Origin of the sequence: Tepidiforma sp., assembly GCF_026419595.1 — a bacterium.
Lineage (GTDB): Bacteria > Chloroflexota > Dehalococcoidia > Tepidiformales > Tepidiformaceae > Tepidiforma.
Genome location: NZ_JANZZD010000014.1, coordinates 1 through 57,470 on the forward strand (window position 1 = coordinate 1; position 57,470 = coordinate 57,470).

50 protein-coding genes, 2 tRNA genes and 2 pseudogenes (1 of these 54 running past the window's edge) are annotated in these 57,470 nt (G+C 70.4%); 21 read left to right on the forward strand and 33 right to left on the reverse strand.

Features of this window, described 5'->3' with window-relative positions:
- Positions 1–118: 118 nt before the first annotated feature.
- Both N2041_RS08745 and N2041_RS08750 read left to right on the forward strand, forming a co-directional pair.
- A complete protein-coding gene (locus N2041_RS08745; RefSeq protein WP_297677863.1) occupies positions 119–1,375 on the forward strand; it encodes a CoA transferase in 1,257 nt (418 codons plus the stop codon).
- Between the two features lie 633 nt (positions 1,376–2,008).
- The gene (locus N2041_RS08750; RefSeq protein ID WP_297677865.1) at positions 2,009–2,611 is read left to right on the forward strand and encodes a hypothetical protein; all 603 of its coding nucleotides are present in this window, start codon (positions 2,009–2,011) and stop codon (positions 2,609–2,611) included.
- Between the two features lie 81 nt (positions 2,612–2,692).
- Here the strand turns inward: N2041_RS08750 and queA are convergent, their stop codons facing one another.
- Positions 2,693–3,709: a tRNA preQ1(34) S-adenosylmethionine ribosyltransferase-isomerase QueA gene (gene queA / locus N2041_RS08755; protein ID WP_297677867.1), complete on the reverse strand. Its 1,017-nt coding sequence runs from the start codon at positions 3,707–3,709 to the stop codon at positions 2,693–2,695.
- Positions 3,710–3,754: 45 nt separating this feature from the next.
- On the opposite strand from queA, the gene N2041_RS08760 reads away from it, so the two are divergent.
- A complete protein-coding gene (locus tag N2041_RS08760) occupies positions 3,755–4,114 on the forward strand; it encodes a hypothetical protein (protein ID WP_297677869.1) in 360 nt (119 codons plus the stop codon).
- Positions 4,115–4,154: 40 nt separating this feature from the next.
- Here N2041_RS08760 and rlmN read toward each other — a convergent pair.
- From rlmN to N2041_RS08855, 20 genes and pseudogenes are all read right to left on the reverse strand, one after another.
- Positions 4,155–5,210, reverse strand: a pseudogene (gene rlmN, locus N2041_RS08765) (23S rRNA (adenine(2503)-C(2))-methyltransferase RlmN); the annotation flags it as partial.
- Positions 5,207–6,142, reverse strand: coding sequence for a methionyl-tRNA formyltransferase (gene fmt, locus N2041_RS08770; RefSeq protein WP_297677873.1), 936 nt, complete (start codon positions 6,140–6,142; stop codon positions 5,207–5,209). The gene fmt and the pseudogene rlmN, both read right to left, overlap by 4 nt.
- Positions 6,139–7,779: a peptide ABC transporter substrate-binding protein gene (locus N2041_RS08775; RefSeq protein ID WP_297677875.1), complete on the reverse strand. Its 1,641-nt coding sequence runs from the start codon at positions 7,777–7,779 to the stop codon at positions 6,139–6,141. Before N2041_RS08775 ends, fmt begins: the two co-directional genes overlap by 4 nt.
- A 7-nt stretch (positions 7,780–7,786) precedes the next feature.
- Complete coding sequence (secG, locus tag N2041_RS08780) at positions 7,787–8,005, reverse strand: preprotein translocase subunit SecG (RefSeq protein WP_270055977.1); 219 nt, start codon at positions 8,003–8,005, stop codon at positions 7,787–7,789.
- Positions 8,006–8,011: 6 nt separating this feature from the next.
- Positions 8,012–9,364 (reverse strand): gluconeogenesis factor YvcK family protein, encoded by a 1,353-nt coding sequence (gene yvcK / locus N2041_RS08785; protein WP_297677878.1) that lies wholly within the window; start codon positions 9,362–9,364, stop codon positions 8,012–8,014.
- Positions 9,365–9,410: 46 nt separating this feature from the next.
- Positions 9,411–10,883, reverse strand: coding sequence for an Asp-tRNA(Asn)/Glu-tRNA(Gln) amidotransferase subunit GatB (gatB, locus tag N2041_RS08790; protein WP_297677880.1), 1,473 nt, complete (start codon positions 10,881–10,883; stop codon positions 9,411–9,413).
- Positions 10,884–10,974: 91 nt separating this feature from the next.
- On the reverse strand, positions 10,975–11,781 hold the full coding sequence (locus N2041_RS08795; protein WP_297677882.1) for a sulfite exporter TauE/SafE family protein: 807 nt from the start codon (positions 11,779–11,781) through the stop codon (positions 10,975–10,977).
- 89 nt (positions 11,782–11,870) lie between these two features.
- Complete coding sequence (locus N2041_RS08800; protein WP_297677884.1) at positions 11,871–13,667, reverse strand: carboxyl transferase domain-containing protein; 1,797 nt, start codon at positions 13,665–13,667, stop codon at positions 11,871–11,873.
- 15 nt (positions 13,668–13,682) lie between these two features.
- Positions 13,683–16,151, reverse strand: a complete 2,469-nt coding sequence (locus tag N2041_RS08805; RefSeq protein WP_297677886.1) for a DNA translocase FtsK — start codon at positions 16,149–16,151, stop codon at positions 13,683–13,685.
- 74 nt (positions 16,152–16,225) lie between these two features.
- Positions 16,226–17,884: a ribonuclease J gene (locus tag N2041_RS08810; protein ID WP_297677888.1), complete on the reverse strand. Its 1,659-nt coding sequence runs from the start codon at positions 17,882–17,884 to the stop codon at positions 16,226–16,228.
- Between the two features lie 184 nt (positions 17,885–18,068).
- A pseudogene (locus N2041_RS08815) lies at positions 18,069–18,587 on the reverse strand (uracil-DNA glycosylase family protein); the annotation flags it as partial.
- A gap of 32 nt (positions 18,588–18,619) precedes the next feature.
- A complete protein-coding gene (locus tag N2041_RS08820) occupies positions 18,620–19,429 on the reverse strand; it encodes a sulfite exporter TauE/SafE family protein (RefSeq protein ID WP_297677890.1) in 810 nt (269 codons plus the stop codon).
- Positions 19,426–20,232: a twin-arginine translocase subunit TatC gene (gene tatC, locus N2041_RS08825; protein WP_297677892.1), complete on the reverse strand. Its 807-nt coding sequence runs from the start codon at positions 20,230–20,232 to the stop codon at positions 19,426–19,428. Before tatC ends, N2041_RS08820 begins: the two co-directional genes overlap by 4 nt.
- 5 nt (positions 20,233–20,237) lie before the next feature.
- Positions 20,238–20,675: a Sec-independent protein translocase protein TatB gene (gene tatB, locus N2041_RS08830; RefSeq protein WP_297677894.1), complete on the reverse strand. Its 438-nt coding sequence runs from the start codon at positions 20,673–20,675 to the stop codon at positions 20,238–20,240.
- 48 nt (positions 20,676–20,723) lie between these two features.
- Positions 20,724–20,984: an acyl carrier protein gene (acpP, locus tag N2041_RS08835; RefSeq protein WP_270055988.1), complete on the reverse strand. Its 261-nt coding sequence runs from the start codon at positions 20,982–20,984 to the stop codon at positions 20,724–20,726.
- Between the two features lie 22 nt (positions 20,985–21,006).
- Entirely contained in the window at positions 21,007–21,522 is a 516-nt protein-coding gene (nusB, locus tag N2041_RS08840) for a transcription antitermination factor NusB (protein WP_297677896.1), read from the reverse strand.
- Entirely contained in the window at positions 21,519–22,268 is a 750-nt protein-coding gene (gene fabG / locus N2041_RS08845) for a 3-oxoacyl-[acyl-carrier-protein] reductase (RefSeq protein WP_297677898.1), read from the reverse strand. Before fabG ends, nusB begins: the two co-directional genes overlap by 4 nt.
- Positions 22,261–23,172 carry an ACP S-malonyltransferase gene (gene fabD / locus N2041_RS08850; protein ID WP_297677899.1) on the reverse strand — a complete coding sequence of 304 codons (912 nt, stop codon included), beginning with the start codon at positions 23,170–23,172 and terminating at the stop codon, positions 22,261–22,263. The genes fabG and fabD overlap by 8 nt, the downstream gene beginning before the upstream one ends.
- Before the next feature lie 68 nt (positions 23,173–23,240).
- Complete coding sequence (rpmF, locus tag N2041_RS14915; protein WP_367187712.1) at positions 23,241–23,435, reverse strand: 50S ribosomal protein L32; 195 nt, start codon at positions 23,433–23,435, stop codon at positions 23,241–23,243.
- 20 nt (positions 23,436–23,455) lie between these two features.
- Positions 23,456–23,962, reverse strand: coding sequence for a DUF177 domain-containing protein (locus N2041_RS08855; protein WP_297677900.1), 507 nt, complete (start codon positions 23,960–23,962; stop codon positions 23,456–23,458).
- Between the two features lie 218 nt (positions 23,963–24,180).
- On the opposite strand from N2041_RS08855, the gene N2041_RS08860 reads away from it, so the two are divergent.
- From N2041_RS08860 to N2041_RS08870, 3 genes are read left to right on the forward strand one after another with little or no spacing between them, the layout of a single operon-like run.
- Entirely contained in the window at positions 24,181–24,879 is a 699-nt protein-coding gene (locus tag N2041_RS08860; protein ID WP_297677903.1) for a hypothetical protein, read from the forward strand.
- A gap of 6 nt (positions 24,880–24,885) precedes the next feature.
- On the forward strand, positions 24,886–26,295 hold the full coding sequence (locus N2041_RS08865; RefSeq protein WP_297677905.1) for a recombinase family protein: 1,410 nt from the start codon (positions 24,886–24,888) through the stop codon (positions 26,293–26,295).
- Positions 26,296–26,337: 42 nt separating this feature from the next.
- A complete protein-coding gene (locus tag N2041_RS08870) occupies positions 26,338–27,210 on the forward strand; it encodes a hypothetical protein (RefSeq protein WP_297677907.1) in 873 nt (290 codons plus the stop codon).
- Between the two features lie 15 nt (positions 27,211–27,225).
- Here the strand turns inward: N2041_RS08870 and N2041_RS08875 are convergent, their stop codons facing one another.
- Both N2041_RS08875 and N2041_RS08880 read right to left on the reverse strand, forming a co-directional pair.
- Positions 27,226–28,458, reverse strand: coding sequence for an acyl-CoA dehydrogenase family protein (locus tag N2041_RS08875; RefSeq protein WP_297677909.1), 1,233 nt, complete (start codon positions 28,456–28,458; stop codon positions 27,226–27,228).
- A gap of 137 nt (positions 28,459–28,595) precedes the next feature.
- Positions 28,596–29,360, reverse strand: coding sequence for an SDR family NAD(P)-dependent oxidoreductase (locus N2041_RS08880; protein WP_297677911.1), 765 nt, complete (start codon positions 29,358–29,360; stop codon positions 28,596–28,598).
- A 154-nt stretch (positions 29,361–29,514) separates the two neighbouring features.
- Between N2041_RS08880 and N2041_RS08885 the strand changes: the two genes are divergently transcribed.
- The 3 genes from N2041_RS08885 to N2041_RS08895 all read left to right on the forward strand — a co-directional run bounded on the left by N2041_RS08885 (position 29,515) and on the right by N2041_RS08895 (position 31,692).
- Complete coding sequence (locus N2041_RS08885) at positions 29,515–31,008, forward strand: pyruvate carboxylase subunit B (protein WP_297677912.1); 1,494 nt, start codon at positions 29,515–29,517, stop codon at positions 31,006–31,008.
- A gap of 11 nt (positions 31,009–31,019) precedes the next feature.
- Entirely contained in the window at positions 31,020–31,538 is a 519-nt protein-coding gene (locus tag N2041_RS08890) for a biotin/lipoyl-binding protein (RefSeq protein WP_297677914.1), read from the forward strand.
- Between the two features lie 82 nt (positions 31,539–31,620).
- A tRNA-Lys gene (locus tag N2041_RS08895) sits at positions 31,621–31,692 on the forward strand.
- 18 nt (positions 31,693–31,710) lie between these two features.
- Here the strand turns inward: N2041_RS08895 and N2041_RS08900 are convergent.
- On the reverse strand, positions 31,711–33,381 hold the full coding sequence (locus N2041_RS08900; protein ID WP_297677916.1) for a DEAD/DEAH box helicase: 1,671 nt from the start codon (positions 33,379–33,381) through the stop codon (positions 31,711–31,713).
- A gap of 144 nt (positions 33,382–33,525) precedes the next feature.
- Between N2041_RS08900 and N2041_RS08905 the strand changes: the two genes are divergently transcribed.
- From N2041_RS08905 to N2041_RS08920, 4 genes are all read left to right on the forward strand, one after another.
- Positions 33,526–33,600: transfer RNA gene (locus N2041_RS08905), tRNA-Arg, on the forward strand.
- 112 nt (positions 33,601–33,712) lie between these two features.
- Positions 33,713–34,432: an enoyl-CoA hydratase-related protein gene (locus N2041_RS08910; RefSeq protein ID WP_367187713.1), complete on the forward strand. Its 720-nt coding sequence runs from the start codon at positions 33,713–33,715 to the stop codon at positions 34,430–34,432.
- 68 nt (positions 34,433–34,500) lie between these two features.
- The gene (locus tag N2041_RS08915; RefSeq protein WP_297677990.1) at positions 34,501–34,722 is read left to right on the forward strand and encodes a DUF2249 domain-containing protein; all 222 of its coding nucleotides are present in this window, start codon (positions 34,501–34,503) and stop codon (positions 34,720–34,722) included.
- Positions 34,719–36,044 carry a hypothetical protein gene (locus N2041_RS08920; protein ID WP_297677920.1) on the forward strand — a complete coding sequence of 442 codons (1,326 nt, stop codon included), beginning with the start codon at positions 34,719–34,721 and terminating at the stop codon, positions 36,042–36,044. Before N2041_RS08915 ends, N2041_RS08920 begins: the two co-directional genes overlap by 4 nt.
- Before the next feature lie 6 nt (positions 36,045–36,050).
- Here the strand turns inward: N2041_RS08920 and N2041_RS08925 are convergent, their stop codons facing one another.
- Positions 36,051–36,731, reverse strand: coding sequence for a Crp/Fnr family transcriptional regulator (locus tag N2041_RS08925; RefSeq protein ID WP_297677922.1), 681 nt, complete (start codon positions 36,729–36,731; stop codon positions 36,051–36,053).
- A 207-nt stretch (positions 36,732–36,938) separates the two neighbouring features.
- Here N2041_RS08925 and N2041_RS08930 point away from each other — a divergent pair, with 207 nt between their 5' ends.
- The 7 genes from N2041_RS08930 to N2041_RS08960 are packed head-to-tail and all read left to right on the forward strand — an operon-like array spanning position 36,939 to position 45,249.
- On the forward strand, positions 36,939–40,385 hold the full coding sequence (locus N2041_RS08930; RefSeq protein WP_297677924.1) for a molybdopterin-dependent oxidoreductase: 3,447 nt from the start codon (positions 36,939–36,941) through the stop codon (positions 40,383–40,385).
- A 3-nt stretch (positions 40,386–40,388) separates the two neighbouring features.
- Entirely contained in the window at positions 40,389–40,655 is a 267-nt protein-coding gene (locus tag N2041_RS08935) for a hypothetical protein (protein ID WP_297677926.1), read from the forward strand.
- A gap of 2 nt (positions 40,656–40,657) precedes the next feature.
- The gene (locus N2041_RS08940; RefSeq protein ID WP_297677928.1) at positions 40,658–41,893 is read left to right on the forward strand and encodes a 4Fe-4S dicluster domain-containing protein; all 1,236 of its coding nucleotides are present in this window, start codon (positions 40,658–40,660) and stop codon (positions 41,891–41,893) included.
- A gap of 12 nt (positions 41,894–41,905) precedes the next feature.
- Positions 41,906–42,658 (forward strand): molecular chaperone, encoded by a 753-nt coding sequence (locus N2041_RS08945; protein WP_297677930.1) that lies wholly within the window; start codon positions 41,906–41,908, stop codon positions 42,656–42,658.
- Positions 42,655–43,620, forward strand: a complete 966-nt coding sequence (locus N2041_RS08950; RefSeq protein ID WP_297677932.1) for an ethylbenzene dehydrogenase-related protein — start codon at positions 42,655–42,657, stop codon at positions 43,618–43,620. Before N2041_RS08945 ends, N2041_RS08950 begins: the two co-directional genes overlap by 4 nt.
- Entirely contained in the window at positions 43,617–44,591 is a 975-nt protein-coding gene (locus N2041_RS08955) for a hypothetical protein (protein ID WP_297677934.1), read from the forward strand. The genes N2041_RS08950 and N2041_RS08955 overlap by 4 nt, the downstream gene beginning before the upstream one ends.
- A 10-nt stretch (positions 44,592–44,601) precedes the next feature.
- The gene (locus tag N2041_RS08960; RefSeq protein ID WP_297677936.1) at positions 44,602–45,249 is read left to right on the forward strand and encodes a hypothetical protein; all 648 of its coding nucleotides are present in this window, start codon (positions 44,602–44,604) and stop codon (positions 45,247–45,249) included.
- Here N2041_RS08960 and tyrS read toward each other — a convergent pair.
- Positions 45,246–46,454, reverse strand: coding sequence for a tyrosine--tRNA ligase (tyrS, locus tag N2041_RS08965; RefSeq protein ID WP_297677938.1), 1,209 nt, complete (start codon positions 46,452–46,454; stop codon positions 45,246–45,248). The two genes, N2041_RS08960 and tyrS, sit on opposite strands and share 4 nt — an antisense overlap.
- A 33-nt stretch (positions 46,455–46,487) precedes the next feature.
- Positions 46,488–47,426 carry a riboflavin biosynthesis protein RibF gene (gene ribF, locus N2041_RS08970; RefSeq protein WP_297677940.1) on the reverse strand — a complete coding sequence of 313 codons (939 nt, stop codon included), beginning with the start codon at positions 47,424–47,426 and terminating at the stop codon, positions 46,488–46,490.
- Between the two features lie 138 nt (positions 47,427–47,564).
- On the opposite strand from ribF, the gene N2041_RS08975 reads away from it, so the two are divergent.
- Positions 47,565–47,975: a PaaI family thioesterase gene (locus N2041_RS08975; protein WP_297677942.1), complete on the forward strand. Its 411-nt coding sequence runs from the start codon at positions 47,565–47,567 to the stop codon at positions 47,973–47,975.
- Between the two features lie 24 nt (positions 47,976–47,999).
- On the opposite strand, the gene N2041_RS08980 is transcribed toward N2041_RS08975, so the two are convergent.
- From N2041_RS08980 to N2041_RS09005, 6 genes are all read right to left on the reverse strand, one after another.
- Positions 48,000–51,314: a DNA polymerase III subunit alpha gene (locus N2041_RS08980; RefSeq protein WP_297677944.1), complete on the reverse strand. Its 3,315-nt coding sequence runs from the start codon at positions 51,312–51,314 to the stop codon at positions 48,000–48,002.
- Positions 51,315–51,368: 54 nt separating this feature from the next.
- Complete coding sequence (locus N2041_RS08985; protein WP_297677946.1) at positions 51,369–51,842, reverse strand: hypothetical protein; 474 nt, start codon at positions 51,840–51,842, stop codon at positions 51,369–51,371.
- A 195-nt stretch (positions 51,843–52,037) separates the two neighbouring features.
- On the reverse strand, positions 52,038–53,534 hold the full coding sequence (locus tag N2041_RS08990) for a LamG domain-containing protein (protein ID WP_297677947.1): 1,497 nt from the start codon (positions 53,532–53,534) through the stop codon (positions 52,038–52,040).
- A 135-nt stretch (positions 53,535–53,669) separates the two neighbouring features.
- Positions 53,670–54,572 (reverse strand): ABC transporter ATP-binding protein, encoded by a 903-nt coding sequence (locus N2041_RS08995; protein WP_297677949.1) that lies wholly within the window; start codon positions 54,570–54,572, stop codon positions 53,670–53,672.
- Positions 54,569–55,507 carry an ATP-binding cassette domain-containing protein gene (locus tag N2041_RS09000; protein ID WP_297677951.1) on the reverse strand — a complete coding sequence of 313 codons (939 nt, stop codon included), beginning with the start codon at positions 55,505–55,507 and terminating at the stop codon, positions 54,569–54,571. Before N2041_RS09000 ends, N2041_RS08995 begins: the two co-directional genes overlap by 4 nt.
- Positions 55,508–57,470, reverse strand: the 3' portion of a protein-coding gene (locus tag N2041_RS09005; RefSeq protein ID WP_297677953.1) for an ABC transporter permease. 1,412 nt of this gene lie beyond the right edge of the window; only the last 1,963 of its 3,375 coding nucleotides appear in the window; the start codon falls outside the window, past its right edge — the gene reads right to left on this strand; the stop codon is at positions 55,508–55,510. It abuts the gene before it with no gap.

Below are 57,470 nucleotides of genomic sequence, written 5' to 3' on the forward strand. Positions count from 1 at the left end.
CAACTCCCAACTCCCAACTCCCAACTCCCAACTCCCAACTCCCAACTCCCAACTCCCAACTCCCAACTCCCAACTCCTTTATCATCCGCACACTTTATCCCTCCCATGGAGCACCTCTATGCCCGGAGCCCTCGAAGGTGTGCGCGTCCTCGATTGCACCCAGATCATCGCCGGCCCCCTCGCCGCCTCGCTCCTTTCCGAAATGGGCGCCGACGTCATCAAGGTCGAACCCCTCGAAGGCGAACCCTGGCGCCTCCAGGCGGAGATCATCCCGAAAGAGAGCAAGAACTTCCTCGTCCAGAACCGCGGCAAGCGCGGCCTCGCGCTCAACTTCAAAGACCCGCGCGTCGCCCCCATCCGCGACCGCCTCATCGCCCGCGCCGATGTCCTCATCACCAACTACCGCCCCGGCGTCCCGGAAGCTCTCGGCATCGACTACGAATCCGCCCGCCGCGTGAACCCGGCCATCATCTACGCCGAGAACACCGCCTTCGGAAAGGAAGGCCCCGACGCGATGCGCCGCGGCTACGACATCGTCGCCCAGGCGATGAGCGGCCTCAGCACCTCCAATCCCAACCTCCAGAACGGCCTGCCGATGCCCGTCGCCTTCGCTCCCGCCGATGTCGTGACCGGGTTCGCGCTCGCCTGGGCGATCACCGCCGCGCTCTACCACCGCCAGCGCACGGGCGAAGGCCAGGCCATCAACTCGAGCCTCCTCCTCTCCGCCCTCGCGCTGCAGGCCGGCTCCCGCGAAATCGTCGCCATCGATGAGCCCGTGCGCTACGAGAAGCTCGCCCACCTCGCCGAGGCCCGCGCCCGCGGCGCGACCATGGAGGAGATCATCCGCGAACGCCGCCGCTTCGCCCCGGAGCTCGCCGGCAACATCTACTACCGCCCCTACAAGACGAAGGATTCCTACCTCGTCGTCGGCTGCCTCGGCCCCGGGCCGCGCGCCCGCTTCCGCGAGGCGCTCGGCATCACCGACCCCCGCTACGAGCCCGGTTTCGACCCCGCCCGCCTCGCCGAGGTCGGCGCCGAGCTGGTCCGCCTCTGCGAAGCGAAATTCCTCGAACGCACCAACGACGAGTGGCTGGCGCACCTCGAACAGTACGACATCGCCTGCGGCCCCGTCCGCTTCGTCGAAGAGCTCTTCGATGACCCGCAGGTCCTCGCCAACGGCTACATCCTCGACTACGAGCACGCGCTCCTTGGGCCCATGCGCGGCCCGGCGCCCGTCGTGCAGATGTCAGCGACCCCGACGCGCATCCAGCGCGCCTCCCCCGCGCTCGGCGAACACACCGCGGACGTCCTGCGCGAAGCCGGATTCTCCGACGCCGACATCGAACGGTTTCGCGCCGACGGGCTCGTCGCCTGAAGGCCAACGCCCCTTGCAGCAGCCGCGAAAAATTTGAGCAGTTGCAAGGTTAAGAAACGATTGAACTGCTCGATGCGCGGACCTATCCTCCTTCATGGAGGTGCGGCCATGAAGCGCATGATTGTCGCGGTCCTCATCGGGGGGGGCAGGGCTCTCAGCCTTGACCCTCGCGTTCGCCGACTGGATACAGGACTTCTCGGTCTGGCCAGGGCAGCAAACAAAAACTGCCTACTTCTACTCGACTGAGTACTGTTATCCTCAGCAGTCACAGGTGTACTACCGGTTCTGGGAAACTGTACCGGTAACGGGCTGGACCGGAGGCGTGACGATACAGTCCTTTACAGCCAACGGCGGCTTGCAGACCGGAACACTGACGCTGTACTACGTTTCAGCTACGACGTGGGCCCCGGGTCAAGGTTGGTGGGGAGGCACAGTCTTCCCGTTCGTTCCCCTCAGTGGAGGTACGCTCAGCCGGACCCCCAATCAGTCGTACACTATCACGCCGTCACAGCCAGCCTATATTGAGGTCGTAGTGCCTATATTGAGGTCGTAGTGGCTGACGCAAACGTTTCCGTTGGCTGCAGGTGGTCCAACTACGTGCGATTGTTCCCGTACTGAACAAGGAGGAAAGCTATGTCCCAGCTCACGACCCTCAACCAGCGCAGCGGCCTCCCCCTGCCCGGCCCCCGCGGCCTCGCCGTGACTGCCGCGGCGGTGGCCGCCATCGTCGCCGGCGTCGTGTTCGCCATCGTCCGCACCGGCGGCGCCGATGAGTCCCGCCCCGTGCCCGATCATGCGCTCGCGGGCTCGGCAGATATCGGTAAGGCCTTCGCCGAGCTCGCCGGCCGCGCCGGGCTGAACGTCGCGATGCCCGCGTCCCCCGACGGGCTCGTTCCCGCGGCCGTCGCCCTCGAGCCTGGCCCGCCCGGCAGCGCCGCGGGAACGCTCGTCCTCGACTACTACGCCGGCCCGGCGCCGAAGGACGCTGCGGCCCTCGCCGCTTACGCCGGCCCGCGCGTCCAGGTCATCTACCGGCCGGGCGCCGGGGCCCCGCCCGCCGGCGGCGCGGTTCTCTCGCTCGACGGCCGCGACATCGCCGTCCAGCGGGCCGAGGGCGCGGCCGTCTACTACGTCCCCTTCGCGGGCGGCCTCGCCGAGGTTCGCAGCTGGTCGACCGGCAGCGAGCCGGCCCCGTCGGACGAAGCCCTCGCGCCGCTCCTCGCGTCCATCAAGTAGCCCGTTCCGCTTCGAACAATCGCGCGCAGCCGCGGGGCCCGGCACTGCCGGGCCCCGCTTCGTTCGCACCGCCGCGCCCCGTCACAGGATCAGCATCGCGTCGCCGAAGCTGTAGAACCGGTAGCGTTCGCGCACCGCCTCCCGGTACGCCGCCATCACGAAGTCGTACCCGGCGAACGCGCACACCAGCATCAGCAGCGTCGATTTCGGCAGGTGGAAGTTCGTCATCAGCACGTCCACCGCCCGGAACTCGTCCCCCGGCAGGATCTTCAGCGACGTCCAGCCCGCGTACGGGACGACCTCCCCGCACTCCCGCGCCACGTGCTCCAGCGTCCGCACCACGGTCGTCCCGACGGCGACCACCCGCCGCCCCTCGGCCCGCGCCCGCTGGACGCGAACCGCCGCCTCCTCGGGCACGGTGATGTGCTCCGCGTGGAGGTCGAACTCCCGCGGGTCGTCGACGTTCACTGGCTTGAAGGTCCCCGGCCCGACCTCCAGCGTCACCGCCGTCCGCTCGATGCCGGCGGCTTCCAGCCGCGCCAGCAGCTCCGGCGTGAAGTGCAGCCCGGCCGTCGGCGCCGCCGCGCTGCGCGCCTCGCGGCTGTAGACCGTCTGGTAGCGCTCCGGGTCGCCCCGGAACTGCGTGATGTACGGCGGCAGCGGCACCTCGCCCACTCGCGCGGGGTCGAACGGCCGCGCGAACTCCAGCACCACCGTCTCGCCGTTCCGGCCGGCGCACACGGCCTCGAGCTCGCTCTCGTGCGTATCGAACACGAACCGGCGCCCTTCGGCCGCCCGGCGGGCCGGTTTCATCAGCACCTCCCAGCGCGTATCCGTGAACGGCCGCACGAGCAGGATTTCGACCGTCCCGCCCGTGTCGGCCCGCCGCCCGAACAGCCGCGCCGCCATCACCCGCGTGTCGTTCACCACCAGCAGGTCGCCCGGCCGGAGCAGCCCCGGAAGGTCGCGCACGATGCGGTGGTCGATGCGCTGCGCCGCGCGGTCGAGCACCATCAGCCGGGCGGCGTCCCGCGGCTCGGCCGGCTCCTGCGCGATCAGCTCCGGCGGCAGGTCGTAGGCGAAATCGTCCGTCCGCATGGCTCCAGCATTGCGCCTTCACGGCCAGCGATCTACGGTGCCCCCATGGCCATCGACCCCATCCGGCCCGGGGCCGACGACGCCGGGGGCGGCGAAACCACCCTCGCCATCGAGCGGAGCGCCATCCGCCGCGTTACCGCCGAGCAGGTCGAGATCCAGCGCAGCGCCGTCGGCGTCGCCGCCTTCGACCGCGGCACCATCCGACAGTCCGATGCCGGGGTCGTCGTCGGCCGGTCCGTCGCCGTCGATCAGGTCCGCGTCGGCATCCTCGCCTCCCCCGTCGTCCGGGGCGACGTCCACACGCTGCTCGACCTCCGTTCGGCCGTCGCTATCGGCTTCGGGATGGTGCTGGGGAAGGTCGCCGTCGAAGCGGTCCGCGCGCTGGCCCGGAAACTCCTTCCCTGACCTCGATCTCCCCCGGAGCGATGACCGCGCGCTCCGCTTCGTCGGTCCGCAGCTGCCCGCACGCCGCCGAGATCTCGGTTCCCTTTTCGACGCGCACCGTGCAGTTCACACCGGCCTCCCGCAGGATGCGCTCGAAGGCGAGCACCCGCTGCCGGGCCGGCCGCCGGTAGCCGCCCGCCGTCGGGTTCACCGGGATGAGATTGACGTGCGCCCCGGTGCCGCGGACCAGCCGCGCCAGCTCGCGCGCTGTCTCGTCGCTGTCGTTCTCCCCCGCGATGAGCGCGTACTCGAACGTCACCCGCCGGCCCGTCCGGTCGAAGTACCGCTTCGCCGCCGCCATGATCTCCCGCACCGACTGCGGCCCCGCCGTGGGGACCAGCCGCCGCCGGAGCGCGTCGTTCGGGGCATGGAGCGAAACCGCCAGCCCCACCTGCAGTCCTTCCTCCGCCAGCCGGTCGATCCCGCGGATGACGCCCACCGTCGAAATCGTGATGTGCCGCTGCCCGAGGCCGAAACACCGCGGGTCCGTCAGGATCCGCACGGCCTCGATGGTCGCCGCGTAGTTCGCCAGCGGCTCCCCCATCCCCATGAAGACGATGTTGGTGACGTGTTCGCCCCGGTCCCGCAGCAGCCGGCCGATGTGCACCGCCTGCGCGACGATTTCGCCTGCCGTCAGGTTCCGCTCGAACCCCATCTGCCCGGTCGCGCAGAAGACGCAGCCCATCGCGCAGCCCGCCTGCGTCGACACGCACACCGTCGAGCGCCGCCGGCCGCCCGGCTTCGAAGGCGGGTACTGCATCAGCACCGTCTCGATGAGCGTCCCGCCGGCCATCTCGAGCAGCAGTTTCGTCGTCAGGCCGTCGTCGCTCGCGACCCGCCGCACCTCGCGCGCCGGCGAAAGGTCGAGCCGCTCAGCGAGCGCCGCGCGCAGGCTCGCCGGCAGCTGCCGCATCGCCTCGAACGACTCGGCGAACTCGCGGTAAGCCGCGTGGAGCACCTGGTCGGCCCGGTAGCGGGGCGCCGCGAGGTCGGCGAGCAGGGCTTCCAGCTCGCCAGGCAGCAGCCCGTACAGCGATGCGCGCCCCTCCGCGGTCATGCCAGCCCCACAACCGGTTCGAGCTGGCCCCGCTCCCCCGCGGCGAACGCCCGCCCCGGCACCCGCCGGCCGCCGGGCCGCTGCACCTCGACGAGCACCAGCCACCCGTCGGCGAACCGGATGGCCGGCTCGCCGTCCAGCAGCCGCATCGCTCCAGCGGGCGCTGCCGGACCCTCCGCGACCCGCCCCCGCCAGATGCGCAGCGGCTCGCCGCGGTACAGGACGAACGCGCCCGGCCACGGGTCGTAGGCGCGGACCGCGCGCTCCGCTTCGGCGGCCGTCATCGCCGCCCGGAGGCGGCCGTCCTCCTTGCGCACCAGCCCGCAGTACGTCGCCAGCGCCTCGTCCTGCGGCTCCGCCGTCAGCGTGCCGTCCAGCCAGCCGGGAAGCACCCGGACGAGCTCGCGCGCGCCGAGGTCCGCCAGCCGCGCCTCGAGCGTCCCCGCCGTGTCGTCCGGCCGAATCGGCTCCTCGGCCCGGGAAATCACCGGGCCGGCGTCCATCTTCAGCACCAGCTGCATGATGCTCACGCCGGTGATCGTATCACCGGCGAGGATGGCCGCCGTGATGGGCGATGCCCCCCGCCAGCGCGGCAGCAGCGACGCGTGGACGTTCACGAACCCCCGCCGCGGGATATCCAGCAGCCGCTGCGGCAGGATCTTCCCGTACGCCGCCACGACAGCTGCATCGAGCGCCAGCCCTTCGATCTGCGCCGCGAACTCCGCCGTCCGCACGGATTCCGGCTGCGCGACCGGGAGCCCCAGCTCCAGCGCCGCCGTCTTCACCGCCGGCGGCGTCAGCCGGCCGCCCCGCCCCGCCGGCCGGTCGGGCTGCGTCACCACCAGCGGGATCGCGTACCCTGCCGCCGCCAGCGCGCGCAGCGACGGCACGGCGAACTCCGGCGAGCCGAAGAACGCAACCCGGCCCGTCACCGCCGCCACCGGTGCACGTCCGTGAAGCGGCTCGCGCTCGTGAACAGCACGCCCGGCTCCGCGTCACGCAGCCAGGAGGGGTGGACCACCACCGCGCCCGCAGCCGCCAGCACGAGGCTCGGCTGGATGCCCTGCCACACGTCCTGCAGCTGCCTGTAGGCGTCCTGCCGCACCTCCGGGTCCGTCGAGGTCCGCCCCCGCGCGATGAGGTCGTCGACCACCGCATCTTCGAAGTTCGCGAGGTTCAGGCCGGCCGCGCCCAGCTGCGAGCTGTGCCAGCCGAAGTAGAGGTCCGGGTCCGGCCCCTGGTCCCACATCACGACTGCCGCTTCGTACTTCCGCTCCTGCAGGAAGTCGCGCCGCAGCACCGAGAACGTCGTGCTCGCGACCGTCGCACGGATGCCGAGCGCCTCCAGCTGCTTCGCGACCGCGTTCGCGAGCGCCACCCGCTCCGGCGCGTTGTCCGTCCGGATGGTGAAGCGGAACTCCTGCCCTTCGCGCACGAGGATCCCGGTCGTCGGGTGGGGCTGCCAGCCGGCCTCCTGCAGCAGCTGCCGCGCCCGGCTCAGGTCCTGCGCCTTCGCGTCGAACTCTTCCGCGTACGCCCACGTCCCGGGCACGACCGGCGAGGCCGTCGCGCGCCCGACGCCGTGGAAGACCTCCTCCACCAGTCGGTCCCGGTCCAGCGCCAGCGAAAGCGCCTGCCGCACCCGTTCGTCCCGGAACAGCGAGTTCGAGTTGTTCAGGTAGAGCAGCGCCAGCATCGGCCGGGCCGCTGCTGTGAACGTCTTCCCGCCGACCCCCCGCACCTCGTCGAGTTGCGCTGGCGTCCGCGGCCCGCGGAGGTAGATGCCGTCCGTCTCGCCCGCGGTGAACGCCCGGATCGCCTGCGGCTCATCCGGGTAGAACTTCAGCACGATGCGGTCGATGCCCGGCCGCCCGAGGTAGTACGACGTGTTCGCCACGAGGGTCGCGCTGCCCGCCTCCAGCGATTCCAGCCGGTAGGGCCCGCTTCCGACCGGGCGCGCGTTGAAGGTGTCGCTCTCCAGCGCCTGCGCGCCCTTCCCGCCGAGCAGGTGCTCCGGCAGGATGCCGACCGTCGCACTCCGCGCGAGGAACGGCGCCGAAGGCTGCCGCAGCCGGATGACCACCGTGCTCAGGTCCGGCGTCTCCACCGTCACGCCGTTCCAGCCTTCGGCCATCGCCGCGTCGTCGAAATCCGGGTCCTGCAACAGCCGTACGGTGTACGCCACGTCCCGGCTGGTCACCGGCTCGCCGTCGTGCCAGCGGGCGTTCGCCCGGATGCGGAAGGTGTAGGTCGCGCCCCCGTCGGACACCTCTGGCATCTCCGCCGCGAGGTCCGGGATGACCTTGCCGTCCTTCGAAACGCGCACCAGCCCCGAGAACACCAGCGCCGAGAGGTCGGCATCCACCTCGTTCGCATTCACGAAGAGCGGGTTCACCCGCTGCCACGTCCCGGCGACGGCCTCCGTGTAGGTCGCGCCGCCCGGGAGGACGACCGCATCGTTGCCGGTGACGCGAAGGCCCAACGCTACGGCCGCCGCCAGCATGGCGGCCGCGATGCTCCCGATGGCCACGAACGCGAGGCGCGACGGCGCCCGACCGTTCGGTTCCATCAGCCCCCTACTGCCACTGCACGCTCAGGAACGATACGAAGATGAAGACGATGACGAGGAGGATCGTCGCCTGGAAGAGCGTCCGCTCGAGCCCCCGCTTCGTCCGGTACACCGAGCCGCCCGACATCCCGCCGAGGGCTGCGCCGAAGCCGCTGCCCTTCACCTGCAGCAGCACGACGAGGATGAGCAGCGCCGAAACGAAAATCTGGAAGAGGTTCATCAGCATGGGAGCCTACCGGGTGAGCGCGACCGGCTCCTCCCTCGGGAGCGCCCGCCGCGATGGGATGTTCAACGTATCGCGCTGATCGTACAGCCGCATGATCGTAGCCGCGAGCTTGTGCGGGTCGTGCCGGTAACGGTTCTCTTCCGCGACGACGTCCGCTTCCACCAGCCGGATGCCCGGGTGCGCCCGCAGCGCCTCGTTCGAGACCTTCACCGCCTCGGCATGCCATGCCTCCGGCAGCGCCGGGGCGATGTTGTTGTTCGCCACTACCACCTGCACGATGCCCTGTCCCGCGTGCCGCTCGAGCGCCTCCACGTGCTCCGCCACGCCGAACCCGTCCGTCTCCCCGTGCTGGGTCGCCACGTTGCAGACGAACACCCGCAGCGCCGCCGTCTGCTGGAGCGCCTTCCGGATGCCTTCCACCAGCAGGTTCGGCAGCACGCTCGTGTACAGGCTGCCGGGGCCGATGACCACCATGTCCGCATCGAGAATCGCCCGCACCGCGTCGGGGTGAGCCTCCGCGTCGGGCGGGTTCAGGTACACCTCCCGGATCGCCGCCCCCCGCTCGGTGATGTTGTGCTCGCCGTGGACCACCTCGTTCTCGTGCGTCCGCGCGCTCAGCGTCACGTCCTCCAGCGTCGAGGGCAGGATCGTCCCGCGCACGTTGAGGACGCGGCTCGCTTCGTGGATCGCTGCCTCGAAGTTCCCCGTCACTTCCGACATCGCCACGATGAACAGGTTGCCGAACGAGTGGCCCTCCAGCCCGGCGCCGTTCGTGAACCGGTACTGGAAGAGCTTCGTCATGAGCGGTTCCGCCTCGGCCAGCGCCGCGATGCACTGCCGCAGGTCGCCCGGGGCCACCACGCCGAACTCCTGCCGAAGCCGGCCGGTGCTGCCGCCGTCGTCCGCCACCGTCACGATGGCGGTGAGGTTGCTCGTGTAGTTCTTCAGCCCCCGCAGCAGCGTCGAAAGGCCGGTGCCGCCGCCGATCGCCACGATCTTCGGCCCCCGGCTCAAGAACCGCTTTGCATAAATCGCCTCGGCGAGGTTCTGGTCCCGCCAGTCCGGCCGGATGAAGGCGTACAGCAGCGACTGGTTCAGCTTGTACACCGCGAGGCTCACCGTCCCCAGCGAGGCCGTGATGAACAGCAGGCCGCGCATCCACCGCGGGATGAACTGCAGTGTCAGGTAGTAGAAGATGCCCGGCAGCGGCGCCTGCAGGTACGCCTCCCGCAGCATGTAGGCGAGGCCGAGCCCCATCAGCACCACGCCGAACAGCAGCAGCACCAGCCACCGCTTGATGTGCATGCCCGGGTAGAGCCACTTCAGCGCCGAGTGGTCCCGGACCTTGCGCCACGTCATAGCCGGCAAGTATACCACCGGAGGTCGATATCGTTCGGGCAGTTGATCATTTCTTCAGCTCCCGTTCCAGCAGCTCCTGCACCACCTGCGCGTTCGCCCGCCCCCTCGTCTCCCGCATCACCTGGCCGATGAGGAACTTGACGGCCGTCTCCTTCCCCGCGTGGTAGTCTGCCACCGCCTTCGGGTTCGCCGCGATCGCCTTCCGGACGAGCCCCGTCAGCTCATCCTGCCCGCTGATCTGGGCCAGCCCCTGCCGTTCGATGATCGCCTGCGCGCTCTCGCCGGAGGCGACCATCTGGTCGAACACCTCCTTGCCGACGAGTGCCGTCACGGCACCGCTGGCGACCTGTTCGATGAGCCCGGCCAGCGCCGCCGGCTCGAGCGGGAACCGGTCGATCTCCGCCTGGTTCGCGTTCAGCCAGCGCGCCACTTCGCCCAGCATCCAGTTCGCCGCCAGCTTCGCCCGGCGCGCTTCATCGCCGCTCAGCGCGGCCATCAGCTGCTCGAAGTACTCGGCCCGCGGCCGCTCCTCCGCCAGCGTCGCCGCTTCGTAGGCGCTCAGCCCGAGCGCCCGGTAGCGCTCGACCTTCGCCGCCGGCAGCTCCGGCAGCCGCGCGCGCACCCGCTCCACGAACGCCGCGCTCAGCCGCAGCGGCGGCAGGTCGGGCTCAGGAAAGTAGCGGTAATCGTGCGCGTGCTCTTTGCTCCGCTGGCTCAGCGTCGCCTGCCGCTCGTCCGACCAGCCGCGGGTCTCCTGCTCGATCCGCCCGCCCGCCTCCAGCACCCCGATCTGGCGCTTCGCCTCGAAGACCAGCGCGTCGTGCACGGCGCGGAAGCTGTTCATGTTCTTGATTTCGACCTTGGTGCCGAAGGCGGTGTCGCCGCGTCGGCGCACCGAGATGTTCGCGTCGCAGCGGAAGTCGCCTTCTTCCATGTTGGCGTTGCTCACGCCGATGTAGCGCAGCACCTGCCGCAGCCGGACGAGGTACTCGCGCGCCTCGGCCGCGCTCCGGATGTCCGGCTCGCTCACGATCTCCATCAGCGGCGTCCCGGAGCGGTTCACGTCGATCAGGCTGTACGGCTCGCCGGTCACCGGGTCCACCCGGTGGAGCAGCCGCGCCGTGTCCTCTTCCATGTGCACGCGCGTGATGCCGACCCGCCGCCGCTCGCCGTCGACCTCCACCTCGAGCCACCCCTCGCGGCAGATCGGCAGGTCGTACTGCGAAATCTGGTAGCCCTTCATCAGGTCCGGGTAGTGGTAGTTCTTCCGGTCGAACTTGCTGAACGGCGCGATCGAGCAGTTCAGCGCCAGCCCCGTGAGCACGATGTCCTCGATCGCCTTCTCGTTGATGACCGGCAGGACGCCCGGCATCCCGAGGCAGACCGGGCAGACGTGCGTGTTCGGCTCCGCCCCCGAGTAGTCGGCGCTGCACCCGCAGAACATCTTGCTGGCGGTCTTCAGCTGGCAGTGCACTTCGAGGCCGATGACGACCTCGTAATCAGTCGCGATGGCGGTCACGCACTTCCCTCCGCCGTGTGGCCACCTCCCGAGTATAGGCGCGGGCCCGGCAACGGGTAACCGGGGAGATGCCGGGTCTCGGACCCGCCCATCACACCCCGGCCGCCTTCAGGCCGAGCCGCATCGCGACGAGGATGAGCGCGCCCGCCAGCGCGCGGAGGATGATGCCGCCGTGGAGCCGGTGCGCCAGCCGCGCCCCCACCTGCGCCCCGGGAATCGCCCCGGCCGCGAGCAGCAGCGCCTCCGCCAGCGCCCGGTCCCAGCCCAGCACGCCCTGCGCGAAGTGCACCGCCGTCCCCTCGGCCGCCATGAACATCAGCACGAAGTGCGACGTCGCCGCTGCGATGTGCACCGGGAAGTGCAGCATCGTCGCCATGATCGGCACGTGGATGATGCCGCCGCCGATGCCCAGCAGGCTGCTGATGAAGCCGACCGCGGTGCTGATCAGCACGCCCTTCCAGAGATGGTACGCATAGGTGAACGTGTTGCCGTGGATGTCCCGGATGGTCCGCCGCACCACGCCCCGCCCCTGCACCGGCGCCACGATCGCCGGGTTGTGCCGCCGGATGAGCAGGTAGAGCCCCACCCCCGCGAGCAGCAGCGCGAAAATCGCATCGAACAGCCGCCGCGGCACGTAGCCGACCGCGATCGCGCCGGCCACCGCCCCCGGGAACGTGCCGATGATGAACCACCACGCCGAGCGGAAGTCGATTCGCTTCTGCAGCCCGTACGCCAGCGACCCCGATGCCGCATTCGCACACACGACGAGCAGCGAAATCGCCGTGATCTGCTCCGGGTCCTTGTCCGGGTACACGAGCAGGAGGACGGGCACGAGGACGAACCCGCCGCCAGCCCCGACCAGCGTGCCGAACGCACCTACAGCGAACCCGAGCAGCACGAGAAGGGGGTCGGTCGGCTCCAGGGCGGTCCCTCGCGAATCCGTTGGACCGAGTTTCGCCCTTCCGCGCGGACCGGTCTACCGGCCGATCAGACCGGGATGCCGCCCTCGTCGGCGTAGTCGCCCCGCCGCCCGAACGCCCGGCCCCGCAGCCGGTCGAACATCCCGCCGAGCCGGTCCTGCAGGTGCGCCCATCGGCGCTCGATGCGGCCCCGGAGCCAGCCCCGCGTCGAGCCCGTCTCCCGATACCGCGCGTACCGCGCCTCGAGCCGCCGCTTCGGCCGCATCCGCCGCAGGCGCGCCAGCTCGCGGACCAGCGCCCGCCGGAGCAGCGCGGCCGCCTCTGCGTGGTCGGTGTGCGCGCCTTCGCCCGGCTCCGGCACGGTGTGGTCGACGATGCCCAGCCGCAGGCAGTCGTGCGACGTCAGCCGCAGCCGCTCCGCGACCTCTGCCGGCCCGCCTTCGAGCACCGCCGCCGCGTCCTCCGGCCGGACCACTTCGTAGACGGCGTTGTCGAGCATCAGCACCCGGTCGGCCGCGGCCATCGCCATCGCCGCTTCGGAGTTCCCTTCGCCCGTGATGACGGCCACCGTCGGCGAGGCTGCGCTCAGCATCGCCGCCATGCACCCGGCGATCGCGGCGCCCTGCCCCGCCTCTTCCGCCGCCAGCGACGGGTCCGCGCCCGCCGTATCGACCAGCGTCACCACCGGCAGCCCGAGCCGCGACCCGAGCCGAATCGCCCGCTCCGCCTTCCGGAAGCCGGCGGGCCCGATGAGCCCGCTCTGCTCGCCGCCGTGCGGCCGCACCTGGCCGACGAACACCGCTGCCTCGCCGTCCAGCGCGCCGATGCCCGCCACGATGGCGGGGTCATCCGTCCCGCTCCGGTCGCCATGCAGCTCGAAGAACGCGGTGGTCATCCGCGCGATGAACTCCCGCGCGGTCGGCCGCTTCTCGTGGCGCGAAAGCTGCACCTGCTGCCAGGCCGGCCGCGGCGTGTGGTGGACGTGGCCCGGCCGCGCCCCCTGCCCGGCGTTCGCGCCGTTCTGCCGGTCCAGGAGGTCGAGCAGACCCGCCAGCGTATCCCGCAGCTGCGGCCGCGCCACCACCGCATCGATCAGGCCGTGCTGCAGGTGCGCCTCCGAGGTGTGGGCGCCCTCCGGCAGCCCGTTCTTCGCAGATTCCTCCAGCGCCCGCAGGGCCGCATATCCGACGAGCGCGTTCGGCTCGGCGATCAGTACGTCGGCGAGGTTGATGAAGCCCGAATACGCCGACCCTGTCGTCGGGTCCGTCAGCACGCAGAGATACGGCAGCCCCTCCCGCCGGTGGCGTTCGATCGCGACGGCGATCCGCGGACCCTGCATCAGGGCGAGCAGCCCCTCCTGCATCCGCGTCCCGGACGTCGAGCAGACGAGGACCACCGGCAGCCGCCGCGAGGCCGCGCGTTCGAACGCCCGCGCCAGCCGTTCGCCCGCCGCCACGCCGATCGACCCGCCGAGGAACGCGAAATCGACCACGCCCACGACGACATCGTGGCCGCCGATGGCGCCCCGGCCCGTCACCGCCGCCTCGGTCAGCCGCGTCCGCCGCTGCTCCTGGATGACCCGCGACCGGTACGAATACCGCCTGCTCCCGGGGAACGAGAGCGGGTCGATGGCCGAGACGGCGCGGTCGTCTTCGTGGAAGGTGCCGAGGTCGAGCAGCGTGGCGAGCCGCTCCTGCGCCGTCAGGTGGAAGTGGAAGCCGCAGGCGTGGCACACCCGGAACCGTTCGTACAGCCGCGAGCCTTCGAGGTTCGCCCCGCATGAGAGGCACCGCTCCGGCTGCCGTTCGGGTTCGCTCCGCGGGGCCTCCTCGCCCCGCCGCAGGATGCTTCGAATCCCTTTCACGCTGGCTCCAGTCTATCAGGCCTCGTCATCCGCGCCCTCGCGCGCCAGCACCCGCCGCGAATCGCCCTCCTCCCGCGGCCCGACGATGCCCTCCGCCTCCAGCAGTTCGAGGATCTTCGCCGCCTTCAGGTAGCCCACCCGCAGCCGCCGCTGCAGCAGCGCCGGCGAAATCCGCTGATGCTTCGCGGCCAGCGCCCGCGCCTGGATGACCGCCGGGTCGTCCTCCTCCACCTCGATGTCCGCATCGCCGCCGTTCTGCGCTGCCAGCGCCTCCTCGAGCAGCGCATCCGCCGTCTCCGGCGCGAGCGACCGGAACCGGTCGTCCTTCCAGAACGTCACCAGCCGCTCTACCTCCGCGTCCGACAGGTAGACGCCCTGGATGCGGATCGGCTTCCCGGCATCGCGCGGCAGGTAGAGCATGTCGCCCCGGCCCAGCAGCTTCTCCGCGCCGCCCATGTCGAGGATCGTCCGCGAGTCCGTCTGCGACGTCACCGCGAACGCGATCCGCGTCGGGAAGTTCGCCTTGATGAGGCCGGTCACGACGTCGACCGAAGGCCGCTGCGTCGCCACGATGAGGTGGATGCCCGTCGCGCGCGCCAGCTGCGCCAGCCGGCAGATGAGCTTCTCGACCTCGAACGGCGCCGCCATCATCAGGTCCGCCAGCTCGTCGATGATGACGACCCAGTACGGCAGCTTCTTCAGCGTCCGCGGGTGCTTGTTGTACCCCTCGATGTTCCGCACGCCCAGCTCGGCGAACTTCTTGTAGCGCGCCTCCATCTCCCCGACGACCGCCTGCAGCACCCCCACCACCTTGTCCATGTCGACGATGACTTCGCTGAACGCCATGTGCGGGATGCCCGAATACCCGACCAGCTCCACCCGCTTCGGGTCCACCATCACGAACCGCACGTCGTCGGGCGTCGCGTTCATCATGATGCAGGCGATGATCGCGTTCATGCAGACGCTCTTGCCCGAGCCCGTCGCGCCCGCGATGAGCAGATGCGGCATCGTCGCGAGGTCGGCCACCACGGGCGCGCCCGCTACCCCCTTGCCGAGCGCGATCGCCAGCTTCGACTTCCGCGCTACCTCGGCGAACTCCTTCGTCTCCATCACCGACCGGAGGGTGACCACCGTCGCGCTGTCGTTCGGCACTTCGATGCCGACGATCGCCCGGCCGGGCACCGGCGCTTCGATGCGGAGGCTCGGGGCGGCAAGCGCCAGCGCGAGGTCGTTCTGCAGCGCCGTGATCTTGTTCACGCGCACCCGCGTCCGCGAGACCTCCACCCGCTCCGTCCGCGGCCGGCCGTCCGGCCCGAGCAGCGGCTTGCCGTTTTCGTCCCGCAGCGGCACGTCCTTGTAGCGCACTTCCCAGCCCGGCTCGACGCCGAACTGCGTCACCGTCGGGCCTTCGTTGATCTCCACCACCGTCGCATCGACGCCGAAGCTCGCCAGCGTATCGACGATGAGCTGCGCGCGGGCGGCGTTGTCGTGCCGGCGGCTCGCGCTCGGCTGCGGCGGGTTCAGCAGCTCCATCGCCGGCAGGTGCCAGCCGCTCCGCGTCTCGAGCGGCAGCCCGAGCTGCTCCGGCTCGCCCGGCTCCTCTTCCGCCGACGCCTCCGCGCTCCCTTCAGGTCCGAACGCCGACGGCAGCTCCTCCTCGGCGGCCGGCGGCGCAGGCTCCTCGGCTGGCACCTCCGTGAACGCCGCCGCCGCGCCGACGCCCACCGGCGATGCCGGTGCGCCCGGCTCGATCCGCGGCCGGAACACCACCGGCGGCGGCTCCAGCGAGGGCCCGGCGGGCTGCAGCCGGCCGTACTCCGCCGCCCCGATGACGACCTCCTCCTCCCGCTCGGGCCGCCGGAAGATGAACGCAATCCACCGCCCGGCTGCCGCCGCGGCCCGGTGCGGCAGCCGCCGCTCCCACGCCTCCTGCAGCCAGAGCGGGACGTGCACCGCCACCCACCGGGTCGGACCTGGCGCCAGCAGCGCCGCCGCGATGATGAACAGGCTCAGCCAGGCGACCTTCCCGAGCAGCCCGGCCACCAGCAGCTGGCCGAACCGGCCCCCGAGGCTCACCGCTGAAAAATCCACCGTCCCAATCCGCCACTGCGCTTCGTTGAGCCCGAGCAGCCCCCACACGAACAGCCCCAGCGCTGCGGCCCCCGCCGTGCGCCTCAGGAGGAGCCGGCGGTCGAGATACCACCCTCGCCACGTCACCGCCGCCCCGTACAGGGCCCAGCCGGCGAGCACCAGCAGTCCGAAGCCGATTCCCCGCAGCACCGCGTCGCGCGCCCGCTCGAGCGCGGCCGCTCCATCGAAGAATGCTACCCACACCGCGAACCCGCCCGCGGCGACCAGCGCCGCCGCCTCCTTCCACCAGCGCCGGGCAGCGGCCGAGAGCCGCGATGGCGTCCGGCTTCGCGTGCTCCGCCTGGCCGGCGTACGCACCGGGCGGGCCCGGCTCTTCGTCGTGCGTGCCGCCATACGACCTGCACTCCTCAGCTGCCGGCCGAAACCCCCCGCTGGCCCCGGCCACGCGCCCCATCGAACTTGCCGACCTAGACCTCGACTGTCACGGTCAGCACCATCGGGCGCCTGCGCGTCTCATCATAAAGGAACTTGCTGACCCCGTCCCTGATGCGGTTGTTGATGTCCCCGAATTCGGCATAGTGCTCCGCCCCCTGCAGCGCCCGCGCGACCACCTCCCGCGTCCGCTCAGCGAGGTCCTCCCGCTCCTCGAGGTCCACGAAGCCGCGGGCAAGGATCTCCGCCGGCCGCTCGAGCGCACCCGTTTGCTTGTCGACCGCCACGATGACGACCACCACGCCGTCTGTCGAAAGATGGGCGCGGTCGCGGAGGATGTGCTGGTCCACGTCCCCAATGCCGAGCCCGTCGACGTAGACGTAGCTCGCCGGCACCCGGTCGCCCAGCCATGCCGCCTCCTCGTCGATCTCGAGGACATCCCCGTCGGTCAGGACGAAGGCGTTGCCCTGCGGCACGCCTACCGACTCCGCCAGTCGCGCATGAACCACGAGGTGCCGGTACTCCCCGTGTATGGGCACGAAGTACTCCGGCTGCAGCAGGCCCTGGATGATCTTGAGCTCCTCCCTGCTCGCGTGCCCCCGCACATGAATGTTCGACACGCGGTTGTAGAGCACATCCGCGCCCAGCCGAAACAGGTTGTCCACATTCCGGTACACCGCCTGCTCGTTGCCCGGGATGGGCGATGCCGAGAGGACCACCGTGTCGCCCTTCGTAATCTGGATGTGCCGGTGGTCGCCGTTCGCCATCCGTGTCAGCGCGCTCGTCGGCTCGCCCTGGCTGCCCGTCGTCACCACGACCAGCTGCGACGGTGGCGTGTTCCGCATCTCTTCCACACCGATGATGGTGCCCTCGGGTGCCTGGAGGTAGCCCAGCTGCCGCGCCATCGCCACGTTGTCGATCATCGAACGCCCCGTAACGAACACCTTCCGGTTCGTGAACACCGCAGCGTCGATGACCTGCTGGACCCTCGAAATGAGCGAGGCGAACGTCGCGACGATCACCCGGCCGGGGGCGTTCACCATAATCTGCTTGAGCGCCTCTCCCACCAGCTGCTCGCTCGGCGTGTACCCGTCCATCTCGGCGTAGGTCGAATCGGCCATGAGGAGCAGGCAGCCTTCAGCACCCACCTGCGCCAGCCTGATCAGGTCCGTGTGCTGGTCCATCACCGGCGTATGGTCCAGCTTGAAATCCCCCGTATGGACAACTGGCCCCAGCGGCGTACGGATGATGAGCCCGCACGCGTCGGGGATCGAATGCGCCACGGTGAAGAACTCGACCTTGAACACGCCGGCCTCGATGACCTGCCCGGGTTCGACGACATGGGTCTTGGCCTTTTGCGCCAGCCGGTGCTCCTGCAGCTTCACCCGGATGAGGCCGTCCGTCAGGCGCGTGCTGTACACGGGCACATCGAATTCCCGGAGGAAATATGGCAGCGCGCCCACGTGGTCTTCGTGACCGTGCGTGAGGAAAACCGCGCGGAGCTTCTCCTTCCGCTCCCGGAGGTACGTGAAATCCGGGATGACGAGGTCCACCCCGAGCATCTCTTCTTCCGGGAACATCAGCCCGACATCGATGACGATGATGTCGTCGCCAAACTCGAGCACCATCATATTGCGGCCGATTTCGCCCAGGCCGCCGAGCGGGATTACGCGAAGGGTCGTTTTCGAAGTCATCAAGTACCTATTCGAACAGGGGAATTTGCTGCGGACCAGCCGGCGCGCCGCCGCCCTCGGAGGGCAGGGCCGCCGCTGGCGCCGCTGGCAATGCTGGCCCGGTCGCGGGTGCCGGGGAGACTGGCGCCCGCGGTCGACCGCTGTCGCGGTCAGCGGCTGGCCTCACCGCCGCCCGCGCGCGTTCGAGGATTTCCCGGAGCCCGCGGAAGTCCTCGATGAGCACCTGCCGAAGCGCTCCCTGGTGGAGGGCCGCCGCGGGGTGGTACATGGGCACGATGAGGCGCCCGTCGACCTCCTTCGGCCGGCCATGGATGCGCGAAATCGTCTGCTGGGGGAACCACCTCGCCATCGAGAATCGGCCGAGCGTCACGATCACGAGCGGGTCGACGAGGTCGATTTGGAGGTCCAGGTATTCCGCGCAGGCCTCGATTTCGCCCGGCAGCGGGTCCCGGTTCCCCGGCGGCCGGCACTTCAGCACGTTGCAGATGTACACGTCTTCGCGGCGCAGGCCCGCCTCGGCGATGAGTTCGCCCAGGAACTGGCCCGCGGCCCCGACGAAGGGTCGCCCCTGCCGGTCTTCGTTGAGGCCCGGCGCCTCGCCGATGAACATTACCTCGGCATCGAGCGGACCCTCCCCCGGGACCGCGTGTGTCCGCGTCTCTGCCAGGGCGCAGAGACGGCACGCCCGGATCACCTCGTACAGCTCCCTCGCGCGCTCCTCTCTGGGCACCGAGATCACAGGCGCGCCACCTCCGCGGCAGGTCCGGCCCCTGCCGGGGCCGACCGGAGCCGCCGCGTCGCGGTCACCAGCATCTGAGCACCGATGGCGGAGAGCACGACCGCGAACACGACCTGCAGCCCACGCCCGCTGAGCTGCGTTGCCAGCCACGCGCCGGCCACCGCGCCCGGCACGGCCGCCGGGGTGATCCACCTCGCTGCTACCGTATCGACCGTGCCCTGCCGGTAGTGGGTCAGCGCCCCCAGCGCAGAAGCGAGGACGATGACGACGAGGGAGATGCCCTGCGCCGCGTGCTGCTCCGTCCCCAGCACCAGCACCATCGCCGGGACGAAGATTGCCCCACCCCCGATACCCAGGGCCCCGCTCGCGAGCCCTCCCGCGAGGCCGATCGCGGCTGCCAGCAGGGCTTCCTCGCCGGCGCCCGGCGTGAGCCAGCCCCCGGATGGCGCGAAGAACAGCAGCCGGAGCGAAACTGCCAGCAGGAATATCCCGAAGAGCTGCCGCAGCCGGAGCGCCGGGATCCGCAATGCGATGCGCGCCCCGGCCACGGCCCCCGTCATGGCGCCCGTTGCCAGGCCCCCGAAGAGCAGCCAGTCAAAATGCCCCGCCAGCCCGTACAGCACGGCCGCCACGGCTGCGGTCGCCGTGATGACCACCAGCGATGTGCCGTGGGCCACGTGCTGCCGCATCCGCAGGGGCCCCGTCATGAGGGGCACCATCACCGCCCCGCCGCCTCCGCCGAGCAGCCCGCTCAGCATCCCGCCAGAGAATCCTGCCAGCGCCGACCATTGCCCCCGCGTGCTCACGCCGCAGCCCCCCCGGGCCGCGGACGCTTCGGCTGCACCGCCCAGGCCATCAGGATGCCTACGAAGTACAGCCCGAGGAGCGGCCCAGCAACGAACGTCTGCGTGATAGGGTCGGGGGTCGGCGTGACGATCGCCGCGATGATGAACACCACGACCACCGCGTACCGCCAGAAGCCAAGCAGCTGCCGCGCCCGCACCAGCCCCAGCCGGGCGGCGATCGCCAGCACCATGGGCAGCTCGAACGAAATCCCCACCCAGAAAATGATGCGTGTCACGAAATCCACGTACTGCCGTATGCCGATGACGTTGTCGATCTCATCGCTGCCCAGCTCGAGCAGGAAGCCGAGCGACGCGGGCAGGATCACCCAGTAGGCGAACGCCATCCCCGCCAGCAGGAAGAAGGCCGCACCGATGATGCCCGGCAGCAGGATCTTCCGCTCGCGCGGCGTGAGCCCCGGCACGATGAACGCGAGCAGCTGGTAGATCACCACGGGCGAGGCGACGATGACCCCGCCATAGAGGCCAATCTTCACGATGATGCCGATGCGGTCCGTGGGCGAGAAGCTCGAGACCCGGAAGTCCTCGACGCGCTCCCGTGCCGGCGCCACCATCCAGCCAAGGATCGTTTCCCAGAAATAAAAACACAGGATGACGCCGACGAGCACCGCCAGCCCGCTGACCATCACCCGGTAGCGCAGCTCCTTCAGGTGCTCCAGCAGCGTCATCTCCGGGCCGCCGCTGTAGCCCTCCGCCTCGGCCTGCGGAGCGGCCGCGCCCTGCTCCCGGATCGGTTCAGCGACCATGGCCGTCAGAATACCAGCGGCGGCGCCGGCGCCTCACCGCCCGCGTTCCCGGGCCGCGCCTCCGCGGTCTGGCCGGCCGGCTCGCCGGCTCCCGCCGCCGCCTGCTCGCTCACCTGCGGGGCAGCCAGCGCCTGGCTCGCCTCAGCTTCGGCGGCGCGGAAATTCGCATCGAGTTCAGCCAGCCCCTGGTTCAGCTTCGCCTGCTCCTCGCGCAGCGTCTTCTGCGCCAGGTCGAGCTCCCCGCGCATCGTCCGGTACTGCTCGTCGAGGTAATCGATCTCGTCCCGGAACTCATCCCGCACTGCGCGCGCGTACATTTGCATCTGCCGCACCGCCCGCCCGATCTGGTACGCCATCTGCGGCAGCCGCTCAGGCCCCACCACCACCAGCAGCAGGACGAGGATGAGCAGCAACTCCTGGTAGCCGATGCCCAGGAACTCCACGCGTCCCTCCCCGGGGGGCGGACCCGCGCCCCGGACGGCGCGGGCGCCTTACTTGTCTTCGACTCCGTGGTCCTTCAAGTAGTCTACGGCGTCCTGCACGGTCACGATCTTTTCCGCGTCTTCATCGCTGATCTCGAGCCCGTTCACGTCGTTCGCGAACTCCTCCTCGAGCGACATGATCAGCTCGACGAGGTCCAGCGAGTCGGCGTTCAGGTCGTCCACAAACGACGCGCTGGGGACGACCTCGTCCTCCTCCACGCCGAGCTGCTCGACCACGATTTTCCGAACACGTTCGAATACGGTTGCCACGGTCCTGGTTTCTCCTCGGGATTTACGATTGCTGGGTAGGGTCCGTTGTCGTTCTTGACTCGCGGCCTGCCGGCTCTTCACCGCTCCGACCCGGGCCGTCTGCCGGCCCCCGGAGCCGTTCGCTGACCGTCCGCAGGACGCCGTTCACGAAGCTCGGCGAGGTGTCGCCTCCGTAGCGATGCGCGAGTTCGACCGCCTCGTTGATGACCGCAGCGACCGGCGCAGCGTCGTCCGAGACGAGTTCCCATATTGCAAGCCGCAGGATGTTGCGGTCAACGATGGCCAGCGTGCTCACCGGGTACTTCGGCGCCGCCGCCTGGATCTGCCGGTCGAGCTCCGGCCGCATCGCCTGCACCCCTTCGATGGCGGCGATGCCCCGCCGCTCCCACTCCTCCCCGCGGAGCGCCGGCCGCTTCTCGCGCTCTTCCCGGAGCCGACGGCGGAACGCCGCCTCCGGCGGGTGGCCCGAGGTTTCGCCTTCGTAGAGCGCTTCGAGGGTGAGCTGCCGGATGAGGCGGTGCGGGCTGACGGCGGTCACGCCATCACCATACCGCCATCCACGTGAATGCACTGCCCCGTGATGTACGCCGCGCCGTCCCCCGCGAGGAACGCGACCAGCGGCGCCACCTCCTCCGGGCCGGCCAGCCGCCCCAGCGGAATCTGCGACTTCGCCCACGCCACCGCCTGCTCCGTCATCCCCTGGATGATGTCCGTCTCGATGAAGCCCGGCGCGACCGCGTTCACCGTCACGCCCCGCGAGGCCACCTCCCGCGCCAGCGCCCGCGTGAAGCCGATGAGTCCCGCCTTCGCCGCCGCGTAGTTCGCCTGCCCCGCATTCCCCATCACGCCGACCACGCTCGTGATGTTGATCACCCGCCCGGCTTTCGACCGGAGCAGCGGCCGCATCGCCGCCCGCGTCACGAGGAACGCCCCGCGCAGGTTCACCTGGTGGACCGCGTCCCAGTCGTCGTCGCTCATTCGCATCAGCAGGCCGTCGCGCGTGATGCCGGCGTTGTTCACGAGGATGTCGAGCCCGCCGAACCGCTCCGCGGCCGCCTTCACCATGGCGGCCGCCTCATCGGCGTTCGCTACGTCGCCGCCGACCGCGAATGCATCGCCGCCGAGCGCCCGGATCTCCGCGGCGACCTCTTCGGCCAGCGCGCCGTTCGAACGGTAGTTCACCGCCACCCTGGCCCCGCGCCGCCCCAGTTCGAGGCAGATTGCCCGGCCGATGCCCCGGCTGCCGCCGGTCACCAGCGCCGCCCGGCCGTCCAGCTCACCCATCGGGCAGCTGCACCCGCACCGACGCCGCATCGTTGACGTTGATGCAGGTCGACTTCCGCAGCATCCGCTTGATGATCGCGGTCAGCACCCGCCCGGGTCCGAACTCGATGAACGTCTCGATGCCCTGTTCGCCGAGGAACTCGACCGTCCGGCTCCACTGTACGGGCCGGCAGACCTGGTCGACCAGCTCGTGCCGGATCGCCAGTTCGTCCTGCGTCGGCGTCGCCGTCACGTTCAGCACCACCGGCACCGCCGGGTCGGCCAGCGAGGCCGTCGCGACCGGCTGCACCATGCCGTCGGCCGCCGGCCGCATGAGCGAACTGTGGAACGCACCGCTCACGCTCAGCGGGATGACCTTCACCGCGCCGCGCGCCTTGGCGTAATCCAGCGCGCGCACCACCGCTTCGCGCCGCCCGCCGATGACCACCTGGCCCGGCGCGTTGACGTTGCAGACCTCGGCGCCCGCCTCCCGGCAGATCTCTTCGCAGTCGGTCAGGTCGAGCCCCAGCACGGCGGCCATCGTCCCGGGGTTTTTCTCCCCCGCCGCCTGCATCAGCTCGCCGCGCGTCCGCAGCAGGCGGATCGCCTCGTCGAACGGCAGCGCGCCGGCCGCCACCAGCGCCGAGTACTCGCCGAGCGAGTGCCCGGCCACGAACGCCGGCCGCTCCAGCAGCTTCGGCGAAACCTCGGTGGCGACTTTCAGCAGCGCGAGGCTCGTGACGGCGATCGCCGGCTGCGCGTTCTTCGTCTGCTGCAGCTCGTCCTCCGGCCCTTCGAAGCAGAGCCGGCTCAGCCGGAACCCGAGAATCTCATCGGCGCGGTCGTACAGTTCGCGCGCCGAGGGGAACTGCTCGTAGAGGTCTTTGCCCATGCCGACGGCCTGGGCACCCTGGCCCGGGAACACGAACGCCCGGTCCTTGCGAACCGGGTCGCTGTAGATGAGGAACGGTTCCAGGGCCGTCGCTCCGAAAGTTAGTCGAGCTCCGGTTCGGGCAGCTGAATCACTTCCCGCCCCCGGTAGGTCCCGCAGATCGGGCACGCGTGGTGCGCCAGCCGGGGAGCCTTGCACCGCGGACAATCGATGATGTGCGGCATCCGGATCTTCAGATGCGAGCGGCGCTTCCCCTGGCGCGAAGCTGCGTATTTCCGCTTGGGCAGCGGCGGCATAGCGGCTCTCCTTCAGGTCGTTACCCATGCTTCCGAGGTTGCAGTGTGAGCAGCCCCGCCCATCGCGGGTCGATCGGTGCGCGCTCGCACTGGCAGGTTTCCATGCCGAGGTCCGTCCCGCATTCGGGGCACAGCCCCGGGCAGTCCGGCCGACACAGCGGCTGCATGGCAGCCGCCATCACCGTATATTGCCGGACCGCCTCACTAATGTCGATCTCGTTGTCCAGCCCGATGAGGAACGTGTCCTCGTCCTCCCCTTCGATCGGTTCGACCCAGTGCCCGTCCACCAGGTCCACCTGCTGCCGGTAGAACTCCTCGAACGCCACCGTCTCCGGGTACGCGAACGCCACCAGGCAGCGGCTGCACTGCGCCTCGATGAGCACATCCGCCCGGCACCGGACCAGCACACCCCGCGGCACCCGCACCAGCTCCACGCTCCCCCGGTGGACCGGCTCTTCCGGCTCGATGATGTGGCGCCGGCTCGCGCCGACCTCCGATTTCAGCAGCCCCGCAACGTTGAAGCGCATCCCTCCGCCCCCTCCTGTGGTCCTTCCTCTCATTGAACCCCATTTCGCAGCGCCCCGGTAGGTTCGCCACCGCCGCGGCGGATGCCGCACGCCATAACTCCCTGACTTTCGTGATGATTCGGCCAAAATGCCGCCCCGCCCGTTGAGCGGCGCCAGCGGCCACCCTAGGCTGTTGCCCCGGGGCTTTGCCGTTACGGTTAGCCTGCCCCGGATGGCCCATGTCGCTCATCACCGACGTCCGCACGCTCCAGGAAATCGACGACGAGGCCGCCTCCCTCGAATCCGCCCTCGCCGAGGTCGAAGCCCGCCTCGCCCGCTCCGAGGCGCTGGAAGCCGCCGAAGCCGCCTTTGCCGCCGCCGATACCGCCTTCCAGGAGGTCCGCCGCGCCCAGCGCGACCTCGAAGCGTCCATCGCCGCCCTTACCGCGAAAATCGTCCCCGAAGAGACCCGGCTCTACGACGGCTCCGTTCGCAACCCGAAGGAGCTCACCGCCATCCAGCACGAGGTCGAGCACCTCAAGAGTCAGCGCAGCGGCCTCGAAGACCGGCTCCTCGAGGTGATGGAGGCGTGCGAGGCCGCGTCCGCGGCCCGCGCTGCCGCCGAGGCCGACCTCGCCGCCGGCCGCCGCGCCCGCGCCGCAGACGTCGAAGCGCTCGAGACGAAGCGCGCCGACCTCGCGGCCCGCCTCGCCGATGCCCGCGCCCGCCGCGACGCCCAGGCGGCGCGCATCCCGCCGTCCGCCCTCCGCCTCTACGACGATATCCGCCGCCGCCGCGGCCATGCCGTCGCCCGCATCCAGGGCTCCAGCTGCACCGGCTGCCGCGTCGCCATCCCCGAAAGCATCCGCCGGAAGACCTTCGACCCGGAAGCGCTCGCCCAGTGCCCCAACTGCGAACGCATCCTCTACGTCGGGTAGGCGCCCGTGCAGGCCATCGGCTACTTCTCTGCCTCCGCCCGCCGCAACGGTCAGAAGCGCAGCATCGGCGAGCAGAACCGCGCCTTCCTCGATTTCTGCCAGCGCTCCGGGTACGAGGTCGCCGCAACCTTCGCCGACCCTGATGAGGCGTCATCCGCCGGCTTCGACCAGCTCCTCGAGTTCCTCCAGCGGCCCGGCCGGACGTTCACCGTCGTCGTCATCGATGCCCTCTCCGCCCTCGGGCCGGACCTCGGCGCGGCCGCCCTCCGCCTCCTCGAACTCGAGCACGGCGGCGCGACCGTCCTCCTCGCCCACAACGGCAGCGAAGCCTTCAAGGCGCTCGTCGATACCTGGGCCGAGCGCGGCGAAGGCACACCGATCTCCGAACGCGTCCGCTCCGCCATGCGCCGCAAAGCCGTCCGCGGCGAAGTCCTCGGCCGGCCGCCCTACGGCTATCGCGTCGGCCCCCGCCGCCGCCTCGAGCTCGTCCCCGAAGAGGCCGTCGTCGTCCGCTACATCTTCCGCCTCTACCTCGGTGAGAACCTCGGCATCCGGAAGATCGCCGGCCGCCTCAACGACGAAGGCATCCCCACCCGCCGGGGCGGCCGCTGGAGCATGGTCACCGTCCGCGACATTCTCCGGAACCGTGCCTACCTCGGCCACTACTCCCGCTTCGGCACCACCGTCACCGGCAGCCACCCCGCCCTCGTCTCCCCCGAAGACTTCCGCCGCGTCCAGGACCGCCTCCAGGCGCGCCACACCCCGGCCCGCCAGCGCTCCGTCACGCCCTTCCTCCTCAGCGGCCTCGTCCACTGTGCCCGCTGCGGCAACAAGATGATCGGCGTCAGCCGCCGCCAGTCCTGGCTCACCCGCTCCGGCGAATCGCACTCCGCCACCTACCGCTACTACCAGTGCGAATCCCGCACCAACCAGAGCTCCTGCGGCTACAACACCCGCCGCGCCGCCGAACTCGAAGCGCGCGTCCGCGAAGCCCTCGCCAGCGACGACCACCCCGGCCCCCGCGTCCGCATGGCCGGCAACGTAGATTCGTACCACCTCGAGCTCCTCTCACAGGTCGACCGCATCGAGTCGCGCATCAAGCGCAACCGCCGCCAGGTCGAAGAGCTCGTCGCCGATGCCGCCCACGGCCACATCTCCCTCGAGCGCCTCAAAGCCCTTGGCGCCGACCTCGCCGAAGAGCACCGTCAGCTCCAGGCCGAGCTTGCCGCCGCGCGCGAACGCATCCGCGCCCATGAATCCGAAGCCGAGCGCCGACGCCACCTCGAACAGCAGCGCGAGCGCCTCCTCCGCGAATGGGACAGCCTCCCCTTCAACGACCTCCAGGCCGCGCTCCGCGACGTCGTCGACCGCATCGACGTCGATGGCGACGACGTCCGCGTCTACCGCCGCGCCTGAGCCGCGTGTCTGCCCGCGCCCTGCCCGTGCATACTGAAACCGATGTCCGAAAACCTCTTCACCATGCTCTCGGCCTACCGGCCGGGTTCGAAGGCAACCCCCTTCGAAAACTACTGCACCAGCGCCCTCGCCTACTTCCTCCGCGGCGGCCACCGCATGCTCAACGCCCTCTTCGCCCAGGCCGCCGGCGTCGGCAGTGAGCCGCTCGCCCTCGTCGAAGTCCAGCCGCGCCTTGCCGACGCCGGCGTCGCCGACCTCCTCCTCACCTACGAAGGCGGCAGGCGCATCCTCGTCGAAGTCCAGGTCGAACCCGGCGCCGATGAGTCCCAGCTCCCGGCCATGGAATCCGTCGCGCGCCAGTGGAGCGAGCCCCCCGCCTTCGTCATGCTCGGCCTCCCCCGCGACGACGTCCCCGCCCCGTGGGTCCCCGTCACCTGGTACGAAGTCGTCGAAGCCCTCGACGGCGACCCCGACCCCATCGCCGCCCAGTTCCGCCAGTTCGTCCTCGAAGACATCCTCGGCCTCGGCGAAGTCCCCCTCGACGAAGCGCTCACCACCAACCGCCTCCACGCGCTCATCGGCGCCGCCCTCCGCATGCGCTTCGGCCCCGGCGTCCGCTACGTCGCCAGCGCCTCCCGCCCTGTCGGCGGCCACTACCGCTACTTCGGCACCACCTTCGCCCTTCCCGGCGAAGAGATGACCTGCTGGGTCGGCCTCGTCAACGAAACCGTCCCCCTCGGCGAACACTACCACCTCATGCTGGCCGCCCGGGACCGCCCCGTTCTCTTCCCCGTCCAGCAGCCGCGCGCCACCGGCGACTGGAAATGGCCGCACTGGACCGGGATGGGGCGGGTCGTCCGCCCCATCACCGGCGTGCAGGTCGAAGGGCTGCTCGAGCGCCTCGGCGCCGGGTAGCCCCCGCGCCCCGGGCTAGAGCAGGTCGCCGCCGCAGGCCGGCGCCGTCGTCCCGAACTCCTTGAACGCCTTGATGACGTTCCGCCCCGTCGTCCAGCGGTGCACCTCATCCGGGCCGTCCACCAGCCGCTGCGAGCGGATCGCCGTATACCAGCGGGCCAGCGGCGTATCGAGGCTGTAGCCCAGCGCACCGTGCAGCTGGATCGCCGTGTCCACCACCTTGTGCACCATGTTCGCGAGGAACACCTTCGCGATGCCGTTCTCCTGCCGGATGTCCAGTCCCTTCTCCGCCTTCCACGCGATGTGGAGCAGCATCAGGCGGGCGATGTACAGCTCCGTCGCGCAATCGGCCAGCATCCACTGCACACCCTGCCGGTCGGCGAGCAGCCGGCCGAACGTCTCCCGCTCGGTCACCCGCTTCGCCGCCATATCGAGCGCGCGCTGCGCCATCGCCACGTTGTGCATCCCGTGCCGCAGCCGGCCGTACGCCAGCCGGTGCTGCCCCATGTTGAACCCGTTCCCCTGCCCGCCCAGCAGGTTCTCGTGCGGCACCACGAGGTTTTCGATCTTCACCTCGGCGTGCCCGCCGCCGAGGATGTGCGTCAGCGGCCCCTCGATCGCCATCGTCGGGATGTCCCGGACGATCCGGTAGCCCGGGTTCGGCAGCTCCACGATGAACGTGCTGAACTGCTGATGCCGCGGCGCATCAGGGTCCGTCTTCGCCATCACCACCGCGATGTCCGCGACGCTCGCCGCGCTCGAGAACCACTTCTCCCCGTTCAGGATCCAGTTGTCGCCGTCGCGCACCGCCGAGGTCTTCATCCCGGTGGCATCAGCCCCGGCGGCCCGCTCCGTCATCGAATAGCAGACCCGTTTCTCCCCGTTGAGCAGCGGCTTGAGGAACTTCTCCTTCTGGTAGTCCGTCCCGTGCTGCAGGATCGTCAGCATCGTCGCGTCGTCGGGGCCCTGCGTGTTCAGCGCCAGCGCACCGAGGTAGCTCTCCCCCAGCTCCATCTGGACGAGCGCATTCGCCAGCGGGCCGAGCCCCATCCCGCCCCATTCCTTCGGGACGAACGGGCACCAGAGCCCCTGCGACCGCGCCTTGTGCCGGAGCTCGGCCAGCACCTCCTTGTACGGCTCCCCGTCGAGCAGCCGCTTCTCCGCCGGGATGCACTCGCTGTGGACGAACTCCCGCACCTTCTGACGGATCGCCTTCGCCTCCGCCGGGATCTCGAAATCAACGGCCATCGGTTCTCGGATACTCCCTTCGCTGTCTGGTTGCCGGGCAGCTTTGGCGGCGCGGCCCGGCGAAGCCCGCCCATCATAAGCGCTGGCGGGCGCCCCTGCCGGGCCGCATCACCGGCCGCTCCATGCGGCCCTCGCCCCTAGATCCCGCTGCCCCCAGAGACAACCAGCAGCGAACCCGTCGTGTAGCTCGACGCATCCGAGGCGAGGTAGAGCGCTGCTCCCACGATCTCGTGCGGCTCGCCCCCGCGCTGCAGCGGAATCGACGTCCTGGCCCGCTCCTTGAACGCCTCCATATCCCAGGCCTTTGAGATGTCCGTCAGGAACGGCCCCGGCACGATGCAGTTCACCCGCACCTTCGGCGCGAACGCCCGCGCAAACCCCACCGTCATCGCGTTCAGCCCCGCCTTCGCCGCCGCGTACGGGATTACGTCCGGCGCCGGGTGGAGCGACGCCGTGCTCGAGACCATGATGATCGAGCCGCCGCTGCCCTCCGCCATCTTCGTGCCCACCAGCGCCGTCAGCCGGAACGGCCCTTTCAGGTTCACGTCGAGCACCTTGTCGTACAGCGCCTCCGTCACGTTCGCCACGTGGTCGTAGATGGGCGACATCCCGGCGTTGTTCACCAGCACGTCGACCCTCCCGAACGCCTCGTACGCCCGCCGCGCCAGCGCCTCAACCTGCTCCCATTCGCCCACGTGGCACGCCGCCGGCAGCGCCTTCCGCCCCGTCTCCCGCACCACCTCCTCCGCCAGCCGCTCGCACGCCTCCAGCTTCCGGCTCGCGATGATCACATCCGCTCCCGCGTGGGCGAACGCCAGCACCATCTCGCGCCCCAGCCCCCGGCTCCCGCCGGTGACCAGCGCCACCTTCCCTTCGAGACTGAACAGCTTCCCGATATCCATCGCCTTCCTCCAATCCGAAACGAAATCGATTGCCGCGCAAGCCTACCGCATGCCGCCCACCAGGGCCCGGCAATCGCGCCTAGCCCCCGCTCCCGCTACCCTGAGGCGTAAGCACCGGGCATTCGCCTCCAAACCCTCTCCGCGGAACGCACACATGGCCAAAGTCGGCATCATGGAAACGGCCATCCGCGATGGCCATCAATCGCTCCTCGCCACCCGCATGCGCACCGAGGACATGATCCCCGTCCTCGAGCTCATGGACTCCATCGGCTACCACTCCATCGAGTGCTGGGGCGGCGCCACCTTCGACACCTGCCTCCGCTTCCTCAAGGAAGACCCGTGGGAGCGCCTCCGCGAAATCAAGAAGCGCCTCAAGCACACCCCCACCCAGATGCTCCTCCGCGGCCAGAACGCCGTCGGCTACCGCCATTACGCCGATGACGTCATCGATGAGTTCTGCGACCGCGCCGTCCAGAACGGCATGGACATCTTCCGCATCTTCGACGCCCTCAACGACACCCGGAACCTCGAGACCGCCTTCCGCGCCGTCAAGAAGGCCGGCGGCCACGTGCAGGGCGCCATCTGCTACACCACCTCCCCCGTCCACACTGTGGACTCCTTCGCGAAGCTCGCCGACGAGATGATCGCGATGGGCGCCGACTCCATCGCCATCAAAGACATGGCCGGCCTGCTCAGCCCGATGATGGCGAAGCAGATCGTCGAGCGCATCCGCCAGAAGCACCCCACCATCCTCATCCAGATGCACTGCCACGATACCGGCGGCTTCTCCGAGATGGCCTACCTCATGGGTGTGCAGGCCGGCGCCAACGTCATCGACTGCGCCATCTCGCCCCTCGCCGGCGGCACCAGCCAGCCCGCCACCGAAACCCTCGTCGCCTCGCTCGCCGAGTTCCCCGAGTACGCCACCGGGCTCGACATGGAGAAGCTCCGCCAGCTCGCCGACTACTTCCGCGGCGTCCGGCGGAAATACTGGAAGTTCGAATCCGGCCTCCTGGGCATCGACGCCGGCGTCATCTCCCACCAGGTCCCGGGCGGCATGATCTCCAACCTCGTCGGCCAGCTCCGCGAGCAGGGCGCCGAGCACAAGCTGCCCGAAGTGCTCGAAGAAAACGCCCGCGTCCGCGCCGACCTCGGCTATCCGCCCCTCGTCACCCCCAGCTCCCAGATCGTCGGCACGCAGGCGGTCCTCAACGTCCTCACCGGCAAGCGCTACGCCACTGTCACCCGCGAGACCCGCAACCTGGCCAAGGGCATGTACGGCCGCACCACCGTTCCGATCGCGCCCGACATCCTGAAGCAGCTCCTCGGCGACGAGCAGCCGATCGACCACCGCCCGGCCGACGACCTCGAGCCCGAGATGGAGAAGGCGAAGGCCGAAATCGCCGACCTCGCGGAGAACATCGACGACGTCCTCAGCTACGTGATGTTCCCCCAGGTCGCCCGCGAGTTCTTCCAGTGGCGGCGCGAAGGCGGCGGGCCCGAGCGTGAACTCGTCGCCGCCGTCGTCGGCGCCATGACCATCTCCGAAAAGAAGCAGCAGGCCGCCGCAGCACCCGCGCCGGCCGCTGCCCACAACGGCGACACCAGCAACTGGCGCTCCTTCGGGCGCCTCCGCCAGATGCGCTAGGAGGAACCGCCATGGCCAAGGTCACCATCGGAGGCCGCACCTACGAGGTCGAAGTCCGCGGCGATCGCGTCATCGTCGACGGCCACGAATACCCCGTCACCGTTCGCGAAGAGACCGGCTACGTCACCGTCACCGCCGGCGGCGTCCCCTACCGCGTCCAGCTCCCGCCCCCGGACCAGCGCCAGAGCGGCATGGAAGTCCAGGTCGATTACCGCCCCTTCAAGCTCGAATGGGAAGGCCGCCTCGGCGGCGGGCCCGCTCCGCGCGAGCGCGCTGCAGCCTCCCCGGCTGCCGGCGGCGGTCCGAAGGCCGCCGTCAAAGGCGCCGTCACCGCCCAGATCAGCGGCAAGGTCGTGCGCATCAACGTCAAAGCCGGCCAGGCCGTCGCGAAGGGCGACGTCCTCCTCATCCTCGAAGCGATGAAGATGGAGAACGAAATCAAGGCCCCCGCCGACGGCACCGTCAAAGACGTCCCCGTCAGCGAAGGCCAGCGCGTCTCGGAAGGCGACGTCCTCGCCGTCATCGAATAAAACGGTCACTCTCAGCACCGCTCGACGGGAGGGGCCGCGCGTCCGCGTGGCCCCTCCCGTCGTCCCCGGCGATAATGACTCCGGGCCCGTAGCTCAGCGGTAGAGCAGTGGACTTTTAATCCATTGGTCGAGAGTTCGAATCTCTCCGGGCCTACGATGCGCTCCCGGCGCGTCAGCCGGCCGGCGCGGAAGGGTCGAGCGGCCCCGCGAAGTCCCGGAGCAGCCGCTCCAGCACCGCCTCGTCGACGCTCCCGGCCTCGGCCGCGCCGCGCTTCGAATAATCGAGCTGCTCCAGCACCGCCAGTTTCTGCTCCAGCACGCCCCAGACGACATCGTCCAGCGTCCCCGGCGCGGTGACGTAGTACACGTTCACCATCCGCTGCTGACCGATGCGGTACGCCCGGTCTTCGGCCTGCAGGTGGTTCGCCGGCACCCAGTCGAGGTCGTTGAAGAACACCTGCGTCGCCGCCGTGAGCGTGATGCCCGTCCCGGCCGCGAGGATGTTCCCCACGAACACCTTCACCGCCGGGTCCGACTGGAACAGGTCGACCGCCTCCTGCCGCGCCGCCTGCGCCGTGTCGCCCGTCAGCCGCACGGCCGCATCCCCGAAATGGCGCTCCAGCGCATCGGCCACCGCGTTGAAGCCGGTGAACACGATCGCCTTCTCGCCGCTCGCCACCGCATCCTCGACGAGCGCGGCCGTGTGCTTCGCCTTGTCCTTCGCGATGGCGTGCCGCAGCTTCGAGAACACCGGCAGCAGCTCGTTCCAGCGCACCCGGCCGCTGTTCGCCGCCGCCTGCTGCCGGGCCAGCGCGACGATCTCGTCGACCGTCGCCTGGTAGCGCGCCGGGTCCAGCTCCACCGGCACCGTCGTCCGCAGCTTCGGCGGCAGGTCGAGCACGTCCTCCTTCTTGCGCGCGAGGATCGTCCCCTCCGTCCGCGCCTTCAGCTCGTCCAGGTTCGAAGCGCCGCTGAAGTCCCAGCCGTACCCGTCCTTGAACCCGTCGCAGTACCGCTTGCCGAACTCGACGTAATCGTCGCCCAGCGGGTGGCCGACCGCCCGCAGCAGGTTGAACAGCTCGATCGGCCGGTTCATCACCGGCGTCCCGGTCAGCAGGTAGCGGTCTTCCACGTGGTCCAGCACGGCGAGCGCCGCCTTCGACCGCGCCGCCTCCGGGTTCTTGATGTAGTGCGCTTCATCCAGGATCACACCGGCCCAGCGGTGCTTCACCAGCTGCGGCTTCTTCCGCGCGAGGATGTCGTAGTTCACGATCGTCCACCGCGCCGGCACCACGTCGTCCGGCCCGTTGATGATCCGCACCTCCGCGCCGGGGTACACCCGCTCGATCTCCCGCCGCCAGTTCAGCTTCAGCGAAGCAGGGCAGACTACCAGCAGCTCGCCATCCGGCCGCCGCTCGGCGAGGGCGATGATCGCCTGCCGCGTCTTCCCGAGGCCCATGTCGTCGGCCAGGATCGCCCCGCGCGAGGCCGCGAGGAACCGCACCCCCTCCCGCTGGTGCGGGAACAGCCCCGGGTAGCGCGGGGCGACGTCCTCCGCATCGACCACCCGCAGCGCGTGCAGCCCGGCCGCCTTCGCGAGATCGCCGGCATCCGCGCCCGCCGCGTCGAGCGCCCGGAACGCCTCCGCCGCATGCGCCAGCGGCACCGTCCACTGCCGCGTCTTCCAGTCGTACCGCTTCACCGGCAGGCTCCGCATCGCATCGACCAGCGCCTGCACCTTCGGGATCTCGATGACCACGTTGTTGCCGCGCACCGCGGCATGGATCTTGACGCGCTCCGCCGCCTCGCCGGGCTGCGGCGCCGCATCGGCCGGTTCGACCATGGGCAAACCTCCTCGTGCTCGAATTCGCGCGCCCTGCCAGCGCGCCGGCCGATCATGCGTCAGCGCCGCGACACCCGATGTCGCGGTCCGCGCCCGTTCCCGCAATTGACACCCGCGTGCGAAACTGGTCCCACAGCGGTTCGCGCCCCCGTAGCTCAGCGGATAGAGCAGTGGTTTCCTAAACCATGTGCGCAGGTTCGATTCCTGCCGGGGGTACCACTACCTCTCCTTCTGCCGGCCGCGCTACCATCCGCACCACCCGCCCGGAGGTGCTGCGGTGTCCTACCAGTACATCCTCGTCGACCGCGAAGGCCCCTACGTCACCATCACGATGAACCGGCCCGAGCGCCGCAACGCGCTCTCTCTCGGCCACCTGCGCGAACTCCGCGACGCCTTCCGCGACGTCGGGGACTCCGACGCCCTCGGCGTCATCCTCGCCGGCAACGGCCCCGTCTTCTCTGCCGGCCACGACTTCTCCGAGATGGCCGGCGCCGGCCTCAAAGAGATGCGCGAACTCCTCTGGACCTGCACCGACCTGATGGAGACGATGCAGCGCATCCCGCAGGTCGTCATCGCCCGCGTCCACGGCCTCGCCACCGCCGCCGGCTGCCAGCTCGTCGCCACCTGCGACCTCGCCGTCGCCTCCGAAGACGCGGCCTTCGCCACGCCCGGCGGCAAGGGCGGCTGGTTCTGCCACACCCCGCTCGTGGCGGTCAGCCGCAGCATCGCCCGCAAACACGCCCTCGAACTCGCGCTCACCGGCGACACGATCGACGCGCAGACCGCCCTCCAGTGGGGCCTCGTCAACCGCGTCGTCCCCGCCGAGCTGCTCGAATCCGCCACGCTCGATTTGCTCCAGCGCGCCACCCGCGGCTCCGCGTTTTCGAAGGGGGTCGGCAAGCTCGGCTTTTACACCCAGGTGGAGATGAGCCAGCACGACGCCTACGCCTACGCCGTCGAACTCATGGCCGCGGCCTCCCAGTCCGAAGACGCGCAGGAGGGCATGCGCTCCTTCCTCGAAAAGCGCCCGCCCTCCTGGCGCAACCGCTGACCGCCCGGTAGCGCCTGTGACCTAAGTCAAATCTTCCGCTCGCCGGGAAGGGCACGATTGGGGCCGTGATGCAGCTCGTCATCGATAACCGCGGCCTCGAACCGCCCCAGCCGATGGTTCGTATCCTCCAGGCGCTCGCGGCCCTGCGCGAGGGCGACGAACTCGTCGCGCTCATGGACCGCGAGCCGCGCCTGCTCTACCGCGAACTCGAACGGCGCGGGTTCGCCTGGGAGTTCAGCGAAGCGGACGACGGCCCGCGCGTCCGAATCTGGCGGGGGCCTTCGGAGTGAACGGCATCGACCCTGGCGCCGTCCCGCCCGCCCGCGCGGTGGCGCCTTTCCTCGTGACGGCGCCTCTCGGCCTCGCCGTCGCCGGTATCGCCCTCCTCGGCGCTGGCCCCGGCACGCTCGATGGCCCCTCGACGCCCGCCTTCCTCGCCGCCGTCCACGGCGCAGTGCTCGGCTGGCTCACGCTCTCCATCATGGGCGCGACGCTGCAGCTCGTGCCATCGGTCCTGGGTGGCCGCGCCATCAGCGCCCGCGCGGCGCTCACCGCGTTCGTTCTCCACTCGGCTGGCGTCACGCTCATGGTGGCCGCCTTCGCCGGCTGGCGGCTGCCGCTGCTCGCGTCCGGCGCATCACTCGCCTCCGCCGGCGTTGCGGTCTACCTCCTCACGGCCGCCCGCCCGCTGCTCACAGCTCGCGCGCGTGGCCCTGAGGTTCTCAGCCTCCGGCTCGCCCACCTCCTCCTTGGCGCCGCCGTCGCTGCCGGGCTGACGCTGGCCCTGGCCCTCCGGTTCGGCTGGTTTGGCGTTACGCCGGGCCTCGTCGCCGCCCACGCCCACCTCGGCATCGTCGGCTGGCTCGCTATCGCCATCACTGGCGTCACGTACCGCCTCCTGCCGATGTTCGGCATCGTCCGCGGCACCGAACCCCGCTTCGCGAACGTTCTCCCCTGGGCGCTTGCCGCTGCCGCTGGCGCCGCATTCGTCATTCTGGCGGTCGATCCTCCGCCCGCGGCACGGCTCGTCCTCGAAGGTGCACTCGCTGGCCTCGGCCTGCTCTGGCTGAGCGACGCGCTTCGGCTCTACCATTCCCGGCTCCGGCGACGGGCCGACCTCTACAGCCGCGCGACGCTGCTGTCGTTCGCCTTTCTCGCAGCCGGGCTCCTCATGGCCCCATCCGCCGCCGTCCTCCCGGCGGACAGCCGCCCGGTCTCGGGCGCCGCGCTCCAGGCCGCGTGCGGCTTCCTCCTGTTGCCGGGCTGGGCCGGTGCCACGCTCATTGCCAACAGCTACAAAATCGTCCCGTTCATCGCCTGGTATCACCGCTACAGTGCCGTCGCCGGCACCCGCTGGACGCCCGGGACTGGCGACCTCTACTCCTCGCGACTCGCCCACGCTGTCCTCGTCCTCGTGGCGGTCGGGGTAGCGCTCGGCGCCGCCGCTTCGCTTGCCGCGAGTCTGTCACTGCTCCGCCTCGCCGGCACCGCCTTCGCCGCTGCCGGGCTCATCGCCTGCGCCACGCTCGCCGGCACGTTCATTACCCGTCCGGAGCAGCGAAGCGCCGTGCCGTCACCGCCCGGAATGCCTGCCCCTGCGATCCGCCGCTAGCCGCCGTCACAGGTAGCGCCGCAGGCCCTCGAGGTCGCGAACCACGTACCGGTGGCGCTCGACGGTTATGACCCCTTCGTCTTCGAGGGCCTTTAGCGACCGTGCGACCACCTCCCGGACGCTCCCGACGAGCGACGCCAGGTCCTGCCCGCTCAGCCGCCGCTCGATGACGATGCCCTCTGCTGTGACCTGCCCGGTCTGACGCGCTTCGGTGTACAGGTAGCGCGCCAGCCGCTGCTGCACCGTCTGCAGCGAAAGCTGCTCGACGAGTTCGTTGAACGCCCGCAGCCGCACCGCGAGGTGCCGCAGCAGCGCCCGCGCAACCGCCGGGTAGCGCTCGACCAGCACCTGCGCCACCGCCGCCGGCACGAGCACCACCACCGCTTCCTCCAGCGCCTCCACGCTCGCTGCATTCGGCCCGCCGTCGAAGACCGGCACCTCACCGAACGTCTCCCCGGGGCCGACGATCCTCAGCGTCTGCTCCCGCCCGTCGGGCGCCGTCCGGAAAAGCCGGAGCGTGCCCCGGCGGACGAGGTAGAAGCCAGCGCAAGGCTCACCTTCCGTCATCAGCCGGCCGCGCGGGGCGAGCCGCTGACACCGCAGGAGCGGAGCCACCGTCGCCGCCTCCGCCTCCGTCAGCGAGGCGAAATGGGGGATCGCCAGCACGTCCCGGGGCTCGACCTGCACGCGCACATTTTCCACCAACCGGAGTCCGGCCGCCGGACGGCTGTTGCTGCATCTATGGCTGGCATTTGCTTCCCCGATAGGTGCACGAAATCCGGTTCGTTGTGCCCTCAACCGCCTCGCCCCCGCCCGTGACGATTGTCACAGCCCGCGGCCTTCCCCCGCTGCAGGCTGAGGGCATCCGACCATCCGCCCCGCAGGGAGGCGCCCGTGGACCGTCGCCAGTTCTTCAAACTCACCACCGGCCTCGCCGCCGCCGGAACTGCCGCCTACGCCGGCCACCGCTTCGCATTCCTCCAGGCCGCGCCCGGCGTCGCCAACCCGCTCCAGTACTACCCCAATCGTGGCTGGGAACGGCTCTACCGCGACCAGTATGCCTACGACAGCTCCTTCACGTTCGTCTGCGCGCCGAACTGCACCCACAACTGCCGCCTGCGCGCCTTCGTCCGCAACGGCGTCGTCATCCGCACCGAACAGAACTACGACTGCCAGGACGTGGGCGACCCCTCCGGCAACTTCGCCACCGCCGCCTGGAACCCCCGGGGCTGCAACAAAGGCGCCACGCTCACCCGCCGCATCTACGGCCCCTACCGGCTGCGCAACCCGATGATTCGCAAGGGCTGGAAAGAGTGGGCCGATGCCGGCTTCCCCGCCCTCACCCCCGAGGCCCGCACCAAATACCGCTTCGACGCTCGCGGCCGCGACACCTTCGTTAACGTCTCCTGGGACGAGGCGTTCCGCTACGCCGCCCGCGGCCTCGAAGCCGTCGCTCGCCGCTACTCCGGCGATGAAGGCAAGCGCATCCTCCTCGAGGAAGGCTACCAGCCCGAAATGGTCGAGGAGATGGGCGGCGCCGGCACCCGCACCTTCAAGATGCGCGGCGGCATGGGCCTCCTCGGCGTCCTCGGCAAATACGGCATGTACCGCATGTCCAACATGATGGCCCTCCTCGACGTCCACGTCCGCGGCGTTGCGCCCGAACAGGCGCGCGGCGGCCGCAATTGGTCCAACTACACCTGGCACGGCGACCAGGCCCCGGGCACCCCCTTCGTCACCGGCCTTCAGAACGCCGACTGCGACTTCAACGATATGCGCAACGCCCGCCTCCACGTCGGCGTCGGGAAAAACCTCGTCGAAAACAAGATGGCCGACGCCCATTTCTTCATCGAACTCATGGAGCGCGGCGGCAAGATCGTCACCGTCACCCCCGAATACTCACCCCCAGCCACCAAGGCCGACTACTGGATCCCCTGCCGCCCCGGTCTCGGTGATACCGCCATCTTCCTCGCCATCACCCGCATCCTGATGGAGCGGAACCTCTACGATGCCGACTTCGTCAAGCGCTTTACCGACCTCCCGCTCCTCATCCGGACCGATACCCTCAAGCGGCTCGACCCGCGGGACGTCTTCCCCGGCTACCAGCCGGCGCTCGACCCCAACGGCCCGAGCTTCAAGGTCCAGGGGCTCACGAAGGAGCAGTACGCGAAGCTTCACGACTACGTCGTCTACGACGCAAAGTCCCGCTCACTCCAGCCGCTGACCCGCGACGACGTCGGCGACCGCCTCGCCTCCAAAGGCATCGAGCCCCAGCTCGATTACCGCGGCACGGTCCGCACGCTCGACGGCCGCGACGTGGAGGTGATGACGCTCTGGGAGGCATACAAACTCCACCTCCGCGACTACGACCTCGCTACCGCCGCCGAGATCTCCGGCGCCCCGCCTGACCTCATCGAGCGCCTCGCCCTCGATATCGCCACCATCAAGCCGGTCGCCATCCACATCGGCGAAGGTATCAACCACTGGTTCCACGCCACACTCCACAACCGCGCCGTCCACCTGCCGCTCATGCTCACCGGCAACGTCGGCAAGCCCGGCGCCGGCGTCTTCTCCTGGGCTGGCAACTACAAAGCCGCCCTCTTTCAGGGAACGCCAGAGAGCGGCCCCGGCTTCAAAGGCTGGATCGCCGAAGACCCGTTTGAGCCCAACCTCGACCCTGCCGCCCGCGGCAAAGACATCCACGCCCACGCCTACACGAAAGACGAAGAACCCGCCTTCTGGGACCACGGCGACCGCGCCCTCATCGTCGAGACCCCGAAATACGGCCGGAAAGTCTTCACCGGCAAAACCCACATGCCTACCCCGACGAAGGTCATCTGGACGACCAACGTCAACCTCATCAATAACGCCAAATGGCTCTACATGGTCCTCTTCAACGTCCTGCCGAAGATCGACATGATCATCACGCAGGACATCGAGATGACCCTGTCCTGCGAATACTCCGACTTCGTCCTTCCCGCCAACTCCTGGCTCGAAATGCAGCAGGTCGAGGTCACCGCCTCCTGCCAGAACCCGTTCCTCCAGATCTGGAAGGGCGGCATCCAGCCGATCTTCGATACGAAGGACGACATCGCCATCATGGCCGGCGTCGCGAAAGCCCTCGCTGACCTCACCGGCGACCGCCGGTTCGCCGATTACTGGAAGTTCGCCCTCGAAGGCCGCTCGGACATCTACCTCCAGCGCCTCCTCGATTCCTCCGGCACCACCAGCGGCTACACGGTGCAGGACATCCTGTCCGGTAAGTACGGCGAGCCCGGCTCGGCGCTCATGCTCTTCCGCTCCTACCCCCGCGTCCCCTACTACGAACAGGTTCACGACAGCATCCCCTTCCACACCGATACGGGCCGGATGAACGCCTACTGCGACATCCCTGAGGCCATCGAATACGGCGAGAACTTCATCGTCCACCGCGAAGGCCCGGAGGCGACGCCCTACCTGCCGAATGTCATCGTCTCCTCCAATCCGCTCATCCGCCCGGAGGACTACGGCATCCCGCCCGATGACCTCGACCCGGAGCGCCGCACCATCCGCAACATCAAGCTCCCCTGGAGCCAGGTCAAACAGACGAAGAACCCGCTCTGGGAGCAGGGCTTCCGCTTCTACTTCCTTACGCCCAAGACTCGCCACACCGTCCACTCCTCCTGGTCGGTCACCGACTGGATGAACCTCTACGCCACCGACTTTACCGACCCCTACCGCACCGATAAGCGCATGGCCAGCGTCGGCGACCAGCAGCTCCACATGAACCCCGACGACGCCCGTGAACTCGGCCTCGAAGAAGGCGACTACGTCTGGGTCGATGCCAACCCCGCCGACCGGCCGTTCTTCGGCTGGACTGCCGACGACCCGCGCTACAAAGTCGCCCGCCTCATGCTCCGCGTGAAGATCAACCCCGCCTACCCCCGCGGCGTCACGATGACCAAGCACGGCGGCTTCGGCGCTACCGAGAAGACCGTTCTTGCCCACGAGACCCGTGCCGACGGCCGTGCCGTCTCCGCCGATACCGGCTACCAGTCCAACTTCCGCTACGGCTCCCACCAGAGCGTCACCCGCGACTGGTCCATGCCCATGCACATGACCGACACGCTCTTCCACAAGGCCAAAGTCGCCCAGGCGTTCATCTTCGGCGGTGAAGCCGACAACCACGCCGTCAACACCGTCCCCAAGGAAACCCTCGTCCGCATCACCAAAGCCGAAGACGGCGGCCTCAACGGCCAGGGCAAGTGGGCCGCCGGGCAGGACGGTCTCACCCCTGCCCGCCCGTCCCCGCTCATGGACCGCTACCTCGCCGGCAAACTCGTCACCGTCCGGAGGGCCTGACCCGTGGCCGAAAAAGACGTCGAACTCGATGACCCGTACGCCTTCGTCGCGCAGCGCTTCCCTGTTCCCGAAGGCGTCGACCAGGACGCGCTGATGGCCCGCTGCATCGTCGAGGAGTACGCCCTCATGGCGATGCCGCCCGAAAAAGCGCTCCGCATGTTCGCCTCGCCCTACTTCTCGGGTACGCACGCCATCTACCGCCGCCGCGGAGAAGCCTTCGTCCGCGACATCATCCGCACCGTCTACGGCGCTGCCGCCGGGGAGGTTTAGCCATGCCGCGCGTGTACAACTGGCAGATCGGCCGCGAAATGGACTACCGGTTCGAAACCGGCACCCAGAAGCGCCAGTTCGCCGCCGTCTTCAACATCAACCGCTGCATCGCCTGCCAGACCTGCACCATGGCCTGCAAGTCCACCTGGACTTTCTCGCCCGGCCAGGAGCTCATGTGGTGGAACAACGTCGAAACCAAACCGTTCGGCGGCTATCCCCATCACTGGGACACGAAGCTCCTCGCGCTCCAGGAAGCGGCCGACCCGGGCGGCCAGGTCTGGGACGCCAAGGCCCCGAACCGCGCCGCACCCTACGGCACCTTCGCCGGCAAGACCATCTTCGAAACCGCCGACGGCGTCGAGAAGCAGGCCACCGGCTACCTCCCGGCCGAGGACGAGTGGAAGTCCCCCAACCTCTTCGAAGACACCGCCACTCGCTTCTCGCCCTCCGGCGTCTCGCTCCCCGAGCATTCAGGCTGGTTCTTCTACCTCCAGCGCATCTGTAATCACTGCACCTTCCCCGCCTGCGTCGCTGCCTGCCCCCGCAACGCCGCCTACAAGCGGGAGGAAGACGGCATCGTCCTCATCGACCAGGAGCGCTGCCGCGGCTACCGCAAATGCGTCGAAGCCTGCCCCTACAAGAAGGCCATGTACCGGCCCACCACCCGCACCTCGGAGAAGTGCATCGGCTGCTACCCCCGTGTCGAGGGCACCGACCCGCTCACCGAGGGCATCCCGATGGAAACCCGCTGCATGACCGCCTGCATCGGCAAGATCCGCCTCCAGGGCCTCGTCAACGTCGAGCCTGATGGCCAGTGGACCGAAGACCGCCAGAACCCGCTCTACTACCTCGTCCACGTCGAAAAAGTCGCCCTTCCCCTCTATCCACAGTTCGGCACCCAGCCCAACGTCTACTACATCCCGCCCCGCTGGGTCCCGCGCGATTACCTCCGCCAGATGTTCGGCCCGGGCGTCGATGCCGCCATCGCCCGCTACACGAACCCTTCTCGCGAGCTGCTCGCCGTGCTCCAGCTCTTCCGCGCCACTCAGAAAATCATCTTCTCCTACCGCATCGAGCCGGGGCCGAAGGCTGCGGAATTCACCATCGACGGCCAGAAGCGGGAAATCTACAACGACACCGTCCTCGGCTTCGACAGCAAGGGAAACGAAATCGTTCGCATCACCGTCAACGAACCGTTCTACGAGCGGCCCGAGCGGTTCGCGATGAACACCATCTAGCGGGGTCGCATCATGCCAGTCCTCAAACCCGCTCCCGTCGAACAGCTCGCCGCTGACGCCGCCCTCGCCGAACTCCTCGCGCTCATCTTCGGCCCCGCTTCGCACGAATCGCTCCAGCGCGCCCGGGAGCTGTGCGCTGCGCTCGCCGCGCCCGACGCCGCCGGGCTCGACCTCGCCCGCCTCGCGGCGCTCTTCGATATCCTCGACCCGGAACGCTGGGACGCCCAGCGTGTCGCCGTCTTCTCGGTCGGCACCTCCGCCGATTGTCCGGCGTTCGAAACAGCCTACTTCGCCGCGGAAGCCCACCGCCAGCCCCACCGCATGGCCGACCTAACCGGCCTCTACCGTGCCTTCGGCGTCATACCGGTGCCAGGTGCCGGCCGCCCCGACGACCTGGCCGTCGAACTCGAATTTCTCGCGTTCATGCTCCGGAAGGAGGCCTGGGCCCGTGAGCACGGCGGCGCGCCGCGCGTCGCGCAGGTCCAGCGCGGCCTCCGCATCTTCCTTGCCGAGCACCTCGGCCGCTGGGCGCCTGCCTTCGCCGCCCGTGTCCGCGAACGCGGACCGGCGACCATCTTCACGCCTGCGGCGGCGCTGCTCCAGTCCCTCCTCGCCGCCCAGGCGGCCCGTCTCGGCGTCCGCGACATCGCCCCCGCGCCCGGCTTCGATCCTGCCGCGTGGGAGACACCCCGCAGCCACGGCCCTGAATTCGGCGTCTCATCCTTCATCTCGGCCGACGCCATCCCCGAGGAGGGTTCGCCATGACCCGGTTCTTCCGCTCCCGCAAGCTCCTCGCCGCATGCGCCGTGCTGCTCACGGCTGGCGTGCTCCAGTTCACCGGGGTCAACCCGGCCGCCTCCCAGGCCGTCCTCCTCGTCGCCTACGAATCTCCGCGCGACCCCGGCCTGGACCCGGCGTCGCCGGCGTGGGATGCCATCCGCGCTGTTGAGATCCCCCTCACGGCCCAGCGCGGTAGCTACGCCGCCGGCGGCGGCTCCGTCGCTACTGTCAGGCTCAAGGCCCTCCACTACGGCGGCCGCCTTTACGTCCGCGCCGAGTGGACCGACCGCACCGAGAACGCCAGCGCCCTTCGCGTCGAAGACTTCACCGATGCCGCGGCGCTGGAGTTTCCCTCCCGTACCGCCGCCGTCGTCCCTTCCGTCTGCATGGGCCAGCCCGATGCGGGTGTCAACATCTGGTACTGGCGCGCCGACGTCGATGCCGGCAGCGTCGACCTCGCCGCTGCCTACCCCAACATGCACGTCGACGGCTACCCGTTCGAGGACGATACGTTCCTGACGGCGCGCGGCGCGGGCAACCCGGTCGCGGCCGACAACCCGGTCCAGACCCTCACCTCCCGGCTGTTCGGCTACCTCACCACCTCGCCCGTGCAGGATGCCGCCGGCAAAGGCATGCGGACCGATACGGGCTGGGCCGTCGTCTTCGCCCGCCCCTTCCGGAGTCCCGGCCCCGACCACGCCGACTTCGCCCCCGGTGCGCGGACCGACCTCGCGGTCGCCGTCTGGGACGGTGCCAACCAGGAACGCGACGGCATGAAGTCCGTCTCTCAGTTCATCACGCTCCAGGTCGCTGCCGCGGGCCTGCCCGGCGAGGGCGGCATCGACGGCCGCTTCGTGGCCATCGCCGCGATTCTGCTCGTCGGGCTCTCGGGCATCGGCATCGGCCTCGCTCTCTACGGCGCCGCCGAACGGAGCCGCCAGCCATGACCGCCGCGACTCCCACCCGCCCGTTCCTCGCTGCAGCCGTCCCGTGGCTTGCGCTCGCCGTACTCATCGAACTCCTGTTGCTCCGCACCGGTACGCGCCTGGCCATCCACGTCCCCGCTGGCCGCGCCCTCGAAACGCCCTACCTCGCCCTGGCCGCGCTGGGCCGATTCGCGTTCTTCGTCGCCCTCGTCCTCGCGGTGCTCATCGCCGCGGCTGCCGTGGTGGACCTCTGGGTCCGCGGCGATGCGCCGGCGCGCGTCGCAGCGGTCTGCCTCGGCGGGTTTGCCGCGGCCGCCGGGCTGCTGCTGCTCCTCCCCGGGGCGAGTCCGATGGTGGCCGCCGCCGCCGCCATCGCCGCCATCGCCCTGGCCGCGGCGGTGGTCCCCCGCGGCGGGCTGGTCCCCGCGGTCCCGTTCTCGCTCCTCGGGTTCTCGCTCATCGCATCGGCCGCCTACGCGGCCACCCAGGCCTCACCCGCGCTTCCTTCCGGCGCCGCCGTGCCGTTGCTCGACGCCGCCGAGGCGGCGGGGCTCGCGGCCGGCGCCGCGCTCCCGCTCGCGCTCTGTCGCCGGCCAGGGTTCGCCGCCGCGGGCTTCGGCGCGGCAGCCGCCCTCGGCGCCCTCACGGTCTTCGCAGCTCCCGCTGCCAGCGGGCGCATCATCCTGCTCTGGAACGGCGGCGTCACCGGCGCGCTCCCGCCGGTGCTTTACGCCGCGGCCGCTGCCGGCTTCGCCGCTGCCGCGTGGCAAGCGTGGCGCCGCGGCGAGCGAATGCTCCTGGCTGCGTTCGCTCTGCTCTTCGCCGGCGGCCTCGGCTTCCACAACACCTACCAGTCGCTGCTGCTCCTCGATGCCGCAGCGGTCGGCGCGCTCTTCATCGCTCGTCCCGTGCCCGTCGCTGCGCCGCAGCCCTCGCCGGCACCGCTGACCGCCCCCGCCGCTCGCCCCCACGGCCCGCCGGGCCTAGCATGACCCTTATCCCGTGCGCGTCCTCATCCTCGTCCTCGGATTCGTCGCGCTCATCGCCGGGGCGGCCTGCACCGCCTCCGGCGTCGCCTCGCTCCGCACCCTCGATGAGGACGACTACATGCTCAGCGGCCCCGCCCGGCTCACCACCTCGACCTTCGGCTTCGTCGGCGCGACGAAAGAGATTGCGGGCCGCGACTCCGGCCTCCGCGAAGGCGCGGTGACCGTCCGCATCCGGGCTATCGAAGGCGAGAACCTTTTCCTCGGCATCGCGCCCCGCGAGGCCGCAGACGCCTACCTCGGCGCCGCCCGCCGCGAACTCCTCGACGAGGTCCGCTACGACCCGCTCGAAGTCCGGCGCACGGGTGCGGGCGCCGGCGACCTTCCCGGCCCGCCCGGCCCCGCGGTCGCCTGGGCGGCGAGCGCCGCAGGCGATGCCCCGCTCGAACTCACCTGGCAGGCCGAGAACGGTGACTTCGTCTTCGTCATCCTCCGCGAGGACGGCAGCGCCGGCGTCGACGCCGTAGTCGAATTCGGCACGAGGTTCCGCTACCAGCGCGGCTTCGCCATGGCCGGCATCGCATTCGGCATCCTCTTCGTCGTGGTCGGGCTCCTGCTCGCCTTCGCGGCACTCCGCCGCCGGGGCGCTTCGCCGCCGGGTTAGACGAGCCGGATCCAGCGCCGCTTGCCGACCTGCACCACCATCCCGGCCCGCGCCGGCGTCGTCGGCTCCATCACCAGCCCGTCGACGGTCACCGCCTTCTGCTCGAACAGCCGCCGCGCCTCCCGCTTCGACGGCGCCGCGCCGGCCGCGAGCACCACGTCGATCAGCAGCTCGCCCTCCCGGACGGCGTACTCCGGCGCGTCGTCCGGCACCTCTTTCCGCTGCACCGTCCGCTCGAAGTGCTCCTGCGCGCGCTCCGCGGCCTCAGCGCCCCAGAACTCCGCCACGATGGTCCGCGCCAGCAGTTTCTTCGTCTCCATCGGGCTCCGCTCGCCGGAGCGCATCGCCGCCATGATGCGCTGCACCTCCGCCGGGTGCAGGTTCGTCCCCAGCGTAAAGAACTGCTCGATCACCTCATCCGGGATCGACATCACCTTGCCGAACTGCACCTCCGGCGGGTCGTCGACACCGACGTGGTTCCCCTTCGACTTCGACATCCGCTCCTTGCCGTCGAGCCCGACGAGGATCGGCAGCGTGACCGGCACGTGCGGCCGCTGCCCGGCATCTTCCTGGATCTTCCGCCCGGCCATCAGGTTGAACAGCTGCTCCGTCCCGCCGACCTGCACGTCGCATTCGAGCGCGTAAGCGTCGTACCCCTGCATCAGCGCATACAGGAATTCGTGCAGGTAGACCGGGTCGCCTGCCTCCCACCGCAGCCGGAAGTTCTCCCGCCGCAGCATCTCGGCCGCGGTGAACTTCGACATCAGCTGGATGATGTCCGGCAGCATCAGCTTGCCCAGCCACTCCGAGTTGTGCCGGACTTCCATCGTCGCCGGGTCGAGGATGCGCGAGGCCTGCTCGACGTAGGTCGCTTCGTTCGCCCGGATCTGCTCCGGCGTCAGCATCGGCCGCAGCTTGTTCTTGTCGCTCGGGTCGCCCACCAGCGCCGTGTAGTCGCCGATGAGGAAGATGCAGTGGTGGCCGAATTGCTGGAACTGCCGCAGCTTGCGCAGCGGTACGCAGTGGCCGAGCGTCAGCGAACTCGCCGTCGGGTCCACCCCGAGGTACACGCGCAGCGGCCGGTCCTCCTCCAGCCGCTCGCGCAGCTCCCGCTCCATCTGCCGCTTCAGCTGCGGGTCGCCATAGTCGACGCCGCTCATGAGCACTTCGAGCTGTTCGTCGACTGGCGCCATCGTCCTCGTCATACCGTTCGCATCCCGGGGCAGCGTAAGAGTCTCTCAGGCGCCGCCGAGCAGCCGCCGCGCCTCGCGAACATCTTCCGCGATCTGGGCCTTGAGGGCATCGGCCGAATCGAACTTCACCTCGCCGCGGATGCGCGCCACCACCTCGAGGTCCATCCGCTCGCCGTAAATGTCGCCTTCGAAATCGAGCAGGTGCGTCTCGATCGAGACATGCCCGGCGTCGAACGTCGGCCGCCGCCCGATGTTCGTCGCGCCCATCAGCCGATGCCCGGCCACGCTCGCCCGCGTCGCATACACGCCCAGCGCCGGAAGCGCCCGGTCCGCCGCGACCGAGATGTTCGCCGTCGGGAAGCCGATCGTGCGTCCGCGTTCGAACCCGCGGACCACCGGCCCCGAAAGCCGGTACGGCCGGCCGAGCAGCGCCGTCACCCGCGCCATGTCGCCGGCCGCGAGCGCCGCCCGCACCGCGGTCGAGCTGTACCGCTCGTGGTCGTGCATCAGCGGCTCCACCTGCACCACCTCGAACCCGAGCTCGGCCCCCAGCCGGCGCATCCGCTCGACCGTGTCCTTCGGCGCGCCGCGGCCGAAGGCGGCATCCGGCCCGAGCACCATCAGCCGCATCCGGAGCAGCTCGAAGAAGGCCGCCGCCAGCTCCTCGGCCGTCACCTCCGAGACCTCGCCCGTAAAGGTGAGCGGAATGACCCAGTCCGCACCCGCCGCCCGGATCAGCTCCATCCGGTCCTCCAGCGAGGTCAGGTAGCTCGGCGGGATTTCGGGCCGCAGTACCGTGACCGGGTGCGGGTGGAGCGTGACCACGCCGGGCGAGAGCGCCCGCCGCCGGGCCTCGTCGCGCAGCCGGCCGAGCAGCCACTGGTGGCCGCGGTGCACGCCGTCGAGCACCCCGATCGTCAGCGCCGTCTCCGGGCCCGGCGCGCCGGCCGCCAGCTGCGCCCGCGTGAACGAAGGAATCGCCATCTCCGCCCATCCTACTCCCGCGCGGCCTTCCCGGGCAGGCGGTGGCACCGCGCCGCCGTGCGCCGGTGGCCCTCCCGCGCCCCTGCCGTCCCGGGCACACTTCTCCTGCCAGTTCGATTCCCCTCGCGAGGTTTGCCCGTGTCCAGCGATCAGCTCGGCGCCCTCCAGGCCCGCCTCCAGCCGTTCTTCCCCGGCCTCCTCGGCATCCGCCTCACGAGCGCCGAACCGGACCGCGTCACGGCCGAGCTCACCGTCCGCGACGACCTCTGCACCGTGCCCGGCGTCCTCCACGGCGGCGCCATCATGGCCTTCGCCGATACCCTCGGCGCCGTCGGCACCGTGCTCAACCTGCCCGAAGGCGCCGGCACCACCACCATCGAATCGAAGACCAACTTCTTCGCCCCCGGCGTCGCCGGCACGACCATCACCGCCGAGTGCATCCCTCTCCACCGTGGCCGCCGCACCCAGACCTGGCAGACGTCCATCCGCAACCCGGAGGGCCGGCTCATCGCCGTCGTCACCCAGACGCAGATGGTCCTCGCGCCCTAGCCTCGCCCGGCCGGTTCGGTGCTCCTAGCCGAAATCGTGCGATTCCGGCCGCTCGAGGAAGCCCGGCAGCGGGCACCGGCGGAACGACTCCGCGACGATGTTCGGGAAGCCGCTCTGCTCGTTGTCGACCCGCCCCCGGACGATGACGAACGGCTCCATCCGCACCAGCTCGGCCTGCCGCTCCTGCAGCCCCCGGTGCACGACGACGTTCGCCAGCCCGAACTCGTCTTCGAGCAGCATGAACATCACCCCGCTTGCCGTCACCGGCCGCTGCCGGGTGACGACCATCCCGGCCAGCTCCACCGTCATCCCCTGCGGCAGCCGGTTCGGGTTCCGCACGCCGCCGAGGTGCCGGCTCGTGATCAGCCCCTCGTGGAGCAGCGGCCGGACGAGCGCCATCGGGTGGCGGCCCGAGCTCAGCCCCAGCCGTTCGAAGTCCCACGCCAGCTCCTCCCACGGGTCCAGCGGCGGCAGCGCGGCCATGTCCTGTTCCGTCGGCAGCGCGAGCGCCAGCTGCCGCGCCGGCGGCGGACCGGCCGGCCGGGCGGGCGGCTGCGGCATCCGCGCTTCCGTCAGCAGCCCCAGCTGCCAGAGCAGCTCCCGCCGCGTCAGCCCGAAGCAATCCAGCGCTCCCGCCCGGATGAGCATCTCCGCCTGCTCCCGCGTCATCGCCGTCCGCACGAGCAGGTCCCGCAGCGACCGGTACGGCCCGTTCGCCGCCCGCTCGGCCGCGATCCGCTCCGGCAGCGGCCGGTAGCCCGGCAGGTGCCGGTGCTGCCGCCGGTCCTGCCAGCCGCCGCCGATGCCGTTCACCTGCTGCAGCCCCAGCCGGATGTTTCCCTCCTCCGGCCAGGCCCCCGCCCGCGACCGGTTCACGCACGGCGGCAGCACCCGGATGCCGTGCCGCTCCGCATCCTGCACCAGCACCTCGACCGGGTAGAAGCCCATCGGCTGCGCATCGAAGAGCGCGCAGTAGTACTCCGCCGGGTAGTGGAACCGGAGCCACGTCGATTCATAGGCCAGCAGCGCGAACGCCACCGCGTGGCTCTTCGGGAAGCCGAAGGCCGCGAACGCCGCCATCTTCTCGAACGCCACGCGCGCCGCCTCCCGGCTCACCCCCATCCGGTCGGCCCCCGCCAGGAACTCCTCCTCCAGCGCCCGCATCGCCTCCGACGAGCGTTTCCGGCTCATCGCCCGCCGCAGCCGGTCGGCCTGCCCCGGCGTGAAGCCCGCCACCGCGCACGCGATCTGCAGCACCTGGTCCTGGTAGAGCACGTGGCCCAGCGTCTCCCCGAGGCAGTGCTCCAGCAGCGGCGCCAGCTCCGGGTGCCCGTAGTCCACCTCGATCGCTTCGCCTCGCGCCAGCCGCTCCCGGTACTCCATGTAGGGCCGGAACGCCCCCGCCATGATCGGCCCCGGCCGGATGATCGCGACCTGCACGGCGAGGTCGTCCAGGTTCCGCGGCTGCGTCCGCGGCAGCGTCTGCACCTGCGCCCGGCTCTCGATCTGGAACACGCCCATCGTGTCCCCTTCCCGGATCGCGGCGTAGATTTCCGGGCTGTCGTGCGGAATCCGCCCCAGGTCCACCCGCACGCCCCGCTCCTCCTCGATGATGTCGAGGCAGGCGTTCACCGCCGAGAGCATCCCCAGCGCGAGGAAGTCGATCTTCACGAACCGCGCGTCGTCGATGGAATCCTTGTCCCACTGGCAGACGTACCGGCCGTCCATCCGCGCCGGCTCCACCGGCACCACCGAGGAGATCGGCTCCGCCGAGACCACCACGCCGCCGACGTGCTGGCCGATGTGCCGCGGGAATCCCGAAATCTGCCCCGCCAGCTCCACCAGGTCCCGCCAGATCGGTGCGTCGACCAGCTCCCGCAGCTCCGGCACCTTCCGCATCTGCTCCGCGAGCCCCTTCGCATCGGCGAACGGCCCCGCCAGCCGGTTCAGCTTCGCCAGCACCGGGCCCGGCAGCCCCAGCGCCTTCCCCACATCGAGCACCGCGCTCCGGAACCGGTAGGTCGGAAAGGCCGCCACCAGCGCCGCGTGCTCCGGCCCGTACCGGTCGTAAATCCGCTGCAGCAGCTCATCCCGGATGTCCCGCGGGAAGTCGAGGTCGATATCCGGCAGCGAATGCAGCTCGTCGTTCAGGAACCGCTCGAGGTACAGGTTGTTCCGCACCGGGTCGATGTGCGAGAGGCCGATGAGGTAGCACACGATCGAACTCACCGAAGAGCCCCGCCCGCGCGCCACCGGCCGCTCGTCCGGCGCCAGCCGCGGGTCGCGCCCGTGCAGCTCCACCGCCACCTCGTTCACGAGCTGCAGGATGTCCCAGTAGACGAGGAAGAAGCCGGCCAGCCCGTGCTGGGCGATGAGCGCCAGCTCGCGCTCCAGCCGCTGCCGCGCCTCCTCCCGGTGCGGGTCGCCCGGCGGGTACTTCCGCCGGAACGCCCGCTCGCACACCCCCCGCAGGAAGCTGTCCAGCGTCGCGCCCTCCGGCACCGGGTAGTCCGGCAGCCGGTAGGGCAGGTCCCGCGTGAGGTCGAACGCGCACCGCTCCGCGATCGCGACGGTGTTCGCGACGGCATCCGGCCGCCAGGCGAACCGCCGCGCCATCTCCGCCGGCGGCTTCAGCAGGAACTCCGAATTCGGCCGCCGCACCGCGTGCGACGTATCCAGCGTCAGCCGGTGCCGGATCGCCACCAGCACGTCGTGCAGCCGGTGCCGCGTCCGCACGTGGTAGTGCACGTCGTTCGTCGCCGCGACGGGCACCCCGCATGCGTCCGCCGCCCGGGCCAGCGCCGCGTTCCGCCGCCGGTCGCCGTAGACGTCGTGGTCCTGCAGCTCGATGTAATACCGGTCGCCGAAGACGTCGCGGTAGCGGCCGGCGAGGGCTTTCGCCCCCCGCTCGTCGCCGGCGGCGGCCAGCCGCGCCAGCGCCGAATCCCGGCAGCCGGAGAGCGCGATCAGCCCCTGCCCCCCGGCGAAGAGCCACGCCTCCTCCACCTGCGGCGCGTCCTTCCCGTACGTCCGGTAGCCGCGGCTCAGCAGCCGGCAGAGGTTCCGGTAGCCCTCCGCGTCGGCCGCCAGCACCGTCAGGTGCGAGGTCTCCCCCGTGCCTTCCGCCCGGATCGTCAGCTCGCAGCCGGTAATCGGCTTCAGCCCCCGCTGGCGCGCCGCCTGCGCGAACTCCATCGCCCCGTACAGGTTGTCGTGGTCGGTCAGCGCCAGCGCGGAATAGCCGAGCGCGAGCGCCCGGTCGATCAGCTCGTCCGTCGTGCTCGCGCCCTCCCGCAGCGACCAGCACGAGTGCGCGTGGAGTTCAGCGTACGCCGCCACGCGCACCAGTATAGAACATGCGTTCTATGTCCGCGGCCGCGGGCGCGCGCCCTCTCAGTCCGTCGCTGTCGGCCCCGGGTTTGGCACCTGCTCGCTGAGCTGGTGGTTCCCAAAGGTCAGGAACACCATCGTGCCGCCCGGGATGAACACCGTCTGCGACGGCGGCGTCGTCGGGACCCAGCCTGCCTGGAGCACCTCCGCGACCGTATAGGTGCCCACCGGCAGCGGGAGGCAAACTCCGCCCGTCGACGTGGTCACGACCGTCGTCACCAGCGATTGCCCCTGCGAAATCGTGAAGGACCACCCCGGCAGCAGCGGCTCCTTCGTATCGAGGATGCCGTCCTGGTCGAGGTCCGAGAATTTCTGGATGCAGAGATTCCCGTTCGTCGGGGTCGGGACCGGCGTGAACGTCGGGGTCGGGCTCGGCGCCGATGGCAGCGTCGCAGTCGGCGTCGCCGCAGCCGGCGGCGTTGCGGCGGTTGCCGCGGCACGGGGCGACTCCGCGGCGGCGCTGCCTGCCCCAGGCACCGTCTCCCCGGCGCCCGCGTCCGCAGGGGAGGCGCCCGGAACGCCTTCGTCTTGCGCCGAACACCCGGCCAGGAGCCAGGCCGCCAGCAAAACGGCCGCCAGTCGAGGATGGACGATCGAACGATGCATCGCGTGCTCCTTTCGCTGGAAGACTCTTGCGGGGGGCCTGAAGGCGGCCCCCCGCGCGCATCCCCGCTACGGCCGGAAGTTGCCGAACGTCAGCGTCACCGTCGAGCCGGCCGGCACCGTCGCCGTCTGCGGGTTCGGCGTCGAAGGCACCCAGTTCGGCTGCAGCACCTCGGTCACCGTGTACGTCCCGCTCGGCAGGGTGATGCACACTCCGGGCACCCCCGCAGTGCCCGTCGTCACGGTCGTCACGACCGTCGACCCCTGCGTGATGGTGAACTGCCAGCCCCCGAGGTTCGGCTCGTTCGGGTCCTGGACCCCGTTCTGGTTGAGGTCGAAGAACTTCTGGATGCAGAGCGTCCCGTTCGCCGGCGTCGGGGTCGGCGTGGGCGTGGGCGTGAAGGTCGGTGTCGGCGTGGGCGTCTTGGTCGGCGTGGGCGTGAAGGTAGGGGTCGGCGTGGGTGTCTTGGTCGGCGTCGGCGTGGGCGTGAAGGTCGGGGTGGGCGTGGGCGTCTTGGTCGGCGTCGGGGTGAACGTCGGCGTCGGGGTCGGCGTCCCCTTCGGCGGCACGACCGTGAACTGCGGGTTGATCGGCGTCGCGCTCAGCGTCGGCGTGCCCTTCGGCGGCACGACCGTGACTTGCGGGTTGATGACCGTCGCGCTCATCGTGGGCGTCCCCTTCGGCGGCACGATCGTGACTTGCGGGTTGATGACCGTCCCGCTCATCGTGGGCGTCCCCTTCGGCGGCACCACCGTCACCGGCACCTGCACCGGCTTGCACTTGCCGTCCGAACCCGCCCCGTAGATCGCCTGCACCTCGCTCGCCGTCAACGCCCGCTTGTACACCGACAGCTCGTCGATCTTGAACGACGCCCCTGCCGGGAGGCCGACTGCGGCCGCTGCCGCGGTATCGAGGTTCCCGTTGAACCAGGTCGTCGCCGGGGCGGTGGCCGTCTGCTGGCCGTCCACGTACCAGCGGACGGTGTTCGCCGGCCCACGGTCCACCGTCACCGCGATGTGCTTCCAGCCCGTCCCCGTCGACCACGCCGGGCCGCTGCTCGGGGGCGCCATGACGTTCGCACCGCTTTTCCGCAGCGAAACGACCCCATTGGCGAAGATGATCTGGTAGCCGTTGTTCCCGCTGTCCAGCTTCGACAGGATGTTGCTGATCGTGGAGAGCTGGTCCCAGCGTGAAATCCAGAACTCGAACGAGAAGCTTCCCGTCCCGAAGAGCAGGTCCGCCTGCGAGGGCGTCGTGCCGACCGTCGAGGTGCCCAGCGTCTGCGCGGTGTTGCCGAGGTCCCACGCGCCGCCCACCTTGCCCGTCATCGGCGTCACCGTCCCGGTGAAGACGAGGTCGTTCGGGTGCCCGGCGATGTCATGGGCCACGTTCCCGCTCGTCTCGTCGAACGTCCACCACGCGACGAGGTCCGGCGGCGGCTGCACGCAGTTCACGGATGGCCCCCCGCCGCCGAACGGCCAGCAGGCGGAGGAACCAACGGCGAACGTCCCCGCAGCGGCGGCGAGCCCGGCGCGCGCGAGTGCAGTGCGAATGCGGCGAAACATGGAGGTCCTCCCGGCGAACGTGGCGCAGTGCGCCCTGCCCGCATGACCGCAACGCCGGCCGGCATCTTACACACGCCGCCCCCGCCCGCGGGCATTCCGTTGTCGCCGGGCAAACGAATCGCCGCCGAACGGACGTCAGGGGCTGCCGGGCCCGCTCCCCTCGGCTTCCCGCCCGTCCTCCGCGCGGCCGCCGGCCTCCGCCGCCCCCGCGCCGGGCCGCCGGAACTGGGCGTAGTCCGCCCCGATGAGCGACGACAGCCCGGAGGCTGCCGGCGCCTCGCCCGGGGGCGCGGCCCGCGCCGCCGCGAACGGACTCCGCTCCCGCGCCAGCGTCCGCTCGAGCACCTCCTTCCGCCCGCCCGTCACCAGCCGGCCGTCGGCCAGCTCTTCCACTCGCCCCGCCATCTCCATCACCAGCCGGTCGTGCGTGCAGGCGATGATGGTGATGCCCTCCACCCGCGCCAGGTCCCGCAGCAGGCCGAAGACCGCCGTCGCCGTCGCGGAGTCCAGCTCGCCCGTCGGCTCATCTGCGAGGATGAGCCGCGGCCGCGCCGCCAGCGCCCGCGCAATCGCCACCCGCTGCTGTTCGCCGCCGGAAAGCTCGTACGGCCGGTGCTCGGCCCGCTTCCCGAGGCCCACGAACGCCAGCGCCTCGTCGACCCGCCTCTGCCGCTCCCGGTGCCCGAGCCCCGCAATCCGCAGCGGCAGCTCCACGTTCTCCCGCGCCGAGAGGAGCGGCAGCAGCCCGAACGACTGGAAGATGAACCCCAGCGTGTGCCGCCGCAGCCGGTCCAGCTCCCGGTCGCTCATCTGGTCCACACGCGCCCCGTCGATGAGCACCTCGCCGCCCGTCGGCCGGTCGAGCCCCGCGATGAGGTTCAGCAGCGTCGTCTTGCCCGAACCGGAGCGGCCGACGAGCGCGAGGAACTCCCCCGGGCGCACGCTCAGCGAGACGTCGCGCACGGCCCAGACGTCCTCGCCGCCTGCCCGGAACTTCCGCGACACCGACCGGAGTTCGACGGCTGCCCCCTCGCTCACCACTGCGCTCCTTTCGCCCGCACCCGCCGGCTCCCGTCCGGCAGCACCTCGATGCGGCCCTCGCCGAGCAGCACCCGGGCCCGCTCGCGGATGTCCAGCGCCTCGAGGTACTCCCGCGGGATCTGCAGCCGGCCGGCCGCGTCCACCAGCACGTACTCCTCGTGCGCGACCTTCGCCTCCGTCCCTTCGAACCGCACCCGCCGGTAGATCTCGGTGCTCGTCCGGCCGTCCCGGATCGCCACCACCCGGTCGACGCGCGCCGCGATGTCCGGGTCGTGCGTCACGATGACGATCGTCGTCCCCAGCTCCTTGTTCAGCGTCCGGAACACCTCGTACACCGTGTCCGCGCCGACGGAATCCAGCTCGCCGGTCGGCTCGTCGGCGAGCAGCAGCGGCGGCTCGTTCGCCAGCGCCACCGCGATCGACACCCGCTGCTGTTCGCCGCCGGAGAGCATCTCCGGCCGGTGGTGCAGCCGGTGGCCGAGCAGCACCAGCTCCAGCAGCCGCTGCGCCCGCGCCCGGGCCTCCCCCGGCGCCACGCCGTCCAGCACCATGGGCACCTCGACGTTCTGCAGCGCCGTCAGGTACGGCACGAGGTTCCGGCCCGTCTGCTGCCAAACGAACCCCACCTGCCGCCGCCGGTAGCGCACCATCTCCTTCGTCGACATCGTCAGCAGGTCCTGCCCGCCGACGAAGCACCGCCCTGCCGACGGCGTATCGAGCCCCGCGAGGATGTTCAGCAGCGTCGACTTCCCCGAGCCCGAAGCGCCCACGATCGCCATGAACTCGCCCCGGCGCACCTTCAGGTCCAGCCCCCGCAGCGCCACGACCTCGAGGTTCGAGGTCTTGTAAATCTTGAACAGGTCTTCGCAGCGGATGTGCAGCTCGTCGTCGCCGGCTGCGCCGTCGAGGGTCGGCTTCGGCTCTGCCTGCATCTAGATCTCCCCAATCCGCAGTGCGCGGTGCACCGCCAGCCGCGTATACACCGCCGCCAGCGCGGCGATGGTCGCCGCGAACACCGCGGCCAGCAGCAGATACACCGTCAGCACCGCCGGCCAGCTCACCTGCGAAACCAGCGGCGGGATCGGCTCGCTGCCCGATTCGGTCACGCCAAGATACCCGATCATCAGCCGTCCCAGCGGAAAGCCGAGGAACGTTCCCACTGCGACACCGGCCACGATGACGAACGCCTGCTCGAAGCTCACCAGCCCGAGCACCTGCCGGCTCGAATACCCCATCGTCCGCAGGATGGCGAACTCCAGCGCCCGCGACTGCGCCGCCATCGTCGCGTACACCGCGAACCCCAGCCCGGTGAGGATGAGCACCGCCCCGAACGAGAGGAACAGGATGCCCTCCCAGCTCGCCGCCACGAGCGGGTCGGCCTCCTGCCCCGCCCGGATCGCCCGGCGGTCGAAGATGCCCTCCGCCTGCACGCCCCGCGCGAGCAGCGCCTCCCGGCTCATCGCCGCCGGGTCAGCCGCGCTCATCCACGCCTCGTTCGCCGTCACCGCATCGGCGAGCCCCGGCACGGCGGCCCCGAGCACCTGCAGCGCCCGCAAGTCCGCGACCAGCAGGTAGGTGCTCCCGCGCGGGTCGTGCCCCGGGAAGTAGGCGAAGCTCCCCGCCACCCGCGCACGCACGTACTGCCGGTTCACGTACATGGTCAGCTCGTCGCCGCGCTCCAGCCCCGCCGTCGCGAGGAACCGCTCCTCCGCCAGCACGGGGAGCGCCTCGGCCGGCCGGGCCGTCCGGAAGCCGAACAGCGGCCCCTGCCCGGCCGCCCGGGTGAAGGCGATGCGCGCCGCGTTCCCCCCGTCCCGCCCGGCGCCCGGCGCGAACGACACCGCCCCCGGGTCGGCGAGCGCCTGCCCCGTGATCAGCTCGTACCGGTCGAAGCCGTCGAACGGCTCGATCACCGTCCATTCGCCGGCACCGCCGTCCCACTGCCCGCTGCTGCTCACCGCCACATTGTCGACCAGCACGATCGCTCGCTCGGCCACCTGCGGGGCCGACCCCGCGGTGCGCACGTAGACGGCGTCGAGCTCCTTCGGCGTCGCCGGGCTGTACCGCGCGCCCTGCCCGAACCGCGCCTGCGACGGCTGCGCCAGGTCGGCCGCGAAAAACCGCCACTCGTTCGAGACCTCCTGCTCGACCGGGAAGAGGGTGTAGTCCCAGGCGAGCCCGTTCGGGTCCCGCAGCCGCAGCCCGAGCCGCGCCTGGTTCGGGCCGTACGGGAAGCGCGCCCAGAGGCCGATCCAGCGCGCCCCCGCCGGCACCTCCGCGCCGCGCGCTCCGCCGGAGAGGTCGGCCTCGAGCCGTCCGAGCAGCTCGCCGAGATCCGCGCCGGCGAAATCGTCCCGCCAGAACGCCACCCGCTCGAACTCGCCGGGCACGACGCCGAGCACCTCGATGCTGACGCCCTGGAACGCCGAGATGTTGTACGAGCCGGTCTGCCGGCTCGCCGGCGACACCACCTCCGCGCCCGTAGCCGCCCGGATGCGCTCCGTGAAAACGTCGTCCGGCACCGCCGCCGGGTTCCGCACGTCGGTGAGCCGCGACGGCGCACCCGCCTCGTACGCCGCCCGGTCGTCGTAGCCCCGCTCGAGCGTCGCCCGGTAGCCCGCCGCGAACATCCCGACGGCCGTCGCGAGCAGCAGGAGCAGGATGAGCCGGTTGTACTGGAGCGGCGCGCGCGTCATCCGCGTCAGCCCCAGCGCGACCGTCGCGCTCTCCCACCGCCGGCCGGCCCGGGCGATGAGCCCCAGCACGAGCGGGAACAGCCGCAGGAACACCAGCGCCACCATCACCATGAAGAGCGTCGGCGAGAGCAGCAGCAGCGGGTCGGCCGAGAGTCCGCCGAACAGCCGCTCCGTCACCAGCGAGCCCCGCTCCCGCAGC

Coding starts and splice junctions, on each gene's coding strand:
- N2041_RS08745 (WP_297677863.1), top strand. CDS start 119: ATGCCCGGAGCCCTCGAAGGTGTGCGCGTCCTCGATTGCACCCAGATC.
- N2041_RS08750 (WP_297677865.1), top strand. CDS start 2,009: ATGTCCCAGCTCACGACCCTCAACCAGCGCAGCGGCCTCCCCCTGCCC.
- queA (WP_297677867.1), bottom strand. CDS start 3,709: ATGCGGACGGACGATTTCGCCTACGACCTGCCGCCGGAGCTGATCGCG.
- N2041_RS08760 (WP_297677869.1), top strand. CDS start 3,755: ATGGCCATCGACCCCATCCGGCCCGGGGCCGACGACGCCGGGGGCGGC.
- N2041_RS08775 (WP_297677875.1), bottom strand. CDS start 7,779: ATGGAACCGAACGGTCGGGCGCCGTCGCGCCTCGCGTTCGTGGCCATC.
- secG (WP_270055977.1), bottom strand. CDS start 8,005: ATGCTGATGAACCTCTTCCAGATTTTCGTTTCGGCGCTGCTCATCCTC.
- yvcK (WP_297677878.1), bottom strand. CDS start 9,364: ATGACGTGGCGCAAGGTCCGGGACCACTCGGCGCTGAAGTGGCTCTAC.
- N2041_RS08805 (WP_297677886.1), bottom strand. CDS start 16,151: ATGGCGGCACGCACGACGAAGAGCCGGGCCCGCCCGGTGCGTACGCCG.
- N2041_RS08810 (WP_297677888.1), bottom strand. CDS start 17,884: ATGACTTCGAAAACGACCCTTCGCGTAATCCCGCTCGGCGGCCTGGGC.
- tatC (WP_297677892.1), bottom strand. CDS start 20,232: ATGGTCGCTGAACCGATCCGGGAGCAGGGCGCGGCCGCTCCGCAGGCC.
- fabG (WP_297677898.1), bottom strand. CDS start 22,268: ATGGGTGAGCTGGACGGCCGGGCGGCGCTGGTGACCGGCGGCAGCCGG.
- rpmF (WP_367187712.1), bottom strand. CDS start 23,435: ATGCCGCCGCTGCCCAAGCGGAAATACGCAGCTTCGCGCCAGGGGAAG.
- N2041_RS08855 (WP_297677900.1), bottom strand. CDS start 23,962: ATGCGCTTCAACGTTGCGGGGCTGCTGAAATCGGAGGTCGGCGCGAGC.
- N2041_RS08860 (WP_297677903.1), top strand. CDS start 24,181: ATGTCGCTCATCACCGACGTCCGCACGCTCCAGGAAATCGACGACGAG.
- N2041_RS08870 (WP_297677907.1), top strand. CDS start 26,338: ATGTCCGAAAACCTCTTCACCATGCTCTCGGCCTACCGGCCGGGTTCG.
- N2041_RS08875 (WP_297677909.1), bottom strand. CDS start 28,458: ATGGCCGTTGATTTCGAGATCCCGGCGGAGGCGAAGGCGATCCGTCAG.
- N2041_RS08880 (WP_297677911.1), bottom strand. CDS start 29,360: ATGGATATCGGGAAGCTGTTCAGTCTCGAAGGGAAGGTGGCGCTGGTC.
- N2041_RS08885 (WP_297677912.1), top strand. CDS start 29,515: ATGGCCAAAGTCGGCATCATGGAAACGGCCATCCGCGATGGCCATCAA.
- N2041_RS08890 (WP_297677914.1), top strand. CDS start 31,020: ATGGCCAAGGTCACCATCGGAGGCCGCACCTACGAGGTCGAAGTCCGC.
- N2041_RS08900 (WP_297677916.1), bottom strand. CDS start 33,381: ATGGTCGAACCGGCCGATGCGGCGCCGCAGCCCGGCGAGGCGGCGGAG.
- N2041_RS08910 (WP_367187713.1), top strand. CDS start 33,713: ATGAACCGGCCCGAGCGCCGCAACGCGCTCTCTCTCGGCCACCTGCGC.
- N2041_RS08915 (WP_297677990.1), top strand. CDS start 34,501: ATGCAGCTCGTCATCGATAACCGCGGCCTCGAACCGCCCCAGCCGATG.
- N2041_RS08940 (WP_297677928.1), top strand. CDS start 40,658: ATGCCGCGCGTGTACAACTGGCAGATCGGCCGCGAAATGGACTACCGG.
- N2041_RS08945 (WP_297677930.1), top strand. CDS start 41,906: ATGCCAGTCCTCAAACCCGCTCCCGTCGAACAGCTCGCCGCTGACGCC.
- N2041_RS08950 (WP_297677932.1), top strand. CDS start 42,655: ATGACCCGGTTCTTCCGCTCCCGCAAGCTCCTCGCCGCATGCGCCGTG.
- N2041_RS08955 (WP_297677934.1), top strand. CDS start 43,617: ATGACCGCCGCGACTCCCACCCGCCCGTTCCTCGCTGCAGCCGTCCCG.
- tyrS (WP_297677938.1), bottom strand. CDS start 46,454: ATGACGAGGACGATGGCGCCAGTCGACGAACAGCTCGAAGTGCTCATG.
- ribF (WP_297677940.1), bottom strand. CDS start 47,426: ATGGCGATTCCTTCGTTCACGCGGGCGCAGCTGGCGGCCGGCGCGCCG.
- N2041_RS08990 (WP_297677947.1), bottom strand. CDS start 53,534: ATGTTTCGCCGCATTCGCACTGCACTCGCGCGCGCCGGGCTCGCCGCC.
- N2041_RS09000 (WP_297677951.1), bottom strand. CDS start 55,507: ATGCAGGCAGAGCCGAAGCCGACCCTCGACGGCGCAGCCGGCGACGAC.